Annotated in this window: 53 protein-coding genes (2 of these 53 only partly in view); 22 read left to right on the forward strand and 31 right to left on the reverse strand. The window is 64.9% G+C overall.

From position 1 onward, the window contains the following. On the reverse strand, positions 1–290 hold the 5' portion of the coding sequence (locus BM365_RS01550) for an AAA family ATPase (protein ID WP_158253463.1). The gene continues 1,420 nt to the left of window position 1, outside the view; only the first 290 of its 1,710 coding nucleotides appear in the window; the start codon lies at positions 288–290; the stop codon falls past the left edge of the window. Between the two features lie 121 nt (positions 291–411). After that, on the reverse strand, positions 412–1,419 hold the full coding sequence (locus BM365_RS01555) for a LacI family DNA-binding transcriptional regulator (protein ID WP_093485980.1): 1,008 nt from the start codon (positions 1,417–1,419) through the stop codon (positions 412–414). Between the two features lie 92 nt (positions 1,420–1,511). Between BM365_RS01555 and BM365_RS01560 the strand changes: the two genes are divergently transcribed. The 5 genes from BM365_RS01560 (at position 1,512) to BM365_RS01580 (ending at position 6,191) form a co-directional block, all read left to right on the forward strand. Then, on the forward strand, positions 1,512–2,564 hold the full coding sequence (locus BM365_RS01560) for a sugar phosphate isomerase/epimerase family protein (RefSeq protein WP_093485982.1): 1,053 nt from the start codon (positions 1,512–1,514) through the stop codon (positions 2,562–2,564). A 27-nt stretch (positions 2,565–2,591) separates the two neighbouring features. Then, positions 2,592–3,818: a nucleoside permease gene (locus tag BM365_RS01565; RefSeq protein ID WP_093485984.1), complete on the forward strand. Its 1,227-nt coding sequence runs from the start codon at positions 2,592–2,594 to the stop codon at positions 3,816–3,818. An 11-nt stretch (positions 3,819–3,829) separates the two neighbouring features. Continuing rightward, the gene (locus BM365_RS01570; protein WP_093485986.1) at positions 3,830–4,954 is read left to right on the forward strand and encodes a Gfo/Idh/MocA family protein; all 1,125 of its coding nucleotides are present in this window, start codon (positions 3,830–3,832) and stop codon (positions 4,952–4,954) included. 61 nt (positions 4,955–5,015) lie between these two features. Then, positions 5,016–5,873: a sugar phosphate isomerase/epimerase family protein gene (locus BM365_RS01575; protein WP_093485988.1), complete on the forward strand. Its 858-nt coding sequence runs from the start codon at positions 5,016–5,018 to the stop codon at positions 5,871–5,873. Positions 5,874–5,927: 54 nt separating this feature from the next. After that, complete coding sequence (locus BM365_RS01580; protein WP_093489369.1) at positions 5,928–6,191, forward strand: c-type cytochrome; 264 nt, start codon at positions 5,928–5,930, stop codon at positions 6,189–6,191. Positions 6,192–6,225: 34 nt separating this feature from the next. Here BM365_RS01580 and BM365_RS01585 read toward each other — a convergent pair whose 3' ends face one another. From BM365_RS01585 to BM365_RS01635, 11 genes are all read right to left on the reverse strand, one after another. Beyond that, the gene (locus tag BM365_RS01585) at positions 6,226–6,969 is read right to left on the reverse strand and encodes a 3-keto-disaccharide hydrolase (RefSeq protein ID WP_093489371.1); all 744 of its coding nucleotides are present in this window, start codon (positions 6,967–6,969) and stop codon (positions 6,226–6,228) included. A gap of 56 nt (positions 6,970–7,025) precedes the next feature. Further along, positions 7,026–7,601 (reverse strand): gluconate 2-dehydrogenase subunit 3 family protein, encoded by a 576-nt coding sequence (locus BM365_RS01590; RefSeq protein ID WP_093485990.1) that lies wholly within the window; start codon positions 7,599–7,601, stop codon positions 7,026–7,028. Beyond that, positions 7,601–9,286 (reverse strand): GMC oxidoreductase, encoded by a 1,686-nt coding sequence (locus BM365_RS01595; protein ID WP_093485992.1) that lies wholly within the window; start codon positions 9,284–9,286, stop codon positions 7,601–7,603. Before BM365_RS01595 ends, BM365_RS01590 begins: the two co-directional genes overlap by 1 nt. 27 nt (positions 9,287–9,313) lie before the next feature. Beyond that, complete coding sequence (locus tag BM365_RS01600; RefSeq protein WP_233210865.1) at positions 9,314–10,141, reverse strand: hydroxypyruvate isomerase family protein; 828 nt, start codon at positions 10,139–10,141, stop codon at positions 9,314–9,316. Between the two features lie 352 nt (positions 10,142–10,493). Further along, a complete protein-coding gene (locus tag BM365_RS01605) occupies positions 10,494–11,132 on the reverse strand; it encodes an aldose epimerase family protein (RefSeq protein WP_093485994.1) in 639 nt (212 codons plus the stop codon). A 319-nt stretch (positions 11,133–11,451) separates the two neighbouring features. Further along, positions 11,452–11,781, reverse strand: coding sequence for a DUF3325 domain-containing protein (locus BM365_RS01610; RefSeq protein WP_233210786.1), 330 nt, complete (start codon positions 11,779–11,781; stop codon positions 11,452–11,454). Then, on the reverse strand, positions 11,774–13,444 hold the full coding sequence (locus tag BM365_RS01615; RefSeq protein ID WP_093485996.1) for a PepSY-associated TM helix domain-containing protein: 1,671 nt from the start codon (positions 13,442–13,444) through the stop codon (positions 11,774–11,776). Before BM365_RS01615 ends, BM365_RS01610 begins: the two co-directional genes overlap by 8 nt. A 16-nt stretch (positions 13,445–13,460) precedes the next feature. Then, a complete protein-coding gene (locus BM365_RS01620; protein ID WP_093485998.1) occupies positions 13,461–13,769 on the reverse strand; it encodes an iron uptake protein in 309 nt (102 codons plus the stop codon). Positions 13,770–13,798: 29 nt separating this feature from the next. Next, entirely contained in the window at positions 13,799–15,976 is a 2,178-nt protein-coding gene (locus tag BM365_RS01625; RefSeq protein WP_233210785.1) for a TonB-dependent siderophore receptor, read from the reverse strand. A gap of 182 nt (positions 15,977–16,158) precedes the next feature. Then, positions 16,159–16,995 carry a formate dehydrogenase accessory sulfurtransferase FdhD gene (fdhD, locus tag BM365_RS01630; protein WP_093486000.1) on the reverse strand — a complete coding sequence of 279 codons (837 nt, stop codon included), beginning with the start codon at positions 16,993–16,995 and terminating at the stop codon, positions 16,159–16,161. Beyond that, entirely contained in the window at positions 16,985–19,294 is a 2,310-nt protein-coding gene (locus BM365_RS01635; protein WP_093486002.1) for an FdhF/YdeP family oxidoreductase, read from the reverse strand. The genes fdhD and BM365_RS01635 overlap by 11 nt, the downstream gene beginning before the upstream one ends. A gap of 168 nt (positions 19,295–19,462) precedes the next feature. Between BM365_RS01635 and BM365_RS01640 the strand changes: the two genes are divergently transcribed. Both BM365_RS01640 and hemN read left to right on the forward strand, forming a co-directional pair. Next, on the forward strand, positions 19,463–20,710 hold the full coding sequence (locus BM365_RS01640; protein WP_093489379.1) for an MFS transporter: 1,248 nt from the start codon (positions 19,463–19,465) through the stop codon (positions 20,708–20,710). A gap of 45 nt (positions 20,711–20,755) precedes the next feature. Next, on the forward strand, positions 20,756–22,162 hold the full coding sequence (hemN, locus tag BM365_RS01645; RefSeq protein WP_093486004.1) for an oxygen-independent coproporphyrinogen III oxidase: 1,407 nt from the start codon (positions 20,756–20,758) through the stop codon (positions 22,160–22,162). A gap of 9 nt (positions 22,163–22,171) precedes the next feature. On the opposite strand, the gene BM365_RS17710 is transcribed toward hemN, so the two are convergent. After that, entirely contained in the window at positions 22,172–22,603 is a 432-nt protein-coding gene (locus tag BM365_RS17710; protein ID WP_139227269.1) for a hypothetical protein, read from the reverse strand. A 155-nt stretch (positions 22,604–22,758) separates the two neighbouring features. On the opposite strand from BM365_RS17710, the gene BM365_RS01650 reads away from it, so the two are divergent. Then, positions 22,759–23,133, forward strand: a complete 375-nt coding sequence (locus tag BM365_RS01650; protein WP_093486007.1) for a DUF4345 domain-containing protein — start codon at positions 22,759–22,761, stop codon at positions 23,131–23,133. 12 nt (positions 23,134–23,145) lie between these two features. Here BM365_RS01650 and BM365_RS01655 read toward each other — a convergent pair whose 3' ends face one another. The 9 genes from BM365_RS01655 to BM365_RS01695 form a co-directional block, all read right to left on the reverse strand. Beyond that, positions 23,146–24,660: a transporter gene (locus BM365_RS01655; protein WP_233210784.1), complete on the reverse strand. Its 1,515-nt coding sequence runs from the start codon at positions 24,658–24,660 to the stop codon at positions 23,146–23,148. A gap of 51 nt (positions 24,661–24,711) precedes the next feature. Continuing rightward, positions 24,712–25,215, reverse strand: a complete 504-nt coding sequence (locus tag BM365_RS01660; RefSeq protein WP_139227271.1) for a hypothetical protein — start codon at positions 25,213–25,215, stop codon at positions 24,712–24,714. A 1-nt stretch (position 25,216) separates the two neighbouring features. Then, on the reverse strand, positions 25,217–25,915 hold the full coding sequence (locus BM365_RS01665) for a C39 family peptidase (protein ID WP_093486011.1): 699 nt from the start codon (positions 25,913–25,915) through the stop codon (positions 25,217–25,219). After that, the gene (locus tag BM365_RS01670) at positions 25,912–26,247 is read right to left on the reverse strand and encodes a hypothetical protein (RefSeq protein WP_233210783.1); all 336 of its coding nucleotides are present in this window, start codon (positions 26,245–26,247) and stop codon (positions 25,912–25,914) included. Before BM365_RS01670 ends, BM365_RS01665 begins: the two co-directional genes overlap by 4 nt. 202 nt (positions 26,248–26,449) lie before the next feature. After that, complete coding sequence (locus tag BM365_RS01675; protein ID WP_217645166.1) at positions 26,450–27,844, reverse strand: hypothetical protein; 1,395 nt, start codon at positions 27,842–27,844, stop codon at positions 26,450–26,452. 344 nt (positions 27,845–28,188) lie between these two features. Next, a complete protein-coding gene (gene crcB, locus BM365_RS01680) occupies positions 28,189–28,593 on the reverse strand; it encodes a fluoride efflux transporter CrcB (RefSeq protein WP_093486013.1) in 405 nt (134 codons plus the stop codon). 24 nt (positions 28,594–28,617) lie between these two features. Continuing rightward, positions 28,618–29,973, reverse strand: coding sequence for a replication-associated recombination protein A (locus BM365_RS01685; RefSeq protein WP_093486015.1), 1,356 nt, complete (start codon positions 29,971–29,973; stop codon positions 28,618–28,620). Between the two features lie 34 nt (positions 29,974–30,007). Then, complete coding sequence (lolA, locus tag BM365_RS01690; RefSeq protein WP_093486017.1) at positions 30,008–30,631, reverse strand: outer membrane lipoprotein periplasmic chaperone LolA; 624 nt, start codon at positions 30,629–30,631, stop codon at positions 30,008–30,010. Positions 30,632–30,731: 100 nt separating this feature from the next. Further along, positions 30,732–33,095, reverse strand: a complete 2,364-nt coding sequence (locus BM365_RS01695) for a DNA translocase FtsK (RefSeq protein WP_093486019.1) — start codon at positions 33,093–33,095, stop codon at positions 30,732–30,734. 288 nt (positions 33,096–33,383) lie between these two features. On the opposite strand from BM365_RS01695, the gene trxB reads away from it, so the two are divergent. From trxB to BM365_RS01725, 6 genes are all read left to right on the forward strand, one after another. Beyond that, complete coding sequence (gene trxB / locus BM365_RS01700; RefSeq protein ID WP_093486021.1) at positions 33,384–34,337, forward strand: thioredoxin-disulfide reductase; 954 nt, start codon at positions 33,384–33,386, stop codon at positions 34,335–34,337. A gap of 22 nt (positions 34,338–34,359) precedes the next feature. Continuing rightward, the gene (locus BM365_RS01705; RefSeq protein ID WP_158253462.1) at positions 34,360–35,244 is read left to right on the forward strand and encodes a metallophosphoesterase; all 885 of its coding nucleotides are present in this window, start codon (positions 34,360–34,362) and stop codon (positions 35,242–35,244) included. A 10-nt stretch (positions 35,245–35,254) separates the two neighbouring features. Continuing rightward, positions 35,255–36,415, forward strand: a complete 1,161-nt coding sequence (locus tag BM365_RS01710) for a GNAT family N-acetyltransferase (RefSeq protein WP_093486025.1) — start codon at positions 35,255–35,257, stop codon at positions 36,413–36,415. Then, positions 36,412–37,158 (forward strand): leucyl/phenylalanyl-tRNA--protein transferase, encoded by a 747-nt coding sequence (gene aat, locus BM365_RS01715; protein ID WP_093486027.1) that lies wholly within the window; start codon positions 36,412–36,414, stop codon positions 37,156–37,158. Before BM365_RS01710 ends, aat begins: the two co-directional genes overlap by 4 nt. An 86-nt stretch (positions 37,159–37,244) precedes the next feature. Next, a complete protein-coding gene (gene infA / locus BM365_RS01720) occupies positions 37,245–37,463 on the forward strand; it encodes a translation initiation factor IF-1 (RefSeq protein WP_055943174.1) in 219 nt (72 codons plus the stop codon). 195 nt (positions 37,464–37,658) lie between these two features. Next, complete coding sequence (locus BM365_RS01725; protein ID WP_093486029.1) at positions 37,659–38,024, forward strand: hypothetical protein; 366 nt, start codon at positions 37,659–37,661, stop codon at positions 38,022–38,024. 72 nt (positions 38,025–38,096) lie between these two features. Here the strand turns inward: BM365_RS01725 and clpA are convergent, their stop codons facing one another. After that, positions 38,097–40,376, reverse strand: coding sequence for an ATP-dependent Clp protease ATP-binding subunit ClpA (gene clpA, locus BM365_RS01730; protein ID WP_093486031.1), 2,280 nt, complete (start codon positions 40,374–40,376; stop codon positions 38,097–38,099). A 153-nt stretch (positions 40,377–40,529) separates the two neighbouring features. Further along, positions 40,530–40,850, reverse strand: coding sequence for an ATP-dependent Clp protease adapter ClpS (gene clpS / locus BM365_RS01735; protein WP_056880281.1), 321 nt, complete (start codon positions 40,848–40,850; stop codon positions 40,530–40,532). A gap of 112 nt (positions 40,851–40,962) precedes the next feature. Between clpS and BM365_RS01740 the strand changes: the two genes are divergently transcribed. The 4 genes from BM365_RS01740 to hflD are packed head-to-tail and all read left to right on the forward strand — an operon-like array spanning position 40,963 to position 43,639. Continuing rightward, positions 40,963–41,439, forward strand: a complete 477-nt coding sequence (locus BM365_RS01740) for a hypothetical protein (RefSeq protein WP_139227273.1) — start codon at positions 40,963–40,965, stop codon at positions 41,437–41,439. After that, a complete protein-coding gene (locus BM365_RS01745; RefSeq protein WP_093486035.1) occupies positions 41,440–41,916 on the forward strand; it encodes an NUDIX hydrolase in 477 nt (158 codons plus the stop codon). It begins immediately after the preceding gene. After that, a complete protein-coding gene (mnmA, locus tag BM365_RS01750; protein WP_093486037.1) occupies positions 41,913–43,031 on the forward strand; it encodes a tRNA 2-thiouridine(34) synthase MnmA in 1,119 nt (372 codons plus the stop codon). Before BM365_RS01745 ends, mnmA begins: the two co-directional genes overlap by 4 nt. Continuing rightward, positions 43,028–43,639 carry a high frequency lysogenization protein HflD gene (gene hflD / locus BM365_RS01755; RefSeq protein ID WP_093486039.1) on the forward strand — a complete coding sequence of 204 codons (612 nt, stop codon included), beginning with the start codon at positions 43,028–43,030 and terminating at the stop codon, positions 43,637–43,639. The genes mnmA and hflD overlap by 4 nt, the downstream gene beginning before the upstream one ends. Before the next feature lie 64 nt (positions 43,640–43,703). On the opposite strand, the gene acnB is transcribed toward hflD, so the two are convergent. From acnB to BM365_RS01770, 3 genes are read right to left on the reverse strand one after another with little or no spacing between them, the layout of a single operon-like run. Further along, entirely contained in the window at positions 43,704–46,295 is a 2,592-nt protein-coding gene (gene acnB / locus BM365_RS01760; protein WP_093486041.1) for a bifunctional aconitate hydratase 2/2-methylisocitrate dehydratase, read from the reverse strand. Between the two features lie 60 nt (positions 46,296–46,355). Continuing rightward, the gene (locus BM365_RS01765) at positions 46,356–46,757 is read right to left on the reverse strand and encodes a type II toxin-antitoxin system VapC family toxin (protein WP_056880287.1); all 402 of its coding nucleotides are present in this window, start codon (positions 46,755–46,757) and stop codon (positions 46,356–46,358) included. Then, positions 46,754–46,960: an AbrB/MazE/SpoVT family DNA-binding domain-containing protein gene (locus BM365_RS01770; protein ID WP_056880288.1), complete on the reverse strand. Its 207-nt coding sequence runs from the start codon at positions 46,958–46,960 to the stop codon at positions 46,754–46,756. Before BM365_RS01770 ends, BM365_RS01765 begins: the two co-directional genes overlap by 4 nt. Positions 46,961–47,183: 223 nt before the next feature. On the opposite strand from BM365_RS01770, the gene acnA reads away from it, so the two are divergent. Beyond that, positions 47,184–49,952, forward strand: coding sequence for an aconitate hydratase AcnA (gene acnA, locus BM365_RS01775; protein WP_093486043.1), 2,769 nt, complete (start codon positions 47,184–47,186; stop codon positions 49,950–49,952). A 66-nt stretch (positions 49,953–50,018) separates the two neighbouring features. On the opposite strand, the gene BM365_RS01780 is transcribed toward acnA, so the two are convergent. After that, positions 50,019–52,475, reverse strand: a complete 2,457-nt coding sequence (locus BM365_RS01780; protein ID WP_093486045.1) for a S9 family peptidase — start codon at positions 52,473–52,475, stop codon at positions 50,019–50,021. Between the two features lie 160 nt (positions 52,476–52,635). Here BM365_RS01780 and BM365_RS01785 point away from each other — a divergent pair, with 160 nt between their 5' ends. Further along, on the forward strand, positions 52,636–53,097 hold the full coding sequence (locus tag BM365_RS01785; RefSeq protein WP_139227275.1) for a hypothetical protein: 462 nt from the start codon (positions 52,636–52,638) through the stop codon (positions 53,095–53,097). A gap of 3 nt (positions 53,098–53,100) precedes the next feature. On the opposite strand, the gene BM365_RS01790 is transcribed toward BM365_RS01785, so the two are convergent. Next, the gene (locus BM365_RS01790; RefSeq protein WP_233210782.1) at positions 53,101–53,562 is read right to left on the reverse strand and encodes a nuclear transport factor 2 family protein; all 462 of its coding nucleotides are present in this window, start codon (positions 53,560–53,562) and stop codon (positions 53,101–53,103) included. A 94-nt stretch (positions 53,563–53,656) separates the two neighbouring features. On the opposite strand from BM365_RS01790, the gene BM365_RS01795 reads away from it, so the two are divergent. Together BM365_RS01795 and BM365_RS01800 are read left to right on the forward strand one after the other, a co-directional pair. Continuing rightward, positions 53,657–55,336 (forward strand): long-chain fatty acid--CoA ligase, encoded by a 1,680-nt coding sequence (locus BM365_RS01795; RefSeq protein WP_093486049.1) that lies wholly within the window; start codon positions 53,657–53,659, stop codon positions 55,334–55,336. 269 nt (positions 55,337–55,605) lie between these two features. Then, positions 55,606–56,472, forward strand: coding sequence for a crotonase/enoyl-CoA hydratase family protein (locus BM365_RS01800; RefSeq protein WP_093486051.1), 867 nt, complete (start codon positions 55,606–55,608; stop codon positions 56,470–56,472). A gap of 203 nt (positions 56,473–56,675) precedes the next feature. Here the strand turns inward: BM365_RS01800 and BM365_RS01805 are convergent, their stop codons facing one another. After that, a protein-coding gene (locus BM365_RS01805; protein ID WP_093486053.1) for an ATP-binding protein crosses the window boundary here: on the reverse strand, positions 56,676–57,671 show its end. Its footprint extends 1,194 nt past the window's final position; 996 of the gene's 2,190 nt are visible here — the last part of the coding sequence; its start codon lies beyond the right edge, outside the window; it ends in the stop codon at positions 56,676–56,678.

The raw sequence follows: 57,671 nt of genomic DNA on the forward strand, positions 1-57,671 counted from the left end.
TCATTTCCTCTATCTAGTTGCTCTGAAGCAGTACGGGCTCCTACGCGTGAAGCCTCATCAGGCAGCGTCAGTTGACGCTGAGAGCCGATGCGATAGGCTCGCCGGCTGCCGGCTCCAGCACCCATGCCCATATGTTGAGACGAACTAAGAGGATTCTCGATCCATGCGCCCATTCGACTTTTCCCTGCACCATTTGCGCCAATCAATACGACGACGCCACTGTGAGGCACGTCGGTGGTGCCGGTGCGTGAGGGGTTTGGCATGGGCATAGGGTTCAACGGCTTGCTCAAATGGCACTCTCCTTCTCGCATCATCACGGTGTCTCAAACACCCATAGCCCGTTCGCTGGGCCATGACAGCACTCGGCGAACGCTGTAGGAGGCACCAGGGAGCTTCATCGCCAGGCTGGGTCTACTTCACAAGCTTCGCGGTCGACCCGCGCAGCATCAGGCCGAATTCCAGCGTCTGCTGATGCGGCACGTCCACGCCGTCGATGATGGCGAGCAATAGCTTCACCGCACGGATGCCGATCTCGCGCATGGGCTGGCTGATGGTGGTCAGGGGCGGATTGAGGTACCGGGACGACGCCAGATCGTCGAAGCCGACGATCGAGAAATCATGCGGCACGCGCAGACCGAGGTCGCGGCAGGCGGCCAGTACGCCCAGCGCCATCTGGTCGCTGAAGCAGAACGCGGCCGTCGGTGTGCCGCTGCCCTGCCCCAGCACTTGCGTGGCCGCCGCGTAGCCGGACTCCACTGAGAAATCCCCTGGAACGAGTGTCAACTGCCGAAGGCGGCCGCGGGCCTTGGCGGCGCGCCTCGTGCCTTCCAGTCGTTGTTGATGCAGGGGGTTGTCGGGTGGTCCGCCCACCACGACGATATGTTCGTGCCCCAATCCGTACAGATGCTCCATCGCGGCGTGCGCGGCGGCGGCATTGTCGATATGGACGCTGGGAATGCCCAGCGCCGGATCGAATTCGCAGCCATTGACCACCGGTGCATGCGGGCCTAGCTGCTTGACGATCTCGCGCGCTGTCGGCGGCAGTCGATGTCCAAGGACGATCAAGCCATCCGCCTCGTTTCGGCGCAGCATTTGCGCGTAGCGCTCTTCGCGATCCGGCTGATGCTGGGTATCGCCCAGCAGTACGGCATAGTCCGCCGCCAGTGCTGTTTCTTCTGCACCTTGCAGGATCTGCGCGAAGAACGGATTGGCGATGTCCGGCACCGTGACCAGGATCTTGGCGCTGCGCTGCGTCTTGAGCGTCCTGGCGATCGTGTTGGGAACATAGCCCAGCGTGGCCGCCGCCTGCTCGATACGCGCACGCGTCGCCGGGAGCACTTTTTCCGGGCGCGAGAGCGCACGCGATACCGTCCCTGCCGAAACGCCCACGTGTTTGGCTATGTCGTAGATCGTTGCCATATCAGCCCTGGCATCTCCGGTGCGCTGCACAACGCATCCCCCGATGACCCCATGCTAGGATGATGCAATCGATTGCATCAAGGCCAATTGCCGTGAAGACAGTCAAGGGTCCCGCGCTGTTCCTGGCGCAATTCATCGGTGACGAGCCTCCTTTCAATCGGTTGGACACGTTGGCCGAATGGGCCGCCGGGCTGGGCTATTCTGGCGTACAACTGCCCACCAGCGCGCCCTCCATCTTCGATCTGACGCGGGCGGCCCACAGCCAGGCCTATTGCGACGACATCGCCGGCACGCTGGCCCAGCACGGCATCCAGATCACCGAGCTGTCCACCCATCTGCAAGGCCAACTGGTCGCCGTCCATCCGGCCTACGACCATCTGTTCGACGGCTTCGCACCTCCAGAAAAGCGCGGCAATCCCGCAGCGCGACAGGCATGGGCGGTCGAACAGGTGGTGATGGCGGCCCAAGCCAGCCAGCGACTCGGACTGACGGCGCACGCGACATTCTCCGGCGCGTTGGCCTGGCCCTACTTCTATCCCTGGCCCCAACGGCCGGCGGGGTTGGTGGAAGAAGCGTTCGCCGAGCTTGGGCGTCGCTGGCGTCCCATTCTGGATGCCTTCGACGCACGAGGGGTGGACCTCTGCTACGAAATCCATCCCGGCGAGGACCTGCACGACGGAGCGACCTTCGAGCGATTCCTCGACGCGGTGGATCATCATCCGCGCGCCAAGATCCTCTACGACCCCAGCCATTTGCTGCTGCAGCAGATGGACTATCTCGGTTTCATCGATCGCTATCACGATCGCATCGGCATCTTCCACGTCAAGGACGCCGAATACCGCCCCAGTGCGCGCAGCGGCGTCTATGGCGGGTATGAAAACTGGATCGACCGGCCCGGCCGCTTCCGCTCGCTGGGCGATGGCCAGATCGACTTCAAGGCGATCTTCTCCAAGATGGCGCAGTACGACTTCCCCGGATGGGCCGTGCTGGAATGGGAGTGCTGCCTGAAGCATCCGGAGGACGGCGCGCGCGAAGGGGCCGCCTTCATCCGCGACCATCTGATTCGCGTGACCGAGCGCGCCTTCGACGACTTCGCCGATAGCGGCACAAGTCCCGAAGCGCTGCGCGGCATGCTGGGGATTTGAACGAACACCGACCTGGGAGGGGAAGTCATGACGTTCACCATGTCGCGCCTGAGCGCGATGATGTTCCTGCAGTTCTTCATTTGGGGGGCGTGGTTCGTCACCCTGGGTACGTATCTGGTGCAGGGCCCGCTGCAGGCCAGCGCAAGCCAGGTGGCGACCGCCTTCCTTAGCCAGTCCATCGGCGCCATCGTCGCGCCGTTCCTGGTAGGACTGATCGCCGACCGGTACTTCGCGGCGCAACGCATCCTGGGCGTGCTGCATCTGGCCGGGGCGGCGTTGATGTGGTTCGCATCCACGGCGGACAGCTTCGATGCCTTCGCCGCCTACGTGATGGCCTACATGCTGTTGTTCATGCCGACGCTGGCCTTGGTCAACAGCGTGGCGATGCGGCATATGCGGTCGCCCGAGAAACAGTTTCCGCCGGTGCGGGTTGCCGGCAGCATCGGCTGGATTGTGGCAGGGGTGCTGATCGGCTGGCTGGGTTGGGAGCAGGCGCACCGGTTGGAGCTCACGTTCCGCATGGCCGCGGCCGCTTCGTTGATGTTGGGGCTGTACGCGTTCACCCTGCCCCACACGCCCCCGCTCGCGCAGCAGCGCAACGCCACGTTGGGCCAGATCCTTGGGCTGGACGCGCTACGACTGCTGAAGTCGCGCTCGTACCTGGTGTTCTTCCTGGCCTCGATCGCCATCTGCATTCCACTGTCGTTCTACTACAACTTCACCAATCCGTATCTCAATGATCTGGGCGTGCGGGGCGCGGCCGGATTGCAATCGCTGGGCCAGGTGTCCGAAGTGCTGCTGATGCTGGCCATGCCTTTCCTGTTCGCTCGGCTGGGGGTCAAGACCATGCTGGCGGTCGGCATGGCTGCCTGGGTGCTGCGCTATGGGATGTTCGCCTATGGCGATGCGGGCAGCGGATTCGCGCTGCTGGTCATCGGCATCGTGCTGCATGGCATCTGCTACGACTTCTTCTTCGTCACCGGACAGATCTACACCGACGCCCACGCAGGCCCGGCAGTGCGCAGCAGCGCGCAAGGTTTCATCACGCTGGCCACCTATGGCGTGGGCATGTTGATCGGCACGTTTCTTTCGGGTGCGGTGGTCGAGCACTACACCACGTCGGCGGGCCCGGACTGGCAGAAGATCTGGTTGTTCCCGGCGGGCGTGGCCTTGGTCGTGTTGGTGGCCTTCCTGTTGCTGTTCCGCGAAGGCCCGGCGACCGCCGCTGCGCCCTCTTCTTCATCCGCTGGCTGAGGAGCCGGAGCATGGGCAAGTTGGGGGTCGCCATCGTCGGTACCGGGATGATCGGTGCCGTGCATCGCCGCGCGGCCTTGCTCGCCGGTGCCGTCGTCCGCGGCGTCAGCGCGTCCTCACCGGAACGTGGCGAAAGCGTGGCGAAGGCCTGGGACGTGCCGCGCGCCTATCGCGATATCGGGGAGGTCCTCGCCGACCCGCAGGTGCAGGTGGTGCACGTGTGCACCCCCAATCATCTGCACCGTGCGATGGCGCAGGCCGCGCTGGAAGCCGGCAAACACGTGATCTGCGAGAAGCCGCTGGCCACGACGCGGCAAGACGCCCAAGCCTTGGCCGACCTGGCGGCCGCTACCGGCCTGGTGGCCACGGTGCCGTTCGTGTACCGCTATCACCCTGTCGTTCGAGAGGCACGCGCACGCATCGCCGAAGGCGAACTGGGACCGCTGCGACTCATCCATGGCAGCTACCTGCAGGATTGGCTGCTGGATCCAGCCAGCAACAACTGGCGCGTGGATCCGGCGCTGGGGGGCGCTTCTCGCGTGTTCGCCGACATCGGCTCGCACTGGTGCGACCTGGTGGAATGGGTCAGCGGAGAACGCTTCGTGGAGGTCACCGCCGCATTCGAAACAGTGATCGCGCAACGCGCCGCCACCACCGGGCTGAGTTTCGCTACGCCGGCGGCGGGCGGCACCCTGCAATCGGTCGCCAGCGAGGACGTGGCCGCGGCCCTGTTCAAGACCGACAACGGCACGCTGGCTTCGTTGACGGTCAGTCAGGTGTCGGCCGGACGCCGGAACCGCTTATGGTTCGAACTCGACGGCGCGAAGGCGAGCGTGGCGTTCGATCAGGAAGACAGCGAACGACTTTGGATCGGCCGGCCCGACCAGCGCGAAGAGATCTTCGTGCGCGGTCCGGGTGCGGGAAGTGCCGAGCAACGCCGGCTGTCGGTGCTGCCGCCCGGCCACGCGCAGGGCTATGGCAACTGTTTCGACGCATTCGTCGCAGACACCTATCGCGCCATCGTTGCCGAGCGGCCTGAAGGGCTGCCGACATTCGAAGACGGTTTGCGCTCGGCGCATATCGTCGACCGCGTTATCGCCTCCGCCAGGGCGCGGGCCTGGACACCCATCCCATGATCGGCCCATAACAGGATCGGCTCCCCGTCTTGTACGCATTCATCCGACCGTTGAGTACACCATGACCGCCACGCCATTGCGCAGAATCGCAACCGCCACGCTGTTGTTCCTCTCTTCCTTGCCCGGCTTCGCCCAGGACGCTGCAACGCCGGCCAAGCCCATTGCGGTGCAGATGTACACACTGCGCCATGTGGCCTCGCTCGATCAACAATTGAAGATCGTGCACGATGCCGGCATCCGGGCAGTGGAAACCGTTGGCACGCAGAATGTCGGTGCGGCAGAGTTGAAGCGATTGCTGGACAAGTATTCGATCAGGGTCATCTCCAGCCATGTGCAACTGGCGGATCTACGCACGGATCTGGAGGGTGTGATCGCCTTCAACGAGGCGATTGGTAACGCTGTGCTAGTGGTGCCGTACCTAAGCGAGAAGGAACGGCCGACCGATGCGGCCGGCTGGACGGCCCTAGGCAAAGAATTGGCCGGCATCTCACAGCAGGTGCAGGCCAAGGGCATGACGCTGGCTTACCACAATCACGACTTCGAACTGGTCGATTTCGCCGGCAAGACAGGGCTGGATTTGCTGTTCGAAGCGGCCGGCCCCGGGCTCAAGACCGAGCTGGATTTGGCGTGGGTGGCACGCGCCGGACTCGACCCCGCGGTGACGCTGGGCAAATTTCGCGGACGCCTGTTCGCGGTTCATGCGAAGGACAACGCAGCCCAGGGCCAAGCTCAGGACGAAGGCGGCTTTGCTGCCGTCGGCAAGGGTGTGCTGAATTGGACGTCGATCCTGTCCGCCGCCGAAGCAGCGGGCGTGCAGTGGTTCATCATCGAGCATGACCACCCGCGCGATCCTGCTTCGGTCATCGAAGCCGGCGCGGATTACCTCAACGAACACCTGCCTGCGACCGCAGCGCGCTGATACGGGAGTCACCCGATGCGGAAACTTGTCATGCTGGCCGGCCTGTCTCTCGTGATGGCGACCTTCGTGCCTGTCCTGGCGGCTTCGCAGGATGCGCCAGCAGGTGCCCGGCTCTATGCCAGCCAGTGCTCAGCGTGTCACGGCGCGGATCGCGCCGGTATCCCAGGCACCTTTCCCGCGCTTACCAACGTCGGCGAACGGCTGGACGAGAAGCAGATCAAGGAAAAGATCGTGAAGGGTGGCGGATTGATGCCGCCCTTCACTCAACTCTCGCAGAAAGACATCGACGACCTGGTCGCCTTCCTCAAGCAGAAATAAGGAGCACGCAGCTGCTCAGCCGCTCACCCGCCGCCTAGAGCTCACGCACCCAGATATTGCGGAAGCTGACCTTCGCGTCGTGATCCTGCAGAGCAATCGGGGCGCAGCCATGGGGCGGATACGAGGGCGCACCGATGTACTCGGTCTTGCCCGACAAGACAGTATCGTTCTGCACCAGCACGCCGTTATGCAGCACCGTGATGCGTGCCGGCGAAACAAGGCCGCCGCCTTCGGAGAACCGTGGCGCCTTCCAGATCACGTCATACACCTGCCATTGGCCCGGTGCGCGCGAGGCGTTCACCAGCGGAATGGCTTGCTTGTAGATCGACGCCGCCTGGCCGTTGGGATATGTCGGATTGTTGTAGCTGTCGAGCACCTGCAGCTCGTAGACCTCCTGCAGGAAGATGCCGCTGTTGCCACGCTGCTGCCCCTCGAAACCCCGGGTGTCGGTGGGGGTACGCCATTCCACATGCAGCTGGATGTCGCAGAAGCGCTGCTTCGTGCGGATTCCCTTGCTGCCTGGCACCACGGTGAACGCACCATCGGCGACGGCCCAGCGCGCTTCTCCGCCCTGCTCCGCTTCCCACGCTGAAAGATCCTTGCCGCCAAACAACACCACGGCATCGGAAGGTGCGGCATCCCTAGGCGTGGCCACCATCGCCGGAACCGGCTTCCAGACTTCCGTCCTGGCAGGATCGCCTTGCGGGCCCGCCACGGCTTGCGCGGCCGCGGGAACTGCGGCCAGCAGACAGGTAGCCAGCAGGATCGGTTGCGTCATCAGGGTCATGGCGTTTCCAGTGAGGGAGTGAAGCTGGGACGAATCGCATAGTCCGCTCATTCGGTGGCCCATGCGGGCGTGCCCGGCGTGTACGCCAGATCGCCGTCATAGCGCCCCGGCACGGCGACGTACTGCAGCGCCTCGGTTGCGCCTGGCCGCGAGGTGAAGAAGCTGAAGATGGCCAGTTGCTTGAGCATCGTGAAGTAGTGCGCCTTCAATGGCCCTCGATCGGCGCCACCGGCCCGCGCCGTGGTGGCCAGTTGCGTCCTGGCTTCGGCATCCAGCGTGCGTAGGAGCGCGGTGCGCGCCTCATGCGTCAGCGCAAGAAAACGTCGGCCGCCTCGCCGGTCCAGATCGACGAGGCCGTCTCGGAGGATCGCCTGGTTTTCAGGCGTGTAGCAATCGACCACGTACTGGGCGATGAAAGCCCCCGCACCCGCATCTTTGGCGCCCGGCGTCCTGGTACGCGGCAGAATGGTATCGGCCACTTCGTCCAGCAGTGCCACATCGGTTGCGGAAAAGGCGCTCGCGCCGCCGGGGACCGGCCCCTGCGCGTAGGCGGACGCAGGCAGGCCGATCATGGCCGCGCCCGTGGCAGCGGCGATCATCTTCAGAAGTTCTCGACGCTCCATCACAAGTTCCCCGCCTTGAGTTCGCGCACCGCATGGTCCGCCGCCCTCGCGGTCAGCGCCATGTACGTCAGCGACGGATTCACGCAGGCGCTGGAGGTCATACACGCGCCGTCTGTCACATAGACATTCGGCGCATCCCAGACTTGGTTGTGCATGTTCAGAACCGAATTCTTCCTGTCGCGTCCCATCCGTGCGGTTCCCATTTCATGGATGCCCATGCCGGGCGCGTAGTCGTTGTCATGCGCTTTCACATCCTTGATGCCTGCCGCCTCCAGCATTTCAGCGGCATCGTTGCCCATGTCCTTGCGCATCGCTAGTTCGTTCTCGCGCATGGACACGTCCATCGCCAGCACCGGCAGGCCCCACTTGTCCTTGCGACTCGGGTCCAGACTGATCCGGTTGTCGTGGTACGGCAGCATCTCGCCGAATCCGGTCATACCGATTCGCCAGTCGCCGGGCTGGGTCAGCGCGTCCTTCAGCTCGGCCCCGATGTTGAGTTCGGCGATCTCGCGGGACCAGCCCGTGCGGCTGGCGCCGCCCTGATAGCCGAAGCCGCGTGCATAAGCGCGCTTGTCGCTGCCGACGTTGCGGAAACGCGGAATGTAGAAACCGCAGGGACGACGACCGGAATAGTACTTGTCCTCGTAACCATCGACGCGGCCCGATGCGCCCACGCGGAAATGATGGTCCATGACGTTGTGTCCCAGTTCGCCCGAAGAGGAGCCCAGCCCACCTTCCCAGACGTCGGTGGCCGAGTTCATCAGCAGCCACGTGGAATTGAAGGAAGAAGCATTGAGGAAGATGACCTTGGCCGTGTACTGGTAGGTCTGGCCACTTTCGGCATCGATGATCTCAACCCCTCGCGCACGCTTGCGATCCTTGTCGTACAACACCTCCTTGACGATCGAGAACGGTCGCAGCGTCAGGTTGCCCGTTTTCATCGCCGCCGGCAGCGTGGCCGATTGGGTGGAAAAGTACGCGCCGAAAGGACAGCCCAGGATGCACTTGTTGCGGTACTGGCAGTTGACCCGGCCCTGTTCTGGCTTGGGCTGGGTGATGTTGGCGGTGCGCGAATGGATCAGATGGCGCGTACCCCCAAAGGCCTGCTTGATACGCGCCGCCACGTCTTTCTCGACGATGTTCAACGGAATCGGGGGAAGGAATTCGCCGTCGGGCAGCACATCCAAACCCTCGCGCGTTCCGGCGATGCCTGCGAACTTCTCGACGTAGTCGTACCAGGGCGCGATGTCGGCATAGCGGATCGGCCAGTCGGTGGCGATCCCCTCTTTCAGGTTCGCTTCGAAATCCAGATCCGACAAGCGATAGCTCTGTCGGCCCCAGAGCAGCGATCGGCCCCCGACATGGTAGCCGCGGTACCAATCGAAACGTTGGGTTTCCGTATAAGGGCAATCCTGCTCGTTCGCCCACATATCCAGTGTGCTCTCTCCAAGGCCGCCATCGCGCACTCGGACGGGGAACTTCGCCCGCATCTCCTGGGTGGGATGATTGCGATGCGGAAAGTCCCACGACTCCTTCATCGCGTTCACGTAGCCCTTGACGTGTTCGATGTTGCGCCCGCGCTCAAGCATCAACACTTTGAGGCCTTTTTCGGTCAGTTCTTTGGCAGCCCAGCCGCCGCTGATTCCCGAGCCGACGACGATGGCGTCGTAGTGATTGTCTACCATGGGTGTTTGCCTCGGTGGATATCGGATTCAGACGTCACACAGGCGTATCGCTTCGCGCAGCGAAGAGATCGGATCGGCGGCGGCAGGCACGAACTCCTGCGCGATGTAGCCGTCGAAGCCGGTATCGCGGATAGCGCGACAGATGGCGCGATAGTTGAGCTCTTGGTCCTCGCCGATCTCATGTCGGCCAGGGACGCCCGCAGTGTGGTAATGCTTGAAGAAAGTATGGTGTTTGCGGATCGTGGCGATCACGTCGCCTTCCATGATCTGCATGTGGTAGATGTCGTAAAGCAGGGCGAAATGATCGGAGCCCAAGCGCTCGCACAGCGCCACGCCCCAGTCGGAGCGATCGCACAGATAGTCGGGGTGATCCACCTTGGAATTCAGCAATTCCATGACCAGCATGACGCCGCGCTTCTCTGCATGGCCCAGGATCCGCTTCAAACCGGCTTCGGCGTTGGCCAAACCCTCCTGCGGGTCCATGCCGTTGCGATTGCCCGAGAAGCAAATGAGGTTGCGGTAACCGGCGTCGGCCACCAGGTCGATGTGGCGCGTATAGCGATCGACCAGCTCATCGTGGAACTGGGGCGCGGCAAAACCCTTATCCAGGCCAAGTTCTGCGCCGTTGCACATCGAGCTGAACACGCCATGCGTCTTCAGCGTCGGCCAGTCTTCAGGCCCGACCAGATCGATGGCGGCAAATCCGATGCCCCTGACGGCCTTGCACAACTGGGCGATCGATAGCTTCGGGAAGGTCCAGCGGGCAACGGAGTGCTTCAGCCTGCCCTTTAGCGGCGCTGTCGTATCGGTCCCGGCCACCAATCCGGCACTGGCCAGCCCGACGCCGCTCACCACGGCAGCGCGCAGCGCTTCCCGGCGTGTAAGCCCCGTGCCCTGCACGCTCACGCAGCAAGCCTCGTAGAGGCCGCGCCTGGGATCAGCACTCCAGCCGTCGCGGTCATCACGGAAGAAGATGCATCGGACGAGATGCGACGGGCCAGTCCGAATGGATAGACATACATCGATTCCCGGCCTCCCAACCGGCACGAAGCTCGACGTTTCGCCTCAATGCAATCGATTGCACCATAAAGCAGCTCCGTGCTCGCATGCAAGACGTGGCGCACGAATTCTTATGTTGCGAGGCACAACAATCCGAACGCTGCGCGTGCATCACGACGCTATTCTCGGTGCCCCTCACACTCCTGCTCTACACCTCAGCAGGACGCCACGCGAGCTCGAAGGTCAGCTCGAGCCGCTGGCCAGGCGACAGCATGTGCGGCGCCAGACTGAAGGCATCTGGCGGGCCCGTCTGCGGCTCTACGCACGTAGCGAGCGCGGCGCCATCAAAGACTACCCAATGGTCCGTATCCGCACGCAGGCAAAGGCGTTGCCTTTCCCGCTCCAGGACGATCTCTTTCCGCACGATGAAGCAGTCGTCCCAAGGCCCATGCGTAGGGGGCACCATGGGCAACGTCGCGATGCCCGACGCGTCGAGCGGGTACATCGCTTCTGGATGGAATTCGAGACGGTCGGGCTTGCGAAACCAGGGATGCCAACCCAGCGTGGCCGGCATCGCCTGTTCTTCGGCCTGCACGGACAACATCAGGCGAAGCATGTTGTCGGCGAGGATCACGGACTGCCGTGCAACACCGCCGAAGGGCCAATAGCGATCGCGGGGTAACGCCAACGACAGGACGGCCTGCGAAGGATGTGGTGCATCGATTCGCCATGCGCGCGAGTAGCCGACGCCGTGGATGGCATGCGAACCGAAGTTCGTCGGCACTCGGTATGTGCGCCCACCGAAGTCGAAGCGCCCTTCCCTCACTCTGCCCGCCCACGGCACCATGGGATAGCAGCCCCACCCGATGGATACGCCTGACGGAGAGGTCACCGATTGCTCGTCCGTATCAGATGGCCCGGGATTCAACGCGAAAGCGAAGAATGGCGGTTTGCGTAAGTAATCGAACAGTCGCCTGTGGGCGGGCCCATCAGCGTTGCCAAGCCGCTGGCCTGCACGTTACGTGCAAGCTCGGAAGAAGCCGGGCTTACCGAAGCGCGGCCCCGCATCGCGGTGTGAGTGGAATGCATTGGCGACAGGCTTGGCATCTATCGCCGTCACGGGGGGCGGCTAAGGCGGGATGTGGCGAGAAGGCCTGGACGCGCCCTCAGTGGCCCCGTATCCACGGCGCCAGAACGCGCAACCAATGCGGCCGCCAGCTCAGCGTGAACGCGATGGAAAGTGCGGCCCCCGCAAGTGCCATGAACCACACCAGGACGGCCATCGTGGCGTGATCAGCGCTCAGGCACAGCGCGAATGCTGTGAGCAGTGCGGCGCTGCCGAGCCACCGCAACACTTTGAGTGCCATCGGCGACGGCGCGTGTTTCCAAGTCTGCTGGGCGTGGACTTGCATCGACAATGCCAGCCATCCCATGCCAGCGACGCTGGCGAGGATGGCAAACGATAACAGGCTGCCGTGGGACGCCGGATCAGGCACGTGCCACCCCCTGCGAAGCCGCAGGGCCCTGCCCGGCCTGCAGCGCACGCTGGCGCAGCTTGATCGCCGTGAGGATGGCGATCACCGCGCCGCCGAGGATGAAGAGATCAACGCCGGCCACCGGCCAGTAGCCCTGTGCAAGCGTGCGCACGAGATGGTCGCCCGTGGTCACCCAATTCAGGATCACCACGGACACGGCGAGCACCGCAATGGCCCAGCACTGTTCCCGCCATGCTGGATTTGCCAGGCCGCGCGCCACCGGTGCGCTGCGCAAGCCTGCGTGGATAAAGGCCAATGCCCACGTGCCCCAGAACGCATAACGTTCCCAATCGCCACGTGCCGGCAGATCTTCGGGAAGCAGTCGGTTGGCGGCCAGGATCCCCAGCGTCGCCAGGACCATGCCGGTCACCGCCGTCACCGCGAGCGCATCGACGATCCGCGCGCCCTGGCTTCCCAGTTGGGCATGCTGCCGTTTGCGTTTCTCGACGAAGAAGACGAATCCGGTCGCGATGCATACCGCACCCGCCAGGCCACCCAACACATATAGCCAACGCAGCAGCCAGTGACGGAAATGCTGCAGATGCAGGCCGGTGAGGAACTCCGCCATGCGGCCTACCGGCGTGGCGGCAGGATCTTCGCGGATCAATTCGCCGGTGGCGGCCTTGAAGTGGATGCCGTCACCGACCAAGGCAATGCGGTCGGTGCCCGCGCGGTAGACGCTGACATAACCGTTGGCATCGCCGACATGCTGGAGCACCAGGAAGCCCACCTCGCCCGCCTTGTCCTTGGCCTTCCAGCGACGCTGGGCGTCGGCGACCATCGCATCGACATTCGCCAGGCCTGCGGGCACGCCGGCGCGCTGGTGCGGCAGGCCGGTCTCGCGCGCTTCCACTTCGGCATGCAGGTCGTGCAGCTCGTGCAACTGCGTGTGACCCAGTGGGAAGTAATAGGTCGCAGCGAAGATCAGCAGGCCGGTCAGAGCGAAGAAGAAATGGAACGGCAACGCCACCACGCCGGTGAGGTTGTGCAGGTCCAGCACGCTGCGCAGGCGCGCTTTGCCCGGCCGGAAGGTGAAGAATTCGCGGAAGATCTTGCGATGCATGACCACGCCGCTGACCAGTGCGGCGAGCATCACCAACGCGGACAGGCCCACGATGAAGATGCCGAGGTTCTTCCAGTCCAGCGTCAGGCTGTAGTGCATCGGATAGAAGAATCCGCTGCCGATCTTCAACCGGTCGTTCGGCAACAGGGTGCCGTCACGTGGATCGATGGTCGCATCGGCCCAGATCGTTTCGTCGGGGTCCTTGGCGTTAGGCACCTCGTAGCCGGCGAACAACGCCAGCACCGGGTCGCGGTGCGTGGTGTAAGCGCTCCAACTGACGACGGTGTCGAAGCGCTCGGGCATCGGGCCGTTCACGCGCGGGCGCGCAGCGTCCACCGTCGCCTGCAGAGGTTGCATGCGCTCGAACGCGGGCCGCAGGATCTTTTCGTACGAAGGCATCGACTGAGGTTCGAAGCGCGTGGACGGGATCGCCCAGCGGTCGATCTCGCGATCGAAGACCGACAGCGCGCCGAAGAAGAACGCTGCCATCAATACGAAACCCAGCACGAGGCCGAACCAGGTGTGGAGCCAGGCCATCGCCTGTCGGAAGCTCTGGAACATGATGCCCTCCCCTGCCTCAGACCAACAGGGACTGCACGAAGGAGCCGGTGGCCGCGAGTACGCCGCCACCGACCACCGTCACCAGCCACACCCAGCGCAGCCGACGCGCCGCGATCGCCCACAGGAACACGCCAAGGAACGCCAGCACGCCGATCATGCTGCCGAGGAACTCGGCGTCATGAAAATCCATGCCGGCGGCGACCATCAGGCTGGCGCCCGTGGCGACGATGCCCCAAGCGAATGCGTAGCCGCCCAGGATGGCGGCCGCCACGCGAGCGATGACCTGAGTACGTGGCGAACGGGAAGGAATCGCGGTGGTGGACATGGTGGCGTCGGCTACCTTCTTGCGGTGGATCAGAAACGGTATTCCAGGCTCAGCGACCAGTGGCGCGGGGCGCCGTAGTAGCCGATCTGGTACAGCGTGTTGATGTACTTCTCATCGGTCAGGTTGCCGACGTTGGCGCGCACGGTCGCATTCTCCAGGAAATCCCACGCGGCGAACGCATTCACCACCGCATAGCTGTCCTGGCGCACGGTCTGGCCGGTGTAGCTTTCGATGTTGGAAATGGCGCTCTGCCAGCGCCCGCCGATACCGAACGAGAAGGCCTCGTAGCTCGGCAGGCGTGCGCTGAGCATCAGGTTGGCGGTGCGGCGCGGCACCCAGTTGTAGGTCAGCGTACCTTCTTCACCGTCCATCTTCAGATGCGTGTAACCGAACACCAGGTCGAGATGATCGGTCAGCTTGCCGGTGGCTTCGAATTCCCAGCCCTTCGATTCCACGTCCTTGGCGACGTAGTAGTTCATCAAGGTATCGGGGTTGTAGCCCTGGTACGTCGCCAAGCCTTCCTGCTCGGCGGAGAAGTACGCAAGCGTGGTCAGCAGTCGGCTGTCGAGCCACTCGGCCTTGATGCCGGCTTCGTAGTTGACGCCCTTCGACGGCGCCAGGTAGAAGCCGTCGAAATCGCGCTGGTCCTGCGGCTGGTAGATGTCCGAGTAGCTGACATAACCCAGGATGTTCTCGTTGAAGTCGTAGGTCAGGCCTGCGTACGGGCTGGTGTTGCTTTCGGTTTCGGCAAACGGCACGCCATCGTTGTTGCCGTCGCGGTGGTACTCGGCGAAGTTGACGCCGACGATGGCCTTGAAATCCTCGGTCAGCGCGATGCGCGTGGCACCAAAGGCGCGCTTCAGCCGCTGGTTGAACTCGCTCGACGGCACCTGTGCGCCCCACACGGGTTCAGGCACGGAATCGCCCGTGTACGGGAAGCCCGGAAGCAAACCGAACGCCGGCGAATCGGACGGCGCAGGGTTGAACCAGTAGCCCTGCTCGCTTTCCGACTGACTGATGCCGAACATCGCTTCATGCTCGCGTCCGAACAACTGGAAGCGGCCGTTGAGGGTCAGGTCCACCAGATCCGACGTCAGCTCGTCCTGGCCCTTGTAGGCCCAGCCCACGAGGCCGGTGCCCGTAACCGGATCCAGGCCGGTCATCGAGTAGGCGAAGAACAGCTCGTCGTCGTTGTCGCCCTTGCGATGGTTGTAGGTCGCCTTGAGCTGCCAGCTGTCGCCCAACTGATGCGTGTATTCGACGAACGCGGTCTGGGTGTTGGTGTTCCAATAGGTCCAGTCCAGCGTAGTGGATGCGCCGACGTCCCACGAAGGCTGCGTGCCATCGGCGTTCACGAACGGCAGCGCGCCCCACATGTTGCCAGTGGTGTCGGCCTGCTGCCAGGAATAGCCGAACGCGAGCGTACCGTTCTCGCCGATCTGGCCATCGATCACCGCATAGCCGAAGGTTCGCTCGGTTTCGTAGTCGCGCAGATAGGAATCGCCTTCCTCGCGCGCCACCACCACGCGGCCGGCCCAGGTGCCGACCTCGTTGAATGGCATGGAGTAGTCGAACTCGACGCGGCGCTCGCCCCAGGAACCGATCTTCACGCCCACCTTGCCTTCGGCGTCGTTGGTCGGGCGCTTGCGCACGTAGTTGATCGTACCGGCCGAGTTGCCGACGCCGGTGAGCAGACCGTTCGCGCCGCGGATGACTTCCAGCTTCTCGTAACCGAATGCGTCCATCGCGCCGGTGGCGATGCCCCAGTCGTTGGGCATGCCGACGCCGTCGATCTGCGTGCTCTTGATCTCGAAACCACGCGCCAGGTAGTTGGTACGGTTGGTTTCCCACTCTTCCACCTGGATGCCGGTGGCCAGGCGCAGGGCGTCGTTCAAGCTGTCGGCACCGAACTGGATCATCTGTTCGTTGCTGACCACGCTGATGGACTGCGGTGTTTCCTTGATGGCGAGGTCGAGGTTGGTGGCGCCGTTGCTGACGCGGTTGGCACGCTGACCACGGACCAGCACGGTGTCCAGGTCGGTGGCCGTCACCTCGCCGCTCGGCAGCGGCCCAGAGGCATCCTGCGGGGCAGCGAGGGCCACCAAAGGTCCGCTGGCCAACGCGAAGCAGATGGCGGCGCGCAGTGCATTCGGCATGAAGGTCTTGCAGGTGTCGGAAACGGCGTGCGGACGATTCGGCATGGACATGGGGATACGGAGAGCCTGTGGGAGATGGCGGCGCACGCTCACGCGCGCCGTAGCCGCATCGCCCGGAGCGACGCGTCTTCAGCGCAAGTGGCGAGGCACTTGATGGCCGTATTAAATGCGAATGATTGTCATTTTGCAAGCAGCCTGAACAGGGCAACCGACGTGCGGAGGGCGCTGACAGGCTAGGACTTCCCTGTTGCCGCTTCCCGTAGCCGGTGCGGATGGCTGTAGACCACATGCCGCCCCACCCGCGTGAAGCCCACCAATGTCATCCCGCATCCCCGGGCCAGGTCGACAGCCAGCGCGGTGGGCGCGGAAATGGCGGCCAGCAACGTAACACCCGCCATGGCCGCCTTGGCCACCATCTCGTAGCTGGCGCGGCTGGTGATGAGGATGAATCCATCCGCAGCGTCGATCCCCTCGCGCCCCATCGCACCGATCAGTTTGTCCAGTGCGTTATGGCGGCCGACATCCTCGCGAACCCGTCGCACGCGTCCCTGCCTGTCGGCAAAGGCGGCCGCATGGATGGCGCCCGTCGCGGCATTCAGCGGCTGCGCTGCTTCAAGGCAGTCCAATGCCGCCTCCAGCGCGTTCGCGTCGATTGCACTGCCCTGCTCCACGGCTTCGGGATGCCTGATGACGTCTTCCAACCGTCGGTGGCCGCAGATCCCGCAGCCGCTGCGCCCCGGAAGCCAGCGAGCATCGTCGCCCGACGATCCACGGAGCAGCGGCATCAGGGTGTGGAGGTCCAACTGGATCCCCTCGAGCAGGGTCTGTACATCGATGGAAGCCAGTCCCCCGATCGCAATACCCAACTCGGTCAGCGCGAAGCCATGGGCAAAATCTTCCAGATCAAGGGGGCTGGCCATCATCACGGCCAGCGGCTCGCCGTTGACCTGGATGGCGATCGGGACCTCCTCGGCAAGCAGGTCTTGCCGATTGACAGCCACCCCGTTGCGGACATCCACAACATTACGGCGCGCGAGTCCCGGCGCGTGATCGTTGCCGTCAGTCGACATCGACGTTGTCGCCACGCGATTTCATGATCTGCACGGGAATGGACTTGTAGGCCGGGGTTCCTGACTGCGGATCGTGGCTGTCCAACGGCACCAGCCGGTTGCCTTCCGGGTAATACATCGCCGCCGATCCCCGAGGCAGGTCGTACCTAACCGCGGTGAAGCCGGACACGCGTCGCGGTGCTCCCTCGTTGCCGGCCATGTGCGACACGATGTCGATGCGGTCGCCATGCTGCAGGCCACGCGCGTCCAGGTCGTCGGCATTCATGAAGACCACGTCTCGTCGTCCACTCACGCCACGATAGCGGTCGTCGAAACCGTAGATCGTGGTGTTGTACTGATCGTGGGAGCGGACCGTGGTCATCGTCAGCAGATCAGTTGCACGGATCGAAGGGTCTTCGTTGAGGCCCGGCGCCACCAGGAAACGCGCTTTGCCGACGCTCCCCCAATCGCGCTCCGACGCGCCGATGTACAGCCGGAAGCCACCGGGCTGGCGCACGCGCACGTTGTAATCCTTGAACATCGGGAACACGGCTTCGATGGCATCGCGGATGCGGTCGTAGTCCTCCACGAGCCCGTCCCAGTCCACCTTTGTCTGAGGAAGCGTGGCGCGAGCGATGCCGGCAACGATCGCCGGTTCCGACAACAAGTGCTCGGAGGCCGGCGCGAGCCCGCCTTGTGAGGCATGCACCATCGACATCGAATCTTCCACGGTCACCGACTGCAGGCCGCTCGCCTGCACATCGCGTTCGGTGCGGCCCAGGCATGGCAGAAGGAACATCTGCTTTGCCGTGATGAGGTGTGAACGGTTCAACTTGGTGGCGATATGCACCGCCAGGTCGAGGTTGCGCATGGCCGGAAGGGTCGTGTCGGGATCGGGCATCGCCACCGCCAGGTTGCCGCCCATGCAGACCAGTGCGCGCGAGCGCCCGTCGCGGATCGCACGCACGGCCTCCACCGCGTCGTGGCCGTGCGTCAACGGGAACTCGAAGCCGAACCGCTGCCTGATCGCATCGACCAGCGCCTGCGTGGGTTTCTCGGTAATGCCCACGGTGCGGTCGCCTTGCACATTGGAATGCCCGCGGATGGGCGCGATGCCGGCGCCCTGGCGGCCGATATTCCCGCGCAGCAGCAAGAGGTTGGCCATCTGCTGTACGTTCTGGGTGCCGCGACGATGCTGGGTCATCCCCATGCCGTAACAGATGATCACCCGCTCCGCGCCCGCGTACAGCCGCGCGGCCGCGGCGATGTCCTCCCGCGACAGACCCGACTGTTCGACGATATCGTCCCACGCCGTGTTTGCGAGGTCTTCGCGCAGGGCGTCCAGGCCCTGCGTATGCTCGGCGATGAAGGCGTGATCGAGCACGCCAGGCCCGCCCGCCGCCAGGTCTTCGGCATCCGCATCGAGCAGGCACTTCATCATGCCTTTGAGCAGCGCAAGATCGCCGCCGATCTTCACCTGGTAGTACGTCTGCGCGATCGGCGTGGCGCGGTTGGTGAGCATCTCGGCCGGATCCTGTGGCGAGGTGAATCGCTCCAGTCCGCGCTCACGCAAGGGATTCACCGCGATGATAGGAACGCCGCGTCGCGACACCTCGCGCAACGTGCCGAGCATGCGCGGATGGTTCGTGCCCGGGTTGTGGCCGAAGCTGAAAAGCGCATCGCAATGCTCGAAGTCCTCCAGCGTCACCGTGCCCTTGCCGACGCCGATGGATTCCGGAAGACCGACGCTCGTGGCCTCGTGGCACATGTTCGAGCAATCCGGGAAGTTGTTGGTGCCGTACTCGCGCACCATCAACTGGTAGAGGAAGGCGGCTTCGTTGGAAGTGCGGCCGGAGGTATAGAACTCCGCCATGTCGGGGTTAGGCAGGGTGCGCAATGCTTCACCGATGCGCGCAAATGCGTCCTCCCAGCTGATCGGGACGTAACGGTCCGATGCGTGGTCGTACGCCATCGGATGCGTCAGGCGTCCCTCGTCCTCCAGTGCATGGTCGCTCCACTCCCAGAGTTCGGACACCGTGTTCGCGGCGAAGAAGTCAGGCGTGGCGCGCTTGCCCGTCGCCTCCCACGACACCGCCTTCGCACCGTTCTCGCAGAACTCAAACGACGACGTGTGTCGCGGATCGGGCCACGCGCAACCGGGGCAATCGAAACCGCTCGGCTGGTTGACGCGGCGGAGCGCGGAGGTTTCTCGCCCAACGGCCATCTGGCTTTTCACTGCGCGCGCGACGGCTGCCAGCGCGCCCCAACCGCCCGCCGCGCCGTCGTATTCGTCGATGCCGGGCACCTTGCGCTCACTCATGGGATTCTCCTGCGGCACGTCGACGAAGCATCGACGAAGGATACTCCAACACCCCGACGCACTCCGCCTGAGCGAGCGTTCCAGCGAGTGTGAACTGCTCGCTCAGGATCCCGTTGCTAGCATGTTGTGATTCCCACGTGAGAACGCCGCGCCTTCGTGCTTCGCCTGTTGCTGCCCCTTACCGCACTGCTGACCAGTGTCGCCCTGTTGCTCGGCGGCAATGGTCTGCTGGGCACGCTGCTTGCGGTCCGCAGCCAGACAGAGGGCTGGGGCGAACAGACGACGGGCCTGGTGATGTCGGGCTATTTCATCGGATTCTTCCTGGGCACTTTCACCGCGCCTCCGCTGATCCGGCGTGTTGGCCATATCCGTGCGTTCGCTTTCCACGCAGCACTGGCGGCCGCGGCCGTGCTGGTGTTCCCGCTGTGGGCGAATCCGGTGGCCTGGATGGCATTGCGCGTCGTCACCGGCATGGCACTCGTAGGGCTCTGTACGGTGATCGAGAGCTGGTTGAACGCGCAGTCGGCGCCGGAACACCGGAGCCGGGTGTTCGGGGTGTACATGGTGGTGTCGTTGCTGGCGCTCGCGGCGGGGCAACTGCTGCTCGATCTGCAACCGCCGCGCAGCCCCGTGCTCTTCAGCGTGGTGGCCATCCTGTTCGCGCTGGCCATACTGCCTGTCAGCATCACCCGACTGTCACCGCCCCCCGTCGCAACCGCGCCCCGTGTCCGCATCCTGCAGATATGCCGCACGGCGCCCAGCGCCGCCGCTGGCGCGCTCCTGGCGGGCATGGCCCTCGGTGCGTTCTGGGGGATGGGCGCCGTCTATGCCGGGTCGTTGGGATTGGACCGGGCCGGCATCGGCACGTTCATGGCCGCCACGATCCTTGGCGGCGCCGCCTTGCAGCTGCCCATCGGCCGCCTGTCAGATCGTGGTGATCGCCGCAGCATGCTGGCCGGCGTGTCGGCCTTGGGTGCCGTGGTCGCCGCGTGTGCGCTCCAACTCGCCCCGGCGGAGCGCACCGGTGTGCTGGCGTTGTTCTTCCTGTTCGGTGGGCTGGCGTTCGCGCTGTATCCCTTGGCGGTCGCCCATTTGCTGGATCGCCTGCCGGCCGAGCAACTGCTGGCAGGCTGTAGCGCCCTGCTGCTGCTGAATGGCATCGGCGCCGCCATCGGACCTGCCGCTGCGGGTCTCGTGATGGAGCGCTGGGGCGCTGGCGCCCTGCCCGTCTTCTTCGCCACCACCCTGGCTCTGCTCGCGCTGGTGGCCGGCGGGCGCCGTTTGTTGAAGGCGCGCCACTTGCTGCATCCAGCGCGCTTCCATCCCATGGTGAGGACGACCCCTGTCGCCCTGGAGCTGCTGCCTGAGATTCCGGACCGCCCATCGCGGCCGGTCCACGATCGGCGGCCGAATTGATCCCGATCAATGCGCCGGCAACGGCACCGCCCTAGCCTGTGCGCCATGGGCACTGTCTCTCCTTCCCCGATGTTCGACGCGGACCTGCTGCGGCGCTACGACACGCCAGGGCCGCGCTACACCTCCTATCCGACCGCACCGCAGTTCAATCCGACGTTCGGCGCGCAGCAACTGCGCGAACATGCGAGCGCCAGCAACCAAGCCGAGCATGCGCGACCGCTGTCCCTGTACGTCCACGTCCCGTTCTGCGCCAGCCCCTGCTTCTACTGCGGTTGCAACCGGGTGATCACGCGCGATAAGGCGCGTGGCGAACTCTACCTGGACTACCTCTACCGCGAGATCGCACGGATGGCGCCGCTGTTCGAGAGCGGGCGTCCGGTGACCCAGCTGCACTTCGGTGGCGGCACGCCGAACTTCCTCACCCCCGCGCAGATCGCCGACTGCGTCGCCGAACTCCGGAGCCAGTTCAGCTTCTTCGCGCCGGACAGGATGGATTTCTCGATCGAACTGGATCCGCGCTCGGTCACACCCGAGGATATCGGCGAACTGGCACGCATCGGTTTCAATCGCGCCAGCCTGGGCGTGCAGGATTTCGACCCGGTCGTGCAGAAGGCGGTGAACCGGATCCAGAGCGTCGAGGACACGCTGGCCATCCTCGAGGCCTGCCGAGCCCATGGCATGCGCTCGGTGAACATCGACTTGATCTATGGATTGCCGAAGCAGACCCGGGCGGGCTTTGAGCGCACGCTGGACGTCGTGCTGGAAGCGCGTCCCGACCGCATCGCGGTTTACAGCTATGCGCATCTGCCGCAGCTCTTCAAGCCGCAGCAGCGCATCGCCCTGGAGGACCTGCCGGACCCGGAAGCGAAACTCGAACTTCTGGAGTGCGCAATCGAGCGGCTGGTAGCGGCAGGCTACGTCTATATCGGCATGGATCACTTTGCCCTGCCCGACGACGATCTGGCGCGCGCGCAGGCGCGGGGCGATTTGCACCGGAATTTCATGGGTTACACGACCCATGCGGAGAGCGACCTGATCGGTTTCGGCGTCAGTGCGATCAGCCACATCGGCGACAGCTTCAGCCAGAATCCGCGCGACATCGCTAGTTGGGAGCGCGCTATCGACGACGGTCGCCTACCCGTCTGGCGTGGCATGCCGCTGGACCGGGACGATGTGCTGCGGGCCGACGTCATCCAGGAGCTGATGTGCCATGGCCGATTGGACTTCGCCCGTCTTGGGCGTCGCCACGGCATCGACTTCGGCGAGTACTTCGCCGATGCGCTGCCGCGCTTGCAGGCGTTGGCGAACGACGGGCTGCTGGAGTTCACCCGGGCGGGCATCCGGGCAACACCACGTGGCCGCTTGCTGTTGCGCGTCATCGCCATGTGTTTCGACCGCTATCTTCAGGCGGTACCGACACCGGATGCGCCGCGCTTCTCACGCACGATCTGAGCGACGCCGTTAGCGACACGCGTCGTTGACCCGATCATCGAAGCGGCGGCTGGTGGCGAAATCACGCTTCAGGCCAAGGCGCGCATAGGCACGATCGCGCGCGTCCTTCGCCCGTGCGCAAGCTTCCGGGTCGCGGTGCATTGAAATCACAGCCCCCTGAGGCGATCCCTTTCGACGTGGTGCCCGCGTTCGCATCGGCGCTTCTTCGGTCTTGTGCGTCGTGGTTGGGCGGACGATCGCGTTGGGCGCCGGTGGATCGGGCGGATAGTCCCGTTTCCACTCCGTGCGCTCGGCTGTGGCGCATGGTGTTCCCCGGTAGATCGTGTGCCCATCCGCGGCGCGGCATTTGTGGATGGGGTCTCCACCCCAAGTCGAACTGCCCGCCAGGATCAGCAGACATGCCAGCGCGATGCGCCAAGGGTATGGGAATGAGCGCGACATGATGGGCTCCTGGGATCGGGGCTCGCAGCATCAGGTGGCGGCGCATCGCGCAGGGATCGGCAGAATCCGCAGCATGGTGTCGGGGTTTCCCGGTCGTTCACCGGATCGTCACCGCTTCCCGGGCGAGATGGCGACGTCTTGCAGCGAGACATCCCATGACGACGGCCTACCTGTACCTCAATGCGGCGGTTTACTTCCTTTTCGCAGTCTGGTGCACGTTCGCCCCTGCGCGCACGGCGACGTCCGTCGGGTACGCCTCGCTGACCCGCTCCGGGCAGACGGAGTACCTGACGATCTACGGTGGGTTGCAACTCGGCCTGGCGTTCTTGTTCGCCTGGTTCGCCTGGACACAGCAGATGCGCACGGGCCTGGTGCTAGCAATGGCGTTGTACGTGCCCATCGTGCTGTATCGCAGCGTGGGCTTGATGCGCTGGTGGCCGGTCCAAACCACTACGCTGCTGCTGGCGGCAACCGAATGGTTGATGCTGGCCGCTGCCCTGTGGCTGTGGTGGCAGGGCCGCGCCGGATGAGCCTTCGGCACGTCAGAAGCTGATCGGCAGGCGCGCCGTCAGCGTCAGATCCGGCGTGTCACGGGTCACACCGACGCCCAGGGCGACGTTGAGCGACGTACGATCGCTGAAGCGATATGTCCCGCCTAGCAGCAGGGTGCCCAAGGTCGTTCGTACCGCGCCGGCGACTTCCTGCCCATCCTGCTTCGTCTTGCCGACGATGCTCTGGTCGTAGCCGATGCTGATGGCGGCTTTCTCGTTAAGCGCCAGGCCCATGCCCACGTTGAAACCGAGGATGTCGCCGGCCTTGATATCGCCCAGGAACTCCGTCTCACCGCCCAGCACGCGTCGCGATACGTCGCTGCGCTTGAAGTTGTGCAGGTAGCTCAGGCTGCCGAAGAACACCACGGGGTCGGATGGGTACAACCAGGTGATGCCCGGCTGCACCGCGTTGAAGCCGCTGCCGGTGGGCAGGTCGAGAGGCAGGCCCGTGCCGGTCGTGTTGGCGACGCAGCGCGTCACGCAATCTGTCGTGACTTCGAACAGGTCCTTTCCGGTCCGGCTCTTGTAGCGCAGCCAGGCGATGTAGAACGGCTTGTCCGCACCGCCGCGGTTGAGCTGGTAACGCCCGGTGATCTCGACGTCGCCGATGCCGTTGCCGCGGGCGTTGAACACGCGATCCTGCGCCGAGCCGGTGAAGATCTCGCGGCTCACCGTGTCGCTGTGGATGTAGACATAGGGCAGCTTTGCTTCCACTTCCATCCGCCGGCTGACGCCGTAGCGACCGGTGAGCGTCGCGACCGCCGTGGTCGTCTTCACCTGACGCACGTCGATCAGGCCGATCAGGATGGCCGGAATGATGGTATAGCCCACCAGCGCCACCCGATCATTGGCCGAATACCCGTACTGCAGTGACGGTTCCAGCACCAGTTTGCTCTTGGGTGTCAGCACGCCGGGTTGATCGAAGATCTGCGCCACTTCCGGTGGGCGCGAATCGCTTTCCGGCGCCTGGCCGACGCGTTCGGGGGACGGCGCCTGCGCGGTTTGTGCGCCCTGTGCTTGCGGTGCCGGGCGTGCCTGTGGGGCTGCGGACTGCGCATACGCCTGCATCGGCTGGGCGTCCTGCGATTGGGCGGTGGACTGCGGTGCGGGGCCGACGACGATGTAGGGCTGCGAGGGTGGCGCGTCGCGGAAGGTGGGCGCCTGATTGAGCGAAGGTACGATCACCGGCGTCGGCGCACCGCGCGCGCGCGCGTTGGCGAGCACTTCCTCGTTGAGCGCATTCTGCAAGGTGAAGATCTGCTGTTCCTGCGCCTGCATCAGTGCGCGCATTTGATCTAGGCGCTGCGTCTGCTCATTGAGCTGACGTTGCAGCGCGTCCAGGCGGGCATCGGCCGTGATCTCATACGGCTGCAAAGGAGCCGGCGGCGATTCCGCCACCGGTATCGGCACGACACCGAGCGGTTCCTGCGCCCTCGCCTGCCCCGCCACGCCCAGCCCCACGGCCAGTGCGAGCGGTGCCACCTCGATCAACGACGTCCCTTTCATGATGTTCCCCTTGAGTAGGTGAAGGCCGCGGGCCGGTCCTGCCGATGCCCGTCAGGGGCCGCCAGGCGCGCGAATGAGCGCGTCCGTCAGCGCGCCATTGGCATTGAGGTTCTGGTACGCGCCCAACGTGTCGGTACCGACGTCGACACGCGTCAGCGTGCGGATGTCCTGGTCGTCGAGCGTGTTCTGGATGACGATGCCGCCGGCGATCTGTGCGGGATCGAAGCGGTTGCCTTCGCCGATCTGCACCACCAGCCCGCGGTTGAAATCGGCCAGTGCCTGGGCCTGTTCGGACGTGATGCGCGCCACGTCCGGCACCTGCACGGCGATGCGTGCGGTGACTTCGCCGTTGAGGTAGACCACGCGCTCGATGCCGAACGACAGCATCATGCCCGAGGGCATCTGGAAGCCCCCGCGCATCTGCGCAAGACGGGCCGGATCCACGGGGCGCCATTCCGCGCCGAGTTCTCCACTCTGCCCGCGTGCACCCGAAGGAGCGAGCAGGACCGCGAACAACATCGCGGCCCGCCACGCGGGATGCCGAATTCTGTCCATGTCAGATGTCTCCTGGTCCGCGCCGGGGCACGGTGATGTTGCGCAGGCCGTCGCGCTGGATTCCCATGTCGAGCGGCGCCGGAGGTGCGGTCTGCCAGTCGCGGGCCTGATTGAATCGGGCTTCCTCTCGTCGGTTGTGGACGACGAACATCACCCGGTTATCCCACAGTGCTTCGAAGCGCGAGCGCGGCATCGCCCGCGTACCACGGGCGGGATCGCCAAGCAGTACCCGACCGTTGCGTAACCCTTTCACCACGACGAAGTGCCGGTAGCCGCGATCGTTGAGCAGCACGATCGCCGGCACGTTCTCTTCCTGCAGCTTGTCCAGCGGAAGCTCGAAGCCGTCCGCTTCGTATCCCTTCGATCGCAGGTAGCGCCGCATGTCGAGCAGCGAGAAGCCTTCCTTGCGGATCCTCGCCTGGTCGCCGTTGTTGTACATCTGCACGAATACATCCACTTCGTTGACCGGATGGCCGTACTGGTGCGTCAGCAACGTCGCGGTTGCCGCCGAGCCACAGCTGAAGTCGTACTGCTGCGGCAGTGTGGTCTTGAACCTGGCTTCCTTGAGGCTGGTCAGGCGTATCTGGTAGCCGCCGTGCGGGATGCGCAGGTCGGTCGTCGCCGCCGAGGCGCCTCCCAACACGGCGAACGCACAGGCGAGCGCCGTGATGCGCAACCGGTGCGGCGGCCGGCATGTCATGGCGGCCCGCCGCCGGTGAAGTCGACGGTTACGATCATCGCGTTCTGGATCAACACGTTGTTGCCGGTGTTCTGGATGACGGTATTGATCCCGCTGGCGTTGTTGAACGCACCGTCGGCGACGCTGTTCGTGCCGGTGGTGACATGGTGTGCGGTATTGCCGTCCACCGAACCGTCCACATCGACCAGGTTTTCCACCTGCGTGCCATCGCCGCCGCGAAGCCCCGCCAATCGGCCGGGATCGATCGTGCGTCCCAGCTCACTGACGGGTTTGAACGGCACCTGCATCGGTGCGGTTTCGATGACGGGATCCTGCAGGGGGCGCAGTTCCACTCCGTCTGCGGCCCAGGCAGCGGGTGCGAGGGCACAGACACTCAGGACCGCCAGACGCAGTCCCCTCCGTTGAAGCGTAAGCATGGTCAGTCTCCCTTGCCATGCGTTCCCCGTGCAGCCAGGCAACGTCCCGCCGTGAGCGGGACGCTGGCGTCCGCGCGGGATGCCCCGGCCGGTGAGGGCCAGGGCATCTGCGGAGCGCTTATGGGCCTACGGTCAGGTTGGCTTGCACGGTGATGCCCTGCTGGATCAGCGAGGCCATGCCGCTGTTCTGCGCGGCCACCATGATGCCCGCGGCGGACTGGCCGACGCTCGTCATGTTGTTGGACATGTCGAACGTACCGGCGTCGACGGTGAGTGCACCGCCCGCGCCGCCTGCGCCACCGGTTGCGCCGTTGCCGACGCCGCCATTGCCGTCGCCGCCATTGCCGTCGCCGCCATTGCCGGTACCGCCTGCTCCGCCGGTCGCACCGATCGCGCCACTGGCGCCGTCACCGGCCGTGGCATCGCCGTTGCTCGCGCTGGAGGAAGCGCCGCCGTTGGTGGCATCGCCGTTGGTGGCATCGCCACCGTCGCCGCCGTTGCCGGCGGTCGCGGTCAGCGTGCCGCCCGCGCCACCGGTGCCGGAGCCTGCGCCGCCGGTGGACGTGGCGTCGCCACCCGTGCCACTGCCTGCACCGCCCGTGCCCGAACCGTCGCCACCGGTGCCGGTGCCGTCGCCCGATGTGCCCGCACCGGCCGTTGCCGTGCTGGAGCCGCCGGTGGACGTCGCATCACCCGAGGTGCCTGCGCCACCTGTGGCCGTGCCATCCCCGCTGGTGCCGTCGCCGGCGCCGCGTTCGCGCACGTTGCCGCTGCCAGCACCGGCGTCGCCACCGGATGCACCGGCGATCGAGCCCGTGTCGCCGCTCGCGCTGCCGGCATCACCGCCGGATGCGCCGCTTGCGCCACCGCCGTCGCCGCCCCAGCCGCCAGCGTCGCCGCCACGACCGCGGCCGTTGCCTGCCGTGGAATTGCCGTCGCCGCCCCAGCCGCCGGCGTCGCCGCCGTTCGCGCCGCGCGTGTCGTGGGTACTTCCGCCACGGCCGCCGTTGCCTGCCGTCGCATCGCCGATGGTCGCGCTGCCGTTGGACGAATCGCCCGCGGTCGCGCTGCCGTTGTTGGCATCGCCACCACTGCCGCCGTCGCCGCCGGCGCCGCCGTCACCGCCATCGCCGCCGTTTCCGGTGCCACCGGCCGCCGAGCCACCGTGGCCCTTGCCGCCGTAGCCAGCACCGCCCCTGCCACCGTCACCACCGTCGGCATTGCCCCAGTTCTGGGCGACGTTGCCGATGCCGTACACGGTCACGCCCGAAACGCTGCCTTCGAGCCGCGTTTCGGCCACGGCCTTGCTGTGGTTGAACGAGTTGGAGAACGTCGAGGTCGCGGTGCTGCCATTGTTGGCAGCCGTCGAGCCGTAACCTTCCGCATTCGCGCGACCTCGGTTGTTGCGGTTGTCGCCGTCATGCGTGCTGTTGTCGCTATTGTCCGAGTTGTCGGAATTGTCGCTGTTGTCGGAATTGTCCGAGCTGTCCGTGTTCGTACTGTTGTTGCTCATGTCGACTGCGAGATTGACGAGGATGTCGTCTCCGGATCCGTTCTCCGTATTCGTCTGTTGAGCGAAGGCCTGTCCCGTCGTTCCGAGCGCCAGCAATACGGCTGATGCGATCAGTGTCTTGCGAATGCACATAGTGAGTCTCCTTGTGGCCGCTCCGGAGCCCAGGGGAAGCCCTGAAAAGCGACGGTGGTCACACTCCCACAGCATTCGTTAGCCGTTTCCGGCGCAAGCGTTAAATTTTCGTTCTGCGGTCTGCCGCTCGTCCGCCGACTGCAGGTGGTTGAAACATAAGACGGCAACGTGTCCGGACCGGGCACCTCCCCACGTTGGCGCACGCCATTGCTTCAGGGAGACAAGGAGAGCGTGCCGGCGAGGCGCGCGCCCGCCCAGACCAGCACCAGGCCGGCGATGAGCGTCAAGGCGAGATAGGCCAACATCATCGGCGACCGGCCGGCGCGCAGGTAGACCAGACACTCCACCATCAGGGCCGAGTAGGTGGTCAGCGCACCGAGCACGCCGACCACGAGGAAGGCGCGCCAATAGACCGCGGAGGCGCCGCGTGCTTCCAGCCAGATCAGGAGGAATCCCGCAGCGAAGGAGCCGATCATGTTGACCGCGAACGTTCCCCAGGGAAATCCGTCGCCCAGCCGTCGCATCAGCAGGCCACCGAGCGCGAAGCGCCCTGCCGCACCGAGTGCGCCACCGGCCATCACCAGCAACAATTGCTGCCACCACAGCATCGCGTTCACCGGCATACGGCGCTCCTTCTAAGGTCAGTCTTCGCGACGCGTCTGTCGCCGGGCTTCGCGCAATCGGTCGAGTTTTTCCTTGAGCTTGATTTCCAGTCCGCGCTCGACCGGCCGGTAGTACACGCGCTCGCCCATCGCATCCGGGAACGCGGTCTGGTCCAGCGCGATGCCACCTTCCGCATCGTGGTCGTACTGGTAGCCGGTGCCGTAACCGAGCGACTTCATCAACTTGGTCGGCGCGTTGCGCAGGTGCATCGGCACGTCCTGCGTGCCGTATTCCCGCACATCGGACTTGGCGGCGTTGAAGGCCATATAGCCCGCATTCGACTTGGCGGTGCTGGCCAGGTAGATCACCAACTGGGCCAGGGCGAGGTCGCCTTCTGGACTGCCCAGCCGCTCATAGGTGTCCCATGCATCGATCGCCATCTGCAACGCGCGAGGGTCAGCCAGGCCGATATCCTCGACCGCCATGCGCGTCATCCTGCGCGCCAAGTAGGCCGGGTCGCAGCCCCCGTCCAGCATGCGCGCCAACCAGTAGACAGCGCCATCGGGGTTGGAACTACGCACCGACTTGTGGAGCGCGGAGATCTGGTCGTAGAACTGTTCGCCGCCCTTGTCGAAGCGGCGCGTCCGGTCGGCGAGCACCTGCACCAAGGTCTGCGGCGTGATGCGTCCGCCTTCATCGGCGGCCAGCTCTGCGGCGATCTCCAGCAGGGTAAGCGCGCGTCGCACATCGCCGTCGGCGGCGGTCGCGATCTCGAGCAGCGCGGCATCGTCGACCTGCAGCTCCGATCCGCCAAGCCCGTGTTCCGCGTCTTCCAGCGCGGCCTGAAGCGCTTGCCGGATGTCATCGGGCGAGACGGCTTCCATCACGTGTACACGGCAGCGCGACAGGAGCGCTGAATTCAGTTCGAACGAGGGATTCTCGGTGGTTGCGCCGACGAAGATGATCGTGCCGCGCTCGATGTGGGGCAGGAACGCATCCTGCTGTGCCTTGTTGAAGCGGTGCACTTCGTCCACGAACAACACCGTGCGCCGCCCACTTGCGAAGCGTTGCGCGGCCTCGGCCAGCACCTGCCTTACTTCGGGCAAACCGGAGAGCACCGCGGAGATCGCCTTGAACTCGGCATCCGCGTAACGCGCCAGCAGCAGCGACAGCGTCGTCTTGCCGCAGCCCGGTGGCCCCCACAGGATCATCGAATGCACGTGGCCGGATTCGACCGCACGTCGCAGTGCGCTGCCCGGCGCAAGCAGGCGTCGCTGGCCGACCATCTCATCCAGGGTGCGTGGTCGCATGCGCTCGGCCAGCGGTCGAAGCGCGCTGGTGTCGACGCTCAACAGGTCGGGCGAATCAGTGGAGGGACGGGACGCTCTGGGCACACGCCCATTCTAGCGTCCCGGCCATGGATGCCGGTTACGGGCCGCCCACCACGTCCACGCCCTTCCCCGGCGCGTACTTGAATGTACCTGCCGCGAAGGCCGGGTTGCGCTTCCAGCCGGTAAAGCTGATCTCGGTGCGCTGGCCCACGGCATCCTTCACTTCCATCTTGACCAGCGTGCCATTGGCGAACGCCAAGCGTGCGGTCTGGAAACTGGCATCGCCTTCCCGCTTCGGCGTGAGCGTCAGCCACTGGATGCCGCCCTGCCCAGCGGCCTCGGCGACCTTGAACTGCTGGTCGAGCTTGCCGGGGTCGATCAGGGCCGCGAGCGGGCTGTTCTCTTCTTCGACGCCCTGCTCGCGTACGGTCGCCTGCTGCAGGTCGGGGTCGTAGACCCACACCTTCTTGCCATCGGCCACGATCAGTTGTTCGTACGGCTTGTTGTATTCCCAGCGGAACAGGCGCGGCGCGGACAAGGCCACGCGGCCGCTGGAGCTTTCCTTGAGCTTGCCGCCGCCGTCATAGACCTTTTGAGTGAACTGGCCGTCCAGCCCCTTCAGGCCGGTGGTGAAGGTCTTCAGTTCATCGCGTGCACCGGCAAGCGCCGTGGTCGCGAGCAGAGCGGTGGCAAGGATGGCGTAGCGTGCAGTGCGGAGCATGGGCGTTCCGGGATGGGGACGTTGTGAAGAGTGTGCCGTGGCGAAACTGAACAGGCTGCAGATCGGAGCGGGATGTCTACGGATGTGTTCAGGCGACGACTCAGCGGGGCGGCGGCGGCGCCAGCACCTGGCGGTCGCCGTTGTGCTCAGGCGGCGTCACGACACCTGCTGCTTCCATGGCCTCGATCAGGCGCGCGGCACGGTTGTAGCCGATCTTCAGGCGGCGCTGCACGCCGGAGATCGAGGCACGCCGGCTCTCGGTGACGATCTTGACTGCTTCGTCGTACAGCGGATCGGACTCGTCGCCACCGCCGCCGCCGGACTCTGGCAGCCCCGTCGGGCCGACCACGATGCCATCGCCCATGGTCTGGATTTCTTCCAGCACGCCTTCGATGTAGTCGGCGCTGCCGCTGGCCTTGAGGTGCTCGACGACGCGATGTACTTCCTCGTCACTGACGAAGGCACCGTGGATGCGCTCGGGCATGGCGGTGCCCGGTGGCAGGTACAGCATGTCGCCATGGCCCAGCAGCGTCTCGGCACCCGACTGGTCCAGGATCGTGCGCGAGTCGATCTTCGAGCTGACCTGGAAGGCGATACGAGTGGGGATATTCGCCTTGATCAAGCCGGTGATGACGTCCACCGACGGACGCTGGGTGGCGAGGATCAGATGGATGCCGGCGGCGCGTGCTTTCTGCGCCAGGCGGGCGATGAGTTCTTCGACCTTCTTGCCGACGATCATCATCATGTCGGCGAATTCGTCGATGAAGATGACGATGAAGGGCATCGGCTCGAGCGGACGCGGCGCCTCGGCAAGATCCGGATTCGGTTTGAACAACGGGTCCATCAACGGCTGCCCCGCGTCCATCGCGTCCTTGACCTTCTTGTTGAAGCCGGCCAGGTTGCGCACGCCCACGGCGCTCATCAGCTTGTAGCGACGCTCCATCTCCGCCACGCACCAGCGCAGACCGTTGGCGGCCTCCTTCATGTCGGTGACCACCGGGGCCAGCAAGTGCGGGATGCCCTGGTAGACGCTGAGTTCCAGCATCTTCGGGTCGATCATCAGCATGCGCAGGTCTTTCGGCGACGCCTTGTACAGCAGGCTTAGCACCATCGCGTTGACCGCCACCGACTTGCCCGAACCGGTGGTACCGGCGACCAGCAGGTGCGGCATGCGCGCCAGATCGGCCACGGTCGGCCGGCCGGCGATGTCCTTGCCCAGTGCGAGCGTCAGCACGCTGCCGGACTTGTCGTACTCCTTCGAGCGCAACAGTTCGGATAGGAAGATCATCTCGCGACTGGTGTTGGGGATCTCCAGGCCGATCACCGACTTGCCCGGGATCACGTCCACCACGCGCACCGACTTCACCGACAGGCCGCGGGCGATGTCCTTGTCCAGCGAGCTGATCTGGCTGACCTTCACGCCGGGCGCGGGCTCCATCTCGAAGCGCGTGATCACCGGCCCCGGATAGGCGCCGACCACCTGCACATCGATGCGGAAGTCCTTGAGCTTGAATTCGATCTGGCGCGACAGCGTTTCCAGCGTCTCTTCGGAATACCCCTTGGTCTGCGGCTTGGGGTCGTCGAGCAGCGACAGCGGCGGCAAGCCGGACTCGTCCCCGCCGGTGCCGTGGAACAGCGGGATTTGCTGCTCACGCTTGGCGCGTTCGCTTTTCTCGACCACTGCCGGCGCGGGCGGCTCGATCTTCACGGGCTCGCGCTTGGCACGCGCGATGGCATCGGTCTTGCGGACGGTTTCGCGCTCTTCGCGCATAGCGCGCGTCTGCTGCCATTCGTTGGCCTGCTGGCTGCCACGGCGGAACAGGTCCGGCAGCATCAGCACGTACTTGCCGATGCGCTCCATCACCGCGAACCAGGACAGGCCGGTCGCCAGCGTCACCGAGGTCAGGAACAGCACCAGCAGGAACAGGTTGCCGCCCAGACCGCCGAACAGCTTGAGCAAGGATTTGCCCACCAGCGTGCCGAGGATACCGCCGGCACCCGCAGAGAAATGCTCAGCCGGTACGCCCCGGAGGTGCAGCAGGCCGGTGGCGGAGATGAGGAACGCCACCATGCCGATCAGCCGCAATGCGGGCCCGAGATCGGCGTTTCCGTCACCATCGGTATCCATGCCGAACAGGGCGATCCAGGCGATCGCACCCAGGATCAACGGCAGCAGGAAGGCCACATAGCCGAACAGCCACAGCAGCATGTCGGCCAGATAGGCGCCCGCCAGGCCGCCCATGTTGTGCACGGGCGCCGTGAGGCTGCCGGACTGCGACCAGCTGGGGTCCTGCGGCGAAAAAGTGAAAAGGCTGGCCAGCAGATACAGCAGCAAGGGCGCGATGGCGATCAGCGCGAGGTCGCGCCACAGGCGCTGCCGACGCGGATTGGGCGGCGTCGCCTGCTTGCGCGTAGCGGCGGGTGCCGCCTTTGATTTGCCGTTGTCCGGGAGCTGCTTCGCCACCTTTGGACCAGACCTTAGGAAATTTCTGTTAGTGATTGATAGTAAACGAATCGTGTGCGGCGCAACAGCCGGTCTTCTCTGGCGCCACGGACCCCGGCCAGAGACCGGATAGCAAAAACGCCGCGCGGTCGCGCAGCGTCTTCGATCCCTTCCTTCGTGGTCCGGCCTGCATCACCGCTTTCCATCTGCGCGCCTTGATTCGCCGGATACGCAACGCCACTCTATGTGCCTGCGAACGATGCGCGAACGCGTCGTTGCCTGCCCGTTTACCACCTTTCGCGAGTATACATGAGCACTTCCAAGCACTGCCGCCTGTTGATCCTGGGCTCCGGCCCTGCCGGTTGGACCGCTGCCGTCTATGCAGCCCGCGCCAACCTCAAGCCCGTGGTGATCACGGGGCTGCAGCAGGGCGGTCAGCTGATGACGACGACGGAAGTGGACAACTGGCCCGGCGATGCCCATGGCTTGATGGGGCCGGACCTGATGACCCGCATGCAGGCGCATGCCGAACGGTTCGAGACCGAGGTCATTTTCGACCACATCCATACCGCCGACCTGTCCAAGCGCCCGTTCAAGCTGATCGGCGACAGCGGCGAATACACCGCCGACGCCCTGATCATCGCCACCGGTGCAACCGCCAAGTACCTGGGCCTGGAGTCGGAAGAGGCGTTCAAGGGCCGCGGCGTGTCCGCCTGCGCGACCTGCGACGGCTTCTTCTACCGCGACCAGGACGTGGCGGTGATCGGCGGCGGCAATACCGCCGTGGAAGAGGCGCTGTACCTGGCCAACATCGCGCGCAAGGTCTACCTGGTGCACCGCCGGGACACACTGCGCGCCGAAAAGATCATGCAAGACAAGCTGTTCGCCAAGATCCAGGCGGGCAAGATCGAGCCGGTGTGGCACCACACCGTCGACGAGGTGCTGGGCAACGAAGCCGGCGTGACGGGTCTGCGGGTGAAGTCGGTGCTGGACGACAGCACGCGCGAAATCGACATCCACGGGTTCTTCGTTGCGATCGGCCACACCCCCAACACCAGCCTCTTCGAAGGCCAGCTCGACATGAGCAATGGCTACCTGAAGATCCGTTCCGGCATCGAAGGCAACGCGACCGCGACCACCATCCCCGGCGTGTTTGCCGCCGGCGACGTGACAGACCAGCACTACCGGCAGGCCATCACTTCGGCTGGCTTCGGCTGCATGGCGGCGCTGGATGCGGAACGCTTCCTGGACAAGGACGCCTGACCCACCCGGGCGCGCGCGGAGCGTGGACAAGCTGCTGATCAAGCAGTGCCTGTTCTATGGCAGCTGGCTGGCCTGGCCGGCCATCGTCTGGCTGCTGTGGCGTCTGCGTCGGCGCACCTCCCGCGCGTGGACGGCGCTGCTGCTGGTGGGCGCCCTGGTGTTCGTCTGGGCCCGCTTCATCGAACCGCAGATGATCCGGGTGCAGCACACCACCGTCGCCGGCACCGGCGCGGCGGCCCGGATCGCGCTGGTCAGCGACATCCACCTCGGCATCTACAAGGGGCCGGGGTTCCTCGATCGACTGGTGGACCGCATCAATGCCCAGGCCGTCGATGCGGTAGTGATCGCGGGCGATTTCACCTATGAGCCCGACGATGCGTCGCTGGAGCTCATGTTCGCGCCGTTGGCACGCGTGAACGTGCCGGTCTATGCGGTCCTGGGCAACCACGACCAGCAAGCCCCCGGCCCGGATATCGATCAGGCGTTGCGTCACGCGCTCGCCGCTCATCGCGTGCAGGTCATTGAAGGCAGCTTCGCCGACGTGGGCGATCTCCGGCTTGCCGGGCTTGGCGATCGCTGGGCGCAGAAGGACGATGCAGGCTTCCTCGCGGCAAGCGCGCGGCGCCCCGTTGTCGTGCTGACCCACAATCCTGACAGCGCCATCCAGCTCGGGCCCGACGATGCTGCACTGGTCCTTGCTGGGCATACCCACGGCGGCCAGATCCGCATCCCGTGGCTGTATCGCCGTGTCATTCCCAGTCAGTACGGATTCGATCGCGGATTGCAGACACTCAAGACGCCCCGCGGCGACGTTCGGGTGTTCACCACGGTCGGTACCGGCGAGATCGGGTTGCCGATGCGCTTGTTCAACCCGCCGACCATCGACGTGCTGGACCTGCGTCCGTAGCATCGTGGCGATGCCGGTCGTCCGTTTTCTCGCCTCGCTTGCCGATGTGCCCGCCCCTGCCTGGGACGCGCTGCACGACAGCCGCAATCCGTTCGTATCCCATGCTTTCCTGCACGGAATGGAGGCCGAAGGCTGCCTGCGCGCGGACTGGGGATGGCGTCCCCACCACGCATCGCTGTGGGAAGGCGATCGCCTGATCGCCGCAGCGCCCGGATACCTCAAGGACAATTCGCACGGTGAGTTCGTCTTCGACCATGCATGGGCGCATGCCTATGCGCAGCACGGGACGGACTACTACCCCAAGTGGCTGGGCGCCGTGCCCTATTCGCCCGTCACCGGCCCGCGCCTGCTGGCGTCGGATCCCCGCCATCGCGTGGCACTGCTGCAGGCGATCGAAGAGGAAGCGCGTCGCCTCGGGTTATCGTCGGCGCACGTCAACTTCCACCCGGTACCCGAGGATGCCGCCTTCTCCGATGCCTGGTTGGCGCGTACCGACGTCCAGTATCACTGGCGCAACCCGGGCCATTGGCGGACGTTCGATGGATTTCTTGCCGATTTCGACCACAAGCACCGCAAGAACATCCGTCAGGAACGAGCGAAAGTCGCACGTGCCGGCGTGAGCTTCCGCGTGCTGCACGGCGACGAGGCCAGCGAGGCCGACCTGCAGGCCATGTTCGGCTTCTATCTGCGCACGTTCCGCGATTACGGCAATTCGCCTGCGCTGACGCTCGGGTTCCTGCGCCACCTCGCACGCACCCTGTCGCGCAATCTCGTCATGTTCCTTGCCGACCATGAGGGCGACACCATCGCGGGAGCCTTGTGCCTACGCGGCGGTGATGCGCTGTACGGCCGCTACTGGGGTGCGCAGACGACATTGCCTGGGCTGCACTTCGAGACCTGCTACTACCAGGGCATCGAGTACTGCCTTCGCGAAGACCTGACCCTGTTCGAGCCCGGCGCGCAGGGCGAACACAAGATCGCGCGCGGCTTCCTGCCGGCCTTCGTGCATTCCCGGCACTGGGTCGCCGATTCCGACTTCGCCGCCGCCCTCGCCGACTGGTGCGCACAGGAGACGGCGGCCGTGCGCCGCTACGTGCGCACATTGCATTCGCACACGCCCTTCAAGGATCAGGGCCGGCCCGCCCCGGGGACTCCTGGAATTCCAGCATGAACACCCGGCCCATCGTCCTCTCGCCCGACCCGTACGCACCCTTCCCTCCCGTCGAGCACGCCATGCGCGATCCCGATGGGCTGCTGGCGATCGGCGGCGACTTGTCATTGCCGCGCCTGCTCAACGCGTACCGCCACGGGATATTCCCCTGGTTCTCCGCGGGCCAGCCGCCGCTGTGGTGGTCGCCGGATCCCCGCATGGTGTTTCGCACCGATGGCGTCCGGCTCTCTTCGCGCTTCCGTCGCGCGCTCAGGCAGAACACCTGGCATGTCCGTGCCGACACCTGCTTCGAGCAGGTGATCACCGCGTGTGCCCAATCGCCTCGTCCCGGACAACGAGGCACCTGGATCACCTCGGGGATGCGGCAGGCCTACCTCGATCTTCATCGGCAAGGGCACGCGCATTCGGTCGAAGTCTTCGACGAAGACGCTCTCGTTGGCGGCATCTATGGCGTGGCAATCGGGCGAATGTTCTTCGGCGAAAGCATGTTCAGCGCCCGCAGCGGAGGATCGAAGGTAGCGCTCGCTTCGTTGGCGGCGTACTTGGCCGAGTCGGGCTGGCCGCTAATCGATGCGCAGGTGGAGAACCCTCATCTCGCCTCGCTGGGCGCCTCGCTCATGCCGCGCGAAGCCTTCACCGGGGCCATCGCCGAGCTCGTGGACCTGTCCTCCCCGGAAGGCACCTGGACCGAGGGATTCGGAGGCCGTGAAGCCTCCCGATTGGCGCAAGCATCGGGGCCATAACGGAATTTTTGCACCTGGCGCGTGTCAGGCGTACAATGCCCGGCTTCATGGCTCGCGCCATCCCTAGCGGCACAGCACAGGCATACATGTCGAAAGACGATTCCATTGAATTCGAAGGCACCGTCGCCGAGACGCTGCCCAACACCATGTTCCGGGTCAAGCTGGAGAACGGGCACGAGATCATCGCCCACATCTCCGGCCGCATGCGCAAGAACTACATCCGCATCCTGACCGGCGACAAGGTGAAGGTCGAAATGACCCCCTACGATCTGACCAAGGGTCGCATCACCTATCGCATGAAATAATTGCATTAAGCAATTGATTTCAAAGGCGGCCAATGGCCGCCTTGCTCGTTTTGGGCGCCATGGAAGCTGGCGCAAGAAGACCCCGTGACTTCCTTCATTGGGTCACTCGTCATTGGTCCCTCAGGCAGATTCGCTGTAAAGAAGCCGGCACTAACGTGGGCGCCGGCCAATCCGGGCCGCCACCTGACCCCCGCCATGAATGTTCGTTCCCTCTTCTGCCTAGCCCTGTTGGGGCTAGCTTCAAACGCCTTCGCGGCGTCCGCCAACGAACCCGTCACCGAGTGCATCGACCTAGGGGCCCGCCAGGACATCGTGCGCGCTGGCAGCGGCCAACAGATCTTCCTGCGCGATGGCCAGGCCCAATACCGGATCGGTTTCGCGCGTGCCTGTAGCTCGATCCAGATTACGTCCAGTATCAAGATCAGTACGGACGGACAGGAGAACCGCCTGTGTCCGTCAGGCACGAAGGTAATCACCAAGGAAGCCAATTGCGACGTCAACGCCGTGGAGCTGATCAGCGCCGAAGAATTCGCCCAGCGCAAGAAGCGCGCCTCCCGCTGAAGTCTCAACGCAATGAAAGAAGGCGGCCTCTGGCCGCCTTCTTCTTTTCGCTCTGGAAGATCCGTGGTCAGGTCAGACCGTTGCTGGCAGCAGCCGCTCCGGCTCCGCCTGTGCATCGACCACCAGTTCGCCGTCGCGGGCATCGATGCTGACCCGGCCGCCGTTGACCAGCTTGCCGAACAGCAGTTCGTCGGCGAGCGGCCGCTTCACCTTGTCCTGGATCAGACGCGACATCGGACGCGCGCCCATCAACGGATCGAAGCCATGCTGGGCCAGCCAGTCGCGCGCCGCCGGCGTGGCCGACAGGCTGACATGCTTCTCCTGCAGCAGCATTTCCAGCTCGATGATGAACTTGTCCACCACGCGCAGGATGTGGTCGAAGCCCAGGCCCTGGAACTGGACGATGGCGTCCAGACGGTTACGGAACTCCGGCGTGAAGCTCCGACGGATCACTTCCATCGCATCGGTGGAGTGGTCCTGCTGCATGAAGCCGATCGTACGGCGCGAGGCCTGCGCAGCACCCGCGTTGGTCGTCATGACCAGGATGACGTTCTTGAAGTTCGCCTCGCGGCCGTTGGTATCCGTCAGTACCCCGCGATCCATGACCTGCAGCAGGATGTTGAAGATGTCGGGGTGCGCTTTCTCGACCTCGTCCAGCAACAGCACGCAGTGCGGCGTCTTGACGATTTTCTCGGTCAGCAGGCCGCCCTGGTCGAAACCGACATAGCCAGGAGGCGCGCCGATCAGTCGGCTGACCGAATGCGGCTCCATGTACTCGCTCATGTCGAAGCGGACCAGTTCGATGCCCAGCTGCAGCGCCAGTTGTTTGGTCACCTCGGTCTTGCCCACGCCCGTGGGGCCGGCGAACAGGAAGTTGCCGATCGGCTTGTCCGGGTTGCCCAAGCCGCTACGCGCGAGCTTGATCGCCGAGGCTAGCGTTTCGATAGCGGGATCCTGACCGAAGATCACCATCTTCAGGTTGCGCTCCAGGTGCTGCAGAACGTCCTTGTCGGACGAGGACACCTGCTTGGCGGGGATGCGCGCCATCTTGGCGACGATGGTTTCGATTTCCTCGACGTCGATCAGTTCCTTGCGGGTTTCCAGCGGCAGCAGCCGCTGGCGCGCGCCGGCTTCGTCGATGACGTCGATGGCCTTGTCGGGCAGCAGGCGGTCGCCGATGTGCTTGACCGACAGGTCGACCGCGGCCTGCAACGCGTCATCGGCATAGGTCACGCCGTGGTGCGCTTCGTACTTCGGCTTCAGTCCCTGCAGGATCTGGTAGGTCTCGCCGACCGTGGGTTCCACGATGTCGATCTTCTGGAAGCGTCGTGCGAGCGCGCGGTCCTTCTCGAAGATCCCGCGGTATTCCTGGAACGTGGTCGAGCCGATGCAGCGCAGCTCACCCGATGCCAGCGCCGGCTTGATCAGGTTCGAAGCATCCATCGTCCCACCACTCGCGGAACCGGCTCCGATGATGGTGTGGATCTCGTCGACGAACAGGATGGCGCCCGGGATCTTCTTGATCGACGCGAGCACGCCTTTCAGGCGCTTCTCGAAGTCGCCGCGGTACTTGGTGCCCGCCACCAGTGCGCCGAGATCCAGCGAGTAGATGACCGCATCCAGCAGCACGTCGGGCACGTCGCCCTCGACGATGCGCTTGGCCAGACCTTCCGCCAGCGCGGTCTTGCCTACGCCGGCTTCACCGACATAGAGCGGGTTGTTCTTGCGACGGCGGCACAGGACCTGGATGGTGCGCTCGATCTCGTCTCCGCGGCCGACCAGCGGGTCGATCTTGCCCTGCCGTGCGAGGTCGTTGAGGTTGCTGGCGAACTCGGTAAGGGCGTCGCCCTTGCCTTCGCCGTCCGTTCCCTCGGCCTTGCCCTCGCCTTCCGGGTGCCCCGCGGCGTCGTTTTCCTCGCCCTGCTTGGCGATGCCATGGGACAGATAGTTGACTATGTCCAGCCGGGTCACGTCCTGCTGGTTAAGGAAGTACACCGCATGCGAATCCTTCTCGCCGAAGATCGCCACCAATACGTTGGCGCCGGTGACCTCCTTCTTGCCCGAGGATTGCACGTGGTAGACGGCGCGCTGCAGCACGCGCTGGAAGCCGAGCGTCGGTTGGGTGTCGCGGCCATCGTCTTCCGCCAGGCGGGAGACCGAGGCTTCGATCGCCTGTTCCAGGTCCGCGCGCAGGCGGCCCGCGTCCGCGCCGGTCGCCTTCAGGACGGCCTGTGCCGAGGGATTTTCTAGGAGCGCGAGCAGTAGATGCTCGACGGTCATGAATTCGTGCCGAGCTTCTCGGGCGCGCTTGTAGCACTGGCCGATGGTTTGCTCGAGGTCTTTGCTGAACATGGTTGCCTCCGGGGCCGATGCCGACAATATGCGGCTTGGCGGGCGGTTTTCCATCACCCTACCGGATTTCAGTGTTCAGGGATCGTTACCTTGTACCTTGCGGCGGCGCCCCCAACACCGTTCATGCCGGCCCGGCTGCCCCTGCCGGATCCCTCAGGACTTCTCCATCGTGCACAGCAAGGGATGCTGGTTCATACGGGAAAACTCGTTGACTTGGGCCACCTTGGACTCGGCGACCTCGCGCGTGTAGACGCCGCAGACGCCCCGGCCACGGGTATGCACGTGCAACATCACCTGGGTCGCCTTTTCCAGGTCCATGACGAAGAACTGCTGCAGGACCGTCACCACGAAGTCCATGGGTGTGTAATCGTCGTTGAGCAGCAACACCTGGTACAGGGGCGGCGGCGCGACCTCGGGCCGGCTGGTCTCCACCAGTAAGCCGTGGTCGCGTTCGTTTTCGTTCTTGCGGGCCATGACGCAATTATAGGCGCTGGCGTCGCTCACCGCCGCCGTCGCGGCCGCGCGTGGACGCCATGCGTGACCACGGCCACAATGCGCACTCCCCCACCCCGATTCCGCCTAGACCATGACGTTTGCCCGATCCGCCGCCGCCGTTCTCGCCTGCGCTGCCTTCCTTGCTGGGCCAGCGCATGCCGCCGATGCCTCGGTGGAGGCGCGCCTGAATGCCCGCGGCCTGAAGTTCGAAGTCGATGCCGACGGCGACTACCGAGTGATGTACTCCTATCAGCAGGAGAACCGGACTCAGCTCGTCTTCGTTTCCGGCGCTACGCAACAGGTCAGCGGACTGAGCATCCGTGAGGTCTTCTCGCCTGCTGGTCGCGTAGGGGCCGATGGCATCGACGGCAAAAAGGCGCTCGCCCTGCTGGCTGCCAGCCGCGCACAGAAGCTCGGGGCCTGGGAGATCGAGGGCGACGTGCTTGTCTTCGTAATCAAGCTGCCCGACAGCGTGGACGCTGCCGCGCTGGAAGCCGCCATGGACATCGCGGCGGAAACCGCCGACAACCAGGAAATCCAACTTTCCGGCAACAAGGACGACCTCTAAGTGAGCTACCGCGAAGGCCGCTTCTGGCAACCCGACGTCACCGTGGCCACGGTGGTGGTCCGAGACGGAAAACTGCTGATGGTCGAGGAGCGCGCCCAAGGCCGTTTGGTGTTCAACCAACCTGCCGGTCACCTCGAGCCGGACGAGAGCCTGCTGGAAGCGGCCCGCCGCGAAACCCTCGAGGAAACCGGCTGGGAAGTCGAACTGACAGCGTTCATCGGCGCCTACCAGTGGAAGGCCACCAATCCCGATGGAAGCGGCGGCCGCCACTACCTGCGCTTCGCCTTCGCTGCGACGCCGGTGCGGCACCTGCCAGACCGTCCGCTGGACGACGGCATCGTGCAGGCGCACTGGCTGACGCCGGAGGAGCTGCAACAGCAGGCCGAACGCCATCGCAGTCCGTTGGTCTGGCAGGTCGTCCAGGACTACCTGGGCGGTCGCCGGTCGCCGCTGTCCCTGCTCCAGCACGTGCCGTGAGCGCGCCACGCATCATCGTCGGGGTTTCGGGGGGCGTCGATTCATCGGTGGCCGCCCTGCAGCTGGTCGAGCAAGGAGAACCGGTCGCCGGCCTCTTCATGCAGAACTGGGCCGACGACGGCACCGGAGAGTGCCGTGCCGAGGACGACCGTCGCGATGCGGTGGCCGTCTGCGGCCGCTTGGGCATCCCCTTCCATTTCCGCGATTTCTCGTCGGAGTACTGGCAAGGGGTGTTCGAACACTTCCTGGCCGAGTACGCCGCGGGCCGCACGCCGAATCCCGACGTTCTGTGCAACCGCGAGGTGAAGTTCAAGCATTTCCTCGATGCAGCCCGCGACCTGGGGGCCGAGAAAATCGCCACCGGGCACTATGCGCGCGTGGACGAGGTGGGCGGTCGCTGGCGCCTGCTGCGCGGCGTGGACCGCGGCAAGGACCAGAGCTATTTCCTGCACCAGCTCGGCCAGGCGCAACTGTCGGCCACGCTGTTCCCCATCGGTGGACTGCAGAAGTCCGATCTGCGCCGGATCGCCCGTGAGGCCGGCCTACAGACCCACGACAAGAAGGACTCCACCGGCATCTGCTTCATTGGGGAGCGCGACTTCCGTGAGTTCCTGGGCCGCTACCTGCCTGCGAAGCGTGGCGAGATGCGCGACCCGCAGGGCCAGGTGATCGGCGAGCACCCCGGCGTCTTCTATTTCACGCTCGGGCAGCGCGAAGGTCTGCAGATCGGCGGTGTGCGGGGCCGTCCACAGGCGCCTTGGTATGTCGTGGGCAAGGACGTCGCCCACAACGTGCTGTACGTCGATCAGGACACGCAAAGCCCCTACCTGATGTCCACGCGCCTGTGGACCGAATCGGCGCACTGGATCGCCGGCAGCCCGCCCGCCGAACGTTTCGACTGCACGGCTCAGACCCGCTACCGGCAGCCGGACGAGCCCTGCCAGGTGCAGGTGCTCAGCGATGGCACTGTGGCCGTGGAGTTCTCCACGCCGCAGCGCGCCGTCACGCCGGGGCAGTCCTTGGTGCTGTATGACGGTGACGAATGCCTGGGCGGCGCGGTCATCGCGCGCACCGATGCCCCTCTTGAAATGAAACTCGCGGAGCAAGCAGCTTGAGCAACCGATATTCCGACCGTGTGCTGGCCCTCGCCGGGCTGGCGCAGGCCCTCCACCAGGTGCGCCGCATCGCAGAGACCGGCCAGTCCGAGTCCTCGGCCGTGCAGGCATCGCTGGAAAGCGTGTTCCGCATCGACGCGGCTTCTCCGATGGCGGTCTATGGCCGCCTCGGCGACATCACGCCCGGCCTGCGCGTGCTGCGCGGTTACCTGGCCAAAGAGGCGGGCGACGACGCGCTGCCCCGCCTGGCGATGTCCGTGTTGCAATTGGAGCGCCGCTTCGTCAGCGAGGACGACACCGTGCATGCCGTCGTGCGCGGGTTGAACGAGATCGCCCCGCGTGCGGAACAACAGGGAAGCACGCATCCGGACACCCTGTCCGCGCTGGGCGGGCTGTACGCCGACACCATCAGCCACTTACGTCCGCGCGTGATGGTCCAGGGTAACCCGCACTACCTTGGCCAGCCGGGCGTGGTGGCGGAGATCCGCGCCATCCTGCTGGCTGCGGTGCGTTCGGCCGTGCTGTGGCGCCAACTGGGCGGCTCGATGTGGGATTTCGTGCTCGGCCGCAGGCAGATGCTCGACGCCGTGGACGCCTGGCTCGACTGAGTTCCAGTAAGCCTGCAAGAAAAAGGCCCGGCAATGCCGGGCCTTTTCGTTTCCTGCCGGGCGATCAGGCCGCCACGGTCTTCGCCACGTCCTGGTATTCCTCGATCTGGTCGAAGTTCATGTAGCGATAGATCTCCGCGCCCTTCTCGTTGATCACGCCGATGTCGGCCATGTACTCGGCCTTGGTCGGGATCTTGCCCAGGCGTGAGCAGATCGCGGCCAGCTCGGCCGACCCCAGGAACACGTTGGAGTTGCGACCCAGGCGGTTCGGGAAGTTGCGGGTCGAGGTGGAGAACACCGTCGCGCCTTCGCGCACCTGCGCCTGGTTGCCCATGCACAGCGAGCAGCCGGGCATTTCCATGCGCGCACCCGCGGTGCCGAACGTACCGTAGACGCCTTCCTTGGTCAGCTCCGAGGCATCCATCTTGGTCGGCGGCGCGACCCAGAGGCGGGTCGGAATGTCGCGCTTGCCTTCCAACAGCTTGGCGGCGGCGCGGAAGTGACCGATGTTGGTCATGCACGAACCGATGAACACTTCGTCGATCACGGTACCCGCGACATCCGACAGCGTCTTCACATCGTCCGGGTCGTTCGGGCAGGCCAGCAGCGGCTCGTGCACGTCGGCGAGATCGATGTCGATGATCGCCGCGTACTCGGCGTCGGCATCCGGCTCCAGCAACTGCGGGTCGGCCAGCCACTCTTCCATCTTCGCGATGCGGCGGCTGAGCGAACGGGCGTCGGCGTAACCTTCGGCGATCATCCACTTGAGCAGCGTGATGTTGCTGGTGAGGTACTCGATGATCGGCTCCTTGTTCAGGCGCACGGTGCAACCGGCGGCGGAACGTTCGGCCGAGGCGTCGGACAGTTCGAACGCCTGCTCCACCTTCAAATCCGGCAGGCCTTCGATCTCGAGGATGCGGCCGGAGAAGATGTTCTTTTTGCCCGCCTTGGCCACGGTCAGCAGCCCGGACTTGATGGCGTAGTACGGGATCGCGTTGACCAGGTCGCGCAGCGTCACGCCCGGCTGCAACTCGCCCTTGAAGCGGACCAGCACCGATTCCGGCATGTCCAGCGGCATCACGCCGGTGGCCGCGGCGAACGCGACCAGGCCGGAACCGGCCGGGAACGAAATGCCCACCGGGAAGCGCGTATGCGAGTCGCCACCGGTACCGACGGTGTCGGGCATCAGCATGCGGTTGAGCCAGCTGTGGATCACGCCGTCGCCCGGGCGCAGCGAGATGCCGCCGCGGGTGGAGATGAACTCCGGCAGCGTATGGTGCGTCTTCACGTCGACCGGCTTCGGATAGGCCGCGGTATGGCAGAAGGACTGCATCACCAGGTCGGCGGAGAAACCCAGGCAAGCCAAGTCCTTCAGCTCGTCGCGGGTCATCGGGCCGGTGGTGTCCTGCGAACCCACCGAAGTCATCTTCGGCTCGCAGTAGGCACCCGGGCGCACGCCCTGGCCTTCCGGCAAGCCGCAGGCGCGCCCCACCATCTTCTGCGCCAGCGAGAAGCCCTTGCCGCTGTCGGCGGGCTGCTGCGGCTGGCGGAACAGGTCCGTCGCCGGCAGCTTCAGCGCTTCGCGGGCCTTCGCGGTCAGGCCGCGGCCGATGATCAGCGGGATGCGGCCACCGGCGCGCACTTCGTCGAACAGCACGTCGGACTTCACCTGGAACTCGGCGATCACTTCGCCGTTCTTCAATGCCTTGCCGTCGTACGGTCGCAGCTCGACCACGTCGCCATGGTTCATCTGCGAGACGTCGAGTTCGATCGGCAGCGCGCCGGCGTCTTCCATCGTGTTGTAGAAAATCGGGGCGATCTTGCTGCCCAGGCAGACGCCACCGAAGCGCTTGTTCGGGATGAACGGGATGTCCTCGCCGGTGAACCACAGCACGCTGTTGGTTGCCGACTTGCGCGAAGAGCCGGTGCCGACCACGTCACCGACGTAAGCGACCAGATGGCCCTTGTCTTTCAGCGACAGGATTTCCTGGATCGGGCCGCGCTTGCCGTCTTCTTCCGGCACGAACGGCGCATCGGGGCGCTTGTTCTTCAGCATCGCCAATGCGTGCAGCGGGATGTCCGGACGCGTGGTGGCGTCGGGCGCCGGCGACAGGTCGTCGGTGTTGGTCTCGCCCGGCACCTTGAAGACGGTGACGGTCAGGCTCTGCGGTACTTCCGGCTTGCTGGTGAACCATTCGGCGTCGGCCCAGCTCTTCAGCACGGCCTGCGCGTGGGCATTGCCCTGCTCCGCCTTCTCCTGCACGTCGTGGAAACTGTCGAACATCAGCAGCGTGTGCTTCAGCCCTTCGGCGGCGGTCGCGCCCAGCTCGGCGTTGTCGAGCAGCTCGATCAGCGGGTGGATGTTGTAGCCGCCCAGCATCGTGCCCAGCAGCTCGGTGGCGCGCGTGGGCGTGATCAGCGGGGTCTTCTCGGTACCGAACGCGACGGCGGCCAAGTAGGACGCTTTCACCTTGGCGGCATCGTCGACGCCGGCGGGCACGCGATGCGTGATCAGCTCGACCAGGAAGTCCTCTTCACCGGCTGGCGGGTTCTTCAGCAGTTCGATGACCTCGGCCGTCTGCTGGGCCGACAGCGGCAGCGGCGGGATGCCCAGCGCGGCGCGCTCGGCTACGTGGTGGCGATAGGCTTCCAACATGGGTGACTCCGGTCGTTCGATGGTGCGGTGGAAAGGGGTAACGGTGTAAGCGGGTACGGCTTATTCGTTCGCGGGCACGATCAGTTTCAGGCCCTTGAAATAATCGCGGTGGAAAGCGGTCTCGAAGGTGATCAGGCCATCGCACTGCAACAGCGCGTGCGCGCCCACCAGGAAGTCGGCGATCGGCCTCGCCTCGCCGGAGCGCTGGCGGTGACGACGCTGCATCTCGCCGGCACGGAGCGCGGACTTGGCTTCCACGGCATGGAAGTGCACGCCCATTTCCTCGACGGCCGCCAGTGCGTCGGCGCCATTGCGCAACGAGGCGCACAGCTGGGCCAGCGCGGCATCGCAGACCACCACGCGGCCGCTGCCCAGGCTCTGGCGCAGGCCCGCTTCGACGGCATCCGCGCGCGGGCCGTCGGTCAGCAACTCGATCAGGACGGGCGCATCGACGGCGATCATTCGGCGGGCGTATCCGTGCCGGGCGCGGCATCCAGAGCGAACTTGCCGCGCACGCGCGAGATCGCGTCGTCGACACTCTTCCGCAATACGATGCGGCTACCTTCCAGTTCGACCTTCAGCACGCTGCCTTTGGTGAGGCCCAGGGCGTCCCGCACCGCCTTCGGCAGGGTGATCTGGCCGCGTTCCGCAACGGTGGCTTCCATCAGCGGGCCCTCTTGAGTATGGAAGAATTATACATACTTCCTTAGGCATACCCCAAATAGGAGCCTGCCCACCTGCCCCACCTTCGCCCCGTCGCCTGCGGCTTTGGTCGGCTCACGGCTGTCTCAGTCTTGGCGGATAATCCGGGCAAGCATCGACAAGACGCCCAGGATTCGCGGCTTATGCTGCTCCTGCGCCCCTCCCCCAGCTACAGGAGCCTCCGCGATGAGTGATTCCTTCGCCACCCGCCGTTCCCTGGACGTTAACGGCGCGTCCTACGCCTACTACAGCCTCCCCGCACTGGCTGAACGGCTGGACCCCGCCGGCGGCTTCGCCCGCCTGCCATATTCCCTAAAGATTCTGCTCGAGAACCTGCTGCGCTGCGAGGACGGGGTCACCGTGCTGCCGGAGCATGTCCAGGCCGTCGCCGCCTGGGAAGCCGCCAAGGAGCCGGACACCGAAATCGCCTTCATGCCGGCGCGCGTGGTGCTGCAGGATTTCACCGGCGTGCCCTGCGTCGTCGACCTGGCCGCCATGCGCGATGCCGTAGTGAAACTCGGCGGCAGCCCGGACCAGATCAATCCGCTGATCCCGTCCGAGCTGGTCATCGACCATTCGGTGCAGGTGGATGTGTTCGGCAGCGCCGATGCGCTGGACCTCAACGGCAAGATCGAGTTCGACCGCAACAAGGAGCGCTACGGTTTCCTGCGCTGGGGCCAGAAGGCGTTCGACAACTTCAAGGTGGTGCCGCCGAATACCGGCATCGTCCACCAGGTGAACCTGGAAAACCTCGCGCGCGTCGTGATGACCGGCGAGAAGGACGGCCAGGCCATCGCCTATCCCGACACCGTCTTCGGCACCGACAGCCACACCACGATGATCAACGGGATCGGCGTATTGGGCTGGGGCGTGGGCGGCATCGAGGCGGAAGCCGCGATGCTGGGCCAGCCGTCATCGATGCTGATTCCGCAAGTCGTGGGTTTCAAGCTGACCGGCAAGCTGCCGGAAGGCGCGACCGCCACCGACTTGGTGCTGACCGTCACCCAGATGCTGCGCAAGCTGGGCGTGGTGGGCAAGTTCGTCGAGTTCTACGGCGACGGCCTGCAGCACCTGCCGCTCGCCGACCGCGCCACCATCGGCAACATGGCGCCCGAGTATGGCGCCACTTGCGGCATCTTCCCGATCGACCACGAGTCGCTGAACTACCTGCGCCTGTCCGGTCGCAGTGAAGAACAGATCGCGCTGGTCGAGGCTTACGCCAAGGCTCAGGGCCTGTGGCATACGCCGGACAGCCCGCATGCCGAGTACAGCGCCACGCTGCACCTGGACATGGGCGATGTGAAGCCCTCGCTCGCCGGCCCCAAGCGGCCGCAGGATCGCGTGCTGCTGCAGGATGTGAAACAGAACTTCCGCGACAACCTGGTGCCGTTCGCCGATGCCCGCCGCAAGCGCATCGACCTGGTGCAGGAAGACCGGCTCAAGAACGAAGGCGGCGGCGGTACGGCGGTGGGCGCGCAGGAAGCCGCGCACGAATCTTCACCGCACAGCGGCGCGGTCGCGAAGCTGCGCGATGGCGACGTGGTGATCGCGGCGATCACCTCGTGCACCAACACCTCGAACCCAGCGGTGATGCTGGGCGCGGGTCTGCTCGCGCGCAACGCAGCGGCGAAAGGCCTGAAGGCGCAGCCGTGGGTCAAGACCTCGCTTGGGCCGGGCTCGCGCGTGGTCACCGACTATCTCGAGAAGGCGGGCGTCCTCGACGATCTGGAGAAGCTGGGCTTCTACGTCGTCGGATACGGGTGCACCACCTGCATCGGCAACTCCGGTCCGCTACCGGACGACGTTTCAGCCGCGATCGCCGCCGATGATCTCGTCGTCGCCTCGGTGCTGTCGGGCAACCGCAACTTCGAGGGACGCGTGCACCCCGAAGTGAAGATGAACTACCTGGCCAGCCCGCCGCTTGTCGTCGCGTATGCCATCGCCGGCACCACCAACATCGACCTGACGGCCGAGCCACTCGGCACCGGCAGCGACGGCCAACCGGTTTTCCTGAAGGACATCTGGCCCAGCAACAAGGAGATCGGCGACTTCATCGCCGCCACGATCGGTCCGGAGATGTTCGCCAAGAACTATGCCGATGTGTTCAAGGGCGATACGCGCTGGAACACCATCGCTTCGCCCGACGGCGACCTGTACGCGTGGGATGGCGATTCCACCTACATCAAGAACCCGCCCTATTTCGACGGCATGTCGATGGCGATCGGCAGCATCGACGACGTCCACGGCGCGCGCGTGCTCGGCCTGTTCGGGGACTCGATCACCACCGACCACATCTCGCCCGCCGGCAACATCAAGAAGGACTCGCCGGCCGGGCGCTTCCTCGTTTCGCGCGGCGTGCAGCCGGTCGACTTCAATAGCTACGGCAGCCGCCGCGGCAACGATGACGTCATGGTGCGCGGCACCTTCGCCAACATCCGCATCAAGAACCTGATGTTCGGTGGCGAGGAAGGCGGCAACACGTTGTACTTCAGCAGTGCATCGCCCGAGAAGTTGTCGATCTACGACGCGGCGATGAAGTACAAGGCTGCCGGCGTGCCGTTGGTCGTCATCGCGGGCAAGGAGTACGGCACCGGCTCCTCGCGCGACTGGGCCGCCAAGGGCACCAACCTGCTGGGCGTAAAGGCGGTGATCGCCGAGAGCTTCGAGCGCATCCACCGCTCCAACCTGGTCGGCATGGGCGTGCTGCCGCTGCAGTTTGTCGATGGCCAGAATGCGCAGTCGCTGGGCCTGGACGGTTCGGAAGTCTTCGACGTCACTGGCCTGCAGGACGGTGCGGCGAAAACCGCCACGGTCACCGCGCGCAAGGCCGATGGCAAGGTGGTCGAGTTCCAGGCCAAGGTCCTACTGCTGACCCCGAAGGAAGTGGAGTACTTCCGTCACGGTGGCCTGCTGCACTATGTGCTGCGCCAGCTGGCGGCGCGCAAGGCCGGTTGAACCCCGGCTAGCGAAGAAAGGAAAAGGCCGCCCTGAGGCGGCCTTTTTCGTGCATGCAGCCGTGTTTCAGCGAGCCGCGGCTGGTGCAGCGCCCGCCGCCTGTCCCTTGTTCTTCACGTAACGCTCCAGCCACTGGTCCTGTTCCCACAGCAGATGCAGGACCGATTCCTTCGCCGCGTAGCCGTGGCTCTCCTTCGGCAGCAAGACCAGCCGCGTCGGTGCGCCGAATCCCTTCAGGGCATTGAAGTAGCGCTCGCTCTGCATGGTGAACGTGCCGGAGTTGTTGTCCGCCTCGCCATGCACCAGCAGTAGTGGCGTCTTCATCTTCTCCACGTGCATGAAGGGCGACATGTCGTTGTAGACGCTGGGCGCTTCCCAGTAGTTGCGCTCTTCCTGCTGGAAGCCGAATGGCGTCAGCGTGCGGTTGTACGCGCCGCTGCGCGCGATACCGGCGGCGAACAGATCCGAGTGCGTCAGCAGGTTGGCGGTCATGAACGCGCCGTACGAATGGCCACCCACGGCCACGCGCGAACGATCGATGTAGCCGAGCCCATCGACGGCGTCGATCGCCGCCTTTGCGTTGGCCACCAGCTGCGTGATGAACGTGTCGTTCGGCTCGTCCTTGCCCTCGCCTACGATCGGGAATGCGGCATCGTCGAGCACGGCATAGCCGCGCGCGACCCAGTACACGGGCGAGCCGTAGCTCGGAAAGATGAACTCGTTCGGGTTCGTCGTGTTCTGGCCCGCACTGTCGCGGTCCTTGTACTCGGTGGGATAGGCCCACATCACCAACGGCAGCTTTTCGCGCTTGGCGGTGCGGTCGTAGCCTGCCGGCAGGTATAGGGTACCGGTGAGCGGCAGCCCGTCGGCGCGCTTGTAGGTCAGGACTTCCTTGTACACGCCCTGCAGGGCCTTGAACGGATTCTCGAAACGCGTCACTGGAACCGGGGCGATCCGTTGCTTCAGGTGACGCACGTAGTAGTTCGGGAACTCGGTCGGCGATTCGATCCGCACCAGTACCGTGCCCTGCTGCGGGTCCAGCAACGCCTGGATGCTTTCCTTCTGGCCTTCCAGCCGCGACGTATACAGGCGCTCCTTCTTGCCGGTGGCCAGTTCCATCCTGTCGATGAAGGGGAACTGTCCTTCGGGCGTAAAGCCTTCACCGATCAGATGCGCGTGCCCGCTATCTAGTGCGAGCACGGTCTCGCCGGAGGCATTCTTCCGCGTCTCGAACTGGCCCGGATCGCTGTACTGATCCTGGTAGCTGCGACTGACGAGTTCGCGCAATGCTGCGCCCGGCTTGGAGGGATCCAGCACGTACGTCCGTGTGTGACGCGTGTTCCACCAGTAGTCGGTGACGATCGCATGCGTGTCGTCGCCCCACAGGATGCCCTGCACGCGGTCGACGGTCTTGAACAGCGATTGCGGCGCGTCGGAGAACGGCGCCTGCCAGGCGAAGGCTTCGTCGCGGAACGGCACTTCATTCGCCGGGTCGCCCTTGTCGAGCGCCTCGGCCCAGACCAGCGTCGCGGGCTGGTCGGCGCGCCATTCGATCTCACGACGCCCTGCGCGCACGGCCATGAAGCCCTTCGGCAGGTTCTCCGCCAAGGGAGCGTCGACGACGGTCACTGCGGGCTTGCCCGAGGTTTCCACCACGTCCGCGCGATACGGGAAGCGGCCATACGGCACCAGGTAGGAGAACGGCTTCTTCAGCGTGTGCAGCAAGACATAGCGGCCATCCGGCGAGAACGATTCCCCGGTGTACATGGCCGCCGCGCGCCAGAGCGTGGCGCGCCCCTTCAACGGCACGCGATGCAGTTCGGAGGTGGCGAGCACGGCGAAATTGCTTTCGTCCGAGGGGTTCTTCAGCAGGTCCTGATAGGTGCGGTTCTGGGCCTTGCTGCCATCGCTCACCGATACGGTCGGCCCGGTCGGGACAGCGCGTGCGGTATCGAGCAGCGCCGGGCGCTGCGCGGGCAACATGCGAACCAGCAACGCCTGGTTGTCGCGGAACCACGTCAGCGGATTGCCCACGTTGCCGTTGACGCGGGCTTCGGTCAGGCGCGTAGCCTGCCCCGTCGCCAGCTCCACCACCCACGCCTCCACGCCTGTCCGCGTGGTGTGGGTGAACGCCAGCCGGCGCTCGTCGGGGGACCAGGCGAAATTCGCCAAGCGCGGATTGGCAGGCAAACCTGCCACTTGTCGTGCATTGCCTCCCTGCAGGTTTTGCACCTGCAGGTTGGTGAAGTATGTGGTGGTGCTGGCGATGTTGGTGCGCGGGTTCACGCGCAGGCCGCCGAGACGGAGTTCCTCATCCGAGAGCTCTGCCAACGATTTGAAGGTGTCGCGGTAGAACAGCACCATGTGCTGCTTGCGACTGTCCGTCACCACGCTGGGTGGACGCTGCACATCGGCCAGCTGCAGGATCTCCGCAGGCGGTGTCTGGTACGGCAGGGCATCCTGCGCGACGGCGTTTCCGGCGGCCAGCCACAGGCACGCCAGGAGTTTCCAGCGAATCGACATAAGCGGTTTCCCCGATTGGATATCCGGATCATCCTGCCTGGCTCCGATGGTGGCAAGCCAGACCATCGGCGGAAACGGCCCCGCTTCTTGTTGCCGGTTAGCCATGCCACCTGCGTTTCCCGATAAGCAGGCCTTCATCGAAGGCCGTGGGGAATACGCCATGGCAAAGCCCGTCCGTCAGATACTGTCGCTCATCGCGCTTTCCGTCAGCTTGTCAGCGGGTGCGACCACGCCCGATGCAGACCAGGCACGGCGCATCGCCGAACAGTTTCTTGCCACCAAGCAGGCAACGGCCAGTCCGCAAGAGGCCTATGAGGCCGGCGATGTCGCCGTCGCCGATCTCGACGGCGACGGGCAAGCCGAGGTCGTGGTGCTGTGGACCATGCTGGGCCCGACCTACTGGCACCACGGTGTCACCGTGCTCTCACGAAAGGGGCAGCACTACGCACCGGCCGGCGAAGCCGAAGAGCCACTGGGCAGCGTGGAGGGCATGGTGGTCCGCAACGGCGTCATCGAACTGAAAACGAAGTGGCCGGGCCCCAACGACGCCCGCTGCTGCCCAACCGTGCCCAAGACGCTGCGTTACCGCTGGAGCGCAGGCAAGGTCAGCCTCGCGAAGTAGCACTCAGCGCGATGCGTCCCATTGGGCATGGTAGATCCGCCATTCGCCCTCTTCCCGGCGCCAGGCAGTCGTAACGTCGTAGGTGCGCGCCTGCTCCGGCAGGAGCCGACCGCTACTGCCCGTCAGCAGTACATCGAATGAGGCTGTCGCGTTGTCGCCATCCACGCGCACCTCCAACGGCCCCGTCGTGGCACCGACGCTCGCATTGGCGAATGTGCGGGCTCGAATCAGGTTGTGCAGCGCAGCACGATCCATCCCGCCCGATCCCGTGAATTCCTCACTGACCCCGTCCATGAAGTCGCCTACTCGTTTTTCCTCGACCGCCTGCTGCATGGCATCGAAACGCTGCCTCAGCTGCGCTTCTGGCGTCTCCGAGCTACAGCCCGCCACGCCGGCGAGCAACGCCAGCACCACAGCAACATAGTTCATAGCCGTCTTCGCCATCGAAACCTTCGCCTTTTCCATCCGGAACGGTATGCTCCCGACAGGCGCCCCTGTCGGCGCTCGCCCATAAGCATGCCGCGTGGCAGCCCGAAGACCCTGGGGAGGGAGCAGAACGATGAGTCAGGAACGTCCGTGGTTCAAGAGTTACCCGCAAGGCGTGCCGCATGCGGTTGACCTGGAGCAGTACCGCTCCATCGTGTCCGTGTTCGATGAAGCGATAAGCAAGTACCGCGACCGCCCGGCGTTCCGCAACTTCGGCAAGACCCTGACCTACGGCGAGATCGACAAGCTCAGCCGCCAGTTTGCGGCGTATCTGCTGGGTGAGCTCAAGCTCAAGAAAGGCGACCGCGTCGCCATCATGATGCCGAACTGCCTGCAGTACCCCATCGCCATCTTCGGCGTGCTGCGCGCCGGGCTGACGGTGGTGAACGTCAACCCGATGTACACCCCGCGCGAACTCAAGCACCAGCTGACCGATTCGGGCGCCAGCGTGCTGCTGGTCGTCGACAATTTCGGCAAGACCGCGCAGGAAGCGCTCGCCGGCACGCAGGTGAAGCAGGTCATCACCACCGCGCTGGGCGACTTGGTGGGCTTCCCGAAGGGCGCCATCGTCAACTTCGTCCTGAAGTACGTGAAAAAGATGGTCCCGGACTACGACATCCCCGGTACCGTGCGCTTCAAGGACACGCTGACGCTGGGACAGATGCACACATTGCCCGAGGTCGACATCGACTCCGGCGACATCGCCTTCCTGCAGTACACCGGTGGCACCACCGGCGTAGCCAAGGGCGCCATGCTGACGCACCGCAACCTGGTGGCGAACATGCAGCAGGCCGGCGTATGGGTCGGTACCGGACTGGACTACGGCAATGAGGTCATCATCACCGCGCTGCCGCTGTATCACATCTTCGCGTTGACGGCGAACTGCCTGGTCTTCATGAAGCTCGGCGGTCTTAATCACCTCATTACCAATCCGCGCGACATGCCAGGCTTCGTGAAGGAACTGAAGGCGACGCGCTTTACCGCGATCACCGGCGTCAACACGTTGTTCAATGGCTTGTTGAACACGCCCGGCTTCGATGAAGTGGATTTCTCGAACCTCAAGATGACGCTGGGTGGCGGCATGGCCGTCCAGCGCGCCGTGGCCGAAAAGTGGAAGAAGGTCACCGGAGTGACGCTGGTCGAAGCCTACGGCCTGACCGAGACCTCGCCTGCCGCCTGCATCAACCCTATGAACCTGCAGGACTACAACGGCGCGATCGGCCTGCCCGTGCCGTCGACCGACGCCTGCGTGAAGGATGACGACGGCAATATGCTGCCCACCGGCGAAGTCGGTGAGCTCTGTATCAAGGGCCCGCAGGTGATGAAGGGTTACTGGCAGCGCCCCGAGGAGACAGCCAACGTCATCGACGCCGACGGCTGGCTGCACACTGGCGACATGGCGAAGATGGACGAGAACGGCTTTTTCTACATCGTCGATCGCAAGAAGGACATGATCCTGGTCTCTGGCTTCAACGTGTATCCGAACGAAGTGGAAGACGTCATCGCCGGCATGGACGGCGTGCTCGAAGTCGCGGCGATCGGTGTTCCCGACGAAAAATCGGGCGAAGCGGTGAAGGTTTTCATCGTGAAGAAGGATCCCGCGCTCACTGCCGATCAGGTGAAGGCTTACTGCCGCGACAACCTGACCGGTTACAAGCAGCCGCGCCAGATCGAGTTCCGCACGGAGCTGCCGAAGACCAACGTCGGCAAGATCCTTCGCAAGGAACTTCGTGACCCACCCAAGAGCAGCTGATATCCCTGTTCATGTTTGAGAAAAGGCCGGCCTATTGCCGGCCTTTTTCTTTTCTGTTCAGGACTTTAGGGTCTTTTTTTTTGACGTCCGTCACAAATATGGAGGCTAGTGGGTGTCCGGCGAGGTCTCCTTGCTGCAAGCGCGCGCGTGCACTGGATTTTAATTATTCGTTCAGGTGTAGGATCGGCGCGTGATGCCACCTGCGTCACACAAATCCGCCTCACCCGCATCCCCTGCCGCGCGGGCAAAACCCCTCCAAGGAGCTCTCCATGAACAACGTCGAAAAACTGCAGCGCACCCGTTCCTTCCCGACCATCCGTGTCGAGTCCGAACCCAGCGGTGATGCCCACTGGATGTACATGCACTCCGACGTCGCGCCAGGCGTGCGTCCGTGCTTCCGCAGCCAGATGCTCGACGACGTGCTGAGCTTCATGAACTCGATCACCCTGCGCGAATCGCAGCGCCAGCCGGGCAAACTGCGTCATCTCGTCGTCGCGTCCGACGCCACGGCGTTCAACCTCGGCGGCGACCTGGAACTGTTCTCTCAGCTGATCCGCGAGAACAACCGCGACCGCCTGCTCAGCTATGCGCGTCGTTGCATCGATGGCGTCCACCACCTCAACACCGGCCTCGGCGGCGACGTGCGCACCATCGCGCTGATCCAGGGCGACGCGCTGGGTGGCGGCCTCGAGATCGCGCTGTCATGCCACACCATCGTGGCCGAAGAAGGCGTCGACATGGGTCTGCCCGAAGTGCTGTTCGGCCTGTTCCCGGGCATGGGCGCCTACTCGTTCCTCTGCAAGCGCGTGTCGCCGCAGGTGGCCGAGAAGATCATCCTGGAAGGCAACATCTACACCAGCGACGAGCTGTACAAGATGGGCGTGGTCGACGTGCTCGTGCCGAAGGGCCAGGGCGCCGCGGCCGTGCAGACGATCATCGACAAGCAGCGTCGTTCGCCGCACGCGCACCTGGCGTTGAATGCCTGCCGCAACCTTGCGCAGCCGGTCGGCTACGACGAACTGATGGGTATCACGGAGGTGTGGGTCGACACGGCGCTGACGCTCGGCGACAAGTCGCTGAAGATGATGGAACGCATCGTGCGTGCGCAGGAAAAGCGTTCGACCCGCGCGGCTTGACACACCTGCAGTAGTCCGCTGTCGCAGTAACGCACAGGGAATACAGGGGAAATCAGGGGGTTGAAGCGCTGATCGCGCTTCAAGGGCGAGTCCGGATCATCGTACTCGCCTGGGACCCGCCCATCGGGCGGGCCTGCCGCTTCCGTCGCACCCGGCTCAGCCGGCTCAGCCGCGCAACGCGGTATCGAAGACCCGGGTAGGGATCAGGACGAAGAACCCTCGCCGCCTTTCTCGATCGTGCCGCGCAACCGTTGGCGTGCTTCCAGCGCTGCCCGACCATGGCTCAGGTGCGAGTTCAACGCGGCCAGGCGGTGACGCCATTCGCGCGTGATCTGCCAGTCCGCCAGGCGCATCATCTCGCCCGCCGCAGCGGCAAGCTTCACCAGGCCCAGGTTGCTGGCCACACCCTTCAGCGCATGCGCATGTTCGCGCAGATGTTCGCCATCGCCCCGCTCCATCGCATGGGCCATCGCGCCGATACAACCATCCGCGTCATTGAGGCACTGCTCGATGAACTCGCGTTCGAACGCATCCCCCATCCCGAGCGCGGTGAGTTCGTCCAGCACACTGACGTCAAGAACGCCATCTGAGACTTCCGCTCGCGCTGGTACGACCGTAGCCGTTGCGGCGACGCGACCGGACGTGGCGATGTCGGCCAGTGCATCCAACAGTCGCGAAGCGACCACCGGCTTGGCAAGAAAGGCGCGCGCGCCCGCCTGTTCGCAACGCTGGATGGACTCCGGCGTGACGTCGGCGCTCAGGATCAACACCGGCGTGCGGCTGCCGCTGCCGGCCTCCATCACGCGCAATTGCTTCAGCAGATCGAGACCGCTCAGCCCCGGCATGTGCAGGTCGCAGATCACCGCGTCGTAAGAGGCGGATTCCAGCGCGTCGAGCACTTCCTCGCCACCATTCACGCACGTGATGCGGTGGCCGGCCTTCTGCAGCAGGCGCTGCACGACCATGCGGTTCGCCTCGTGGTCGTCGGCGACCAGGATCTGCATGCTGCGCACGCGGGCGCGATGGCGCAAGAACGGATCCGAGAACGCGATGATGTTTTCGGCGCTGTTTGCATCTGGCTCTTCCTGCAGCCACTCCGCATGCCCCTGCACTGCAGGCACGATGACGCGGTCCGGCACAGCGTCGAACGGCAACTCCACCCAGAAGCAGCTGCCGCGCTGTTCGTTGCTCTCGAAGCC

Source organism: Pseudoxanthomonas sp. YR558 (assembly GCF_900116385.1).
GTDB lineage: Bacteria > Pseudomonadota > Gammaproteobacteria > Xanthomonadales > Xanthomonadaceae > Pseudoxanthomonas_A.

Bases quoted from the DNA above. Each gene is read 5' to 3' on its own strand.
- BM365_RS01555 (WP_093485980.1), bottom strand. From the start codon at position 1,419: ATGGCAACGATCTACGACATAGCCAAACACGTGGGCGTTTCGGCAGGG.
- BM365_RS01565 (WP_093485984.1), top strand. From the start codon at position 2,592: ATGACGTTCACCATGTCGCGCCTGAGCGCGATGATGTTCCTGCAGTTC.
- BM365_RS01570 (WP_093485986.1), top strand. From the start codon at position 3,830: ATGGGCAAGTTGGGGGTCGCCATCGTCGGTACCGGGATGATCGGTGCC.
- BM365_RS01575 (WP_093485988.1), top strand. From the start codon at position 5,016: ATGACCGCCACGCCATTGCGCAGAATCGCAACCGCCACGCTGTTGTTC.
- BM365_RS01580 (WP_093489369.1), top strand. From the start codon at position 5,928: ATGGCGACCTTCGTGCCTGTCCTGGCGGCTTCGCAGGATGCGCCAGCA.
- BM365_RS01585 (WP_093489371.1), bottom strand. From the start codon at position 6,969: ATGACGCAACCGATCCTGCTGGCTACCTGTCTGCTGGCCGCAGTTCCC.
- BM365_RS01590 (WP_093485990.1), bottom strand. From the start codon at position 7,601: ATGGAGCGTCGAGAACTTCTGAAGATGATCGCCGCTGCCACGGGCGCG.
- BM365_RS01595 (WP_093485992.1), bottom strand. From the start codon at position 9,286: ATGGTAGACAATCACTACGACGCCATCGTCGTCGGCTCGGGAATCAGC.
- BM365_RS01605 (WP_093485994.1), bottom strand. From the start codon at position 11,132: ATGGTGCCGTGGGCGGGCAGAGTGAGGGAAGGGCGCTTCGACTTCGGT.
- BM365_RS01615 (WP_093485996.1), bottom strand. From the start codon at position 13,444: ATGTTCCAGAGCTTCCGACAGGCGATGGCCTGGCTCCACACCTGGTTC.
- BM365_RS01620 (WP_093485998.1), bottom strand. From the start codon at position 13,769: ATGTCCACCACCGCGATTCCTTCCCGTTCGCCACGTACTCAGGTCATC.
- BM365_RS01625 (WP_233210785.1), bottom strand. From the start codon at position 15,976: ATGTCCATGCCGAATCGTCCGCACGCCGTTTCCGACACCTGCAAGACC.
- fdhD (WP_093486000.1), bottom strand. From the start codon at position 16,995: ATGTCGACTGACGGCAACGATCACGCGCCGGGACTCGCGCGCCGTAAT.
- BM365_RS01635 (WP_093486002.1), bottom strand. From the start codon at position 19,294: ATGAGTGAGCGCAAGGTGCCCGGCATCGACGAATACGACGGCGCGGCG.
- hemN (WP_093486004.1), top strand. From the start codon at position 20,756: ATGGGCACTGTCTCTCCTTCCCCGATGTTCGACGCGGACCTGCTGCGG.
- BM365_RS17710 (WP_139227269.1), bottom strand. From the start codon at position 22,603: ATGTCGCGCTCATTCCCATACCCTTGGCGCATCGCGCTGGCATGTCTG.
- BM365_RS01650 (WP_093486007.1), top strand. From the start codon at position 22,759: ATGACGACGGCCTACCTGTACCTCAATGCGGCGGTTTACTTCCTTTTC.
- BM365_RS01655 (WP_233210784.1), bottom strand. From the start codon at position 24,660: ATGAAAGGGACGTCGTTGATCGAGGTGGCACCGCTCGCACTGGCCGTG.
- BM365_RS01660 (WP_139227271.1), bottom strand. From the start codon at position 25,215: ATGGACAGAATTCGGCATCCCGCGTGGCGGGCCGCGATGTTGTTCGCG.
- BM365_RS01665 (WP_093486011.1), bottom strand. From the start codon at position 25,915: ATGACATGCCGGCCGCCGCACCGGTTGCGCATCACGGCGCTCGCCTGT.
- BM365_RS01675 (WP_217645166.1), bottom strand. From the start codon at position 27,844: ATGAGCAACAACAGTACGAACACGGACAGCTCGGACAATTCCGACAAC.
- lolA (WP_093486017.1), bottom strand. From the start codon at position 30,631: ATGCTCCGCACTGCACGCTACGCCATCCTTGCCACCGCTCTGCTCGCG.
- trxB (WP_093486021.1), top strand. From the start codon at position 33,384: ATGAGCACTTCCAAGCACTGCCGCCTGTTGATCCTGGGCTCCGGCCCT.
- BM365_RS01710 (WP_093486025.1), top strand. From the start codon at position 35,255: ATGCCGGTCGTCCGTTTTCTCGCCTCGCTTGCCGATGTGCCCGCCCCT.
- aat (WP_093486027.1), top strand. From the start codon at position 36,412: ATGAACACCCGGCCCATCGTCCTCTCGCCCGACCCGTACGCACCCTTC.
- infA (WP_055943174.1), top strand. From the start codon at position 37,245: ATGTCGAAAGACGATTCCATTGAATTCGAAGGCACCGTCGCCGAGACG.
- BM365_RS01725 (WP_093486029.1), top strand. From the start codon at position 37,659: ATGAATGTTCGTTCCCTCTTCTGCCTAGCCCTGTTGGGGCTAGCTTCA.
- clpA (WP_093486031.1), bottom strand. From the start codon at position 40,376: ATGTTCAGCAAAGACCTCGAGCAAACCATCGGCCAGTGCTACAAGCGC.
- clpS (WP_056880281.1), bottom strand. From the start codon at position 40,850: ATGGCCCGCAAGAACGAAAACGAACGCGACCACGGCTTACTGGTGGAG.
- BM365_RS01740 (WP_139227273.1), top strand. From the start codon at position 40,963: ATGACGTTTGCCCGATCCGCCGCCGCCGTTCTCGCCTGCGCTGCCTTC.
- acnB (WP_093486041.1), bottom strand. From the start codon at position 46,295: ATGTTGGAAGCCTATCGCCACCACGTAGCCGAGCGCGCCGCGCTGGGC.
- BM365_RS01765 (WP_056880287.1), bottom strand. From the start codon at position 46,757: ATGATCGCCGTCGATGCGCCCGTCCTGATCGAGTTGCTGACCGACGGC.
- BM365_RS01770 (WP_056880288.1), bottom strand. From the start codon at position 46,960: ATGGAAGCCACCGTTGCGGAACGCGGCCAGATCACCCTGCCGAAGGCG.
- acnA (WP_093486043.1), top strand. From the start codon at position 47,184: ATGAGTGATTCCTTCGCCACCCGCCGTTCCCTGGACGTTAACGGCGCG.
- BM365_RS01780 (WP_093486045.1), bottom strand. From the start codon at position 52,475: ATGTCGATTCGCTGGAAACTCCTGGCGTGCCTGTGGCTGGCCGCCGGA.
- BM365_RS01785 (WP_139227275.1), top strand. From the start codon at position 52,636: ATGGCAAAGCCCGTCCGTCAGATACTGTCGCTCATCGCGCTTTCCGTC.
- BM365_RS01790 (WP_233210782.1), bottom strand. From the start codon at position 53,562: ATGGAAAAGGCGAAGGTTTCGATGGCGAAGACGGCTATGAACTATGTT.
- BM365_RS01795 (WP_093486049.1), top strand. From the start codon at position 53,657: ATGAGTCAGGAACGTCCGTGGTTCAAGAGTTACCCGCAAGGCGTGCCG.
- BM365_RS01800 (WP_093486051.1), top strand. From the start codon at position 55,606: ATGAACAACGTCGAAAAACTGCAGCGCACCCGTTCCTTCCCGACCATC.